The 57,509-nt window shown below is 72.6% G+C and carries 49 protein-coding genes and 1 pseudogene (2 of these 50 only partly in view); 27 read left to right on the top strand and 23 right to left on the bottom strand.

From position 1 onward, the window contains the following. The 4 genes in view from AB0B02_RS08725 to hemB are tightly spaced (at most 14 nt apart) and all read left to right on the top strand, a layout consistent with a single transcriptional unit that may run on beyond the window. Positions 1-979: the 3' portion of a glutamyl-tRNA reductase gene (locus tag AB0B02_RS08725; RefSeq protein WP_357298297.1), read on the top strand. Its footprint begins 395 nt before the window's first position; 979 of the gene's 1,374 nt are visible here — the last part of the coding sequence; its start codon lies off the left edge, out of view; it ends in the stop codon at positions 977-979. Then, positions 976-1,944: a hydroxymethylbilane synthase gene (gene hemC / locus AB0B02_RS08720; protein WP_357298294.1), complete on the top strand. Its 969-nt coding sequence runs from the start codon at positions 976-978 to the stop codon at positions 1,942-1,944. The genes AB0B02_RS08725 and hemC overlap by 4 nt, the downstream gene beginning before the upstream one ends. Next, a complete protein-coding gene (locus AB0B02_RS08715) occupies positions 1,941-3,521 on the top strand; it encodes a uroporphyrinogen-III synthase (RefSeq protein WP_107162547.1) in 1,581 nt (526 codons plus the stop codon). Before hemC ends, AB0B02_RS08715 begins: the two co-directional genes overlap by 4 nt. 14 nt (positions 3,522-3,535) lie before the next feature. Further along, a complete protein-coding gene (hemB, locus tag AB0B02_RS08710; RefSeq protein WP_281938287.1) occupies positions 3,536-4,519 on the top strand; it encodes a porphobilinogen synthase in 984 nt (327 codons plus the stop codon). On the opposite strand, the gene AB0B02_RS08705 is transcribed toward hemB, so the two are convergent. Next, positions 4,513-5,091 (bottom strand): NAD(P)H-dependent oxidoreductase, encoded by a 579-nt coding sequence (locus AB0B02_RS08705; protein WP_281938286.1) that lies wholly within the window; start codon positions 5,089-5,091, stop codon positions 4,513-4,515. The two genes, hemB and AB0B02_RS08705, sit on opposite strands and share 7 nt — an antisense overlap. A 63-nt stretch (positions 5,092-5,154) precedes the next feature. Here AB0B02_RS08705 and AB0B02_RS08700 point away from each other — a divergent pair, with 63 nt between their 5' ends. After that, positions 5,155-5,496, top strand: a complete 342-nt coding sequence (locus tag AB0B02_RS08700) for a MerR family transcriptional regulator (protein WP_281938617.1) — start codon at positions 5,155-5,157, stop codon at positions 5,494-5,496. A 532-nt stretch (positions 5,497-6,028) separates the two neighbouring features. Continuing rightward, complete coding sequence (locus AB0B02_RS08695; protein WP_281938284.1) at positions 6,029-6,670, top strand: helix-turn-helix transcriptional regulator; 642 nt, start codon at positions 6,029-6,031, stop codon at positions 6,668-6,670. A gap of 24 nt (positions 6,671-6,694) precedes the next feature. On the opposite strand, the gene AB0B02_RS08690 is transcribed toward AB0B02_RS08695, so the two are convergent. From AB0B02_RS08690 to AB0B02_RS08680, 3 genes are all read right to left on the bottom strand, one after another. After that, a complete protein-coding gene (locus tag AB0B02_RS08690; protein ID WP_357298288.1) occupies positions 6,695-9,967 on the bottom strand; it encodes a lamin tail domain-containing protein in 3,273 nt (1,090 codons plus the stop codon). A gap of 94 nt (positions 9,968-10,061) precedes the next feature. Next, positions 10,062-11,078, bottom strand: coding sequence for a GNAT family N-acetyltransferase (locus tag AB0B02_RS08685; protein WP_281938615.1), 1,017 nt, complete (start codon positions 11,076-11,078; stop codon positions 10,062-10,064). A 72-nt stretch (positions 11,079-11,150) separates the two neighbouring features. After that, positions 11,151-12,512 (bottom strand): lytic murein transglycosylase, encoded by a 1,362-nt coding sequence (locus AB0B02_RS08680; RefSeq protein WP_357298285.1) that lies wholly within the window; start codon positions 12,510-12,512, stop codon positions 11,151-11,153. A 56-nt stretch (positions 12,513-12,568) separates the two neighbouring features. Here AB0B02_RS08680 and AB0B02_RS08675 point away from each other — a divergent pair, with 56 nt between their 5' ends. After that, entirely contained in the window at positions 12,569-12,790 is a 222-nt protein-coding gene (locus AB0B02_RS08675) for a zinc ribbon domain-containing protein (protein ID WP_281938278.1), read from the top strand. 125 nt (positions 12,791-12,915) lie between these two features. Continuing rightward, positions 12,916-15,726: an adenylate/guanylate cyclase domain-containing protein gene (locus AB0B02_RS08670; RefSeq protein WP_281938276.1), complete on the top strand. Its 2,811-nt coding sequence runs from the start codon at positions 12,916-12,918 to the stop codon at positions 15,724-15,726. A gap of 101 nt (positions 15,727-15,827) precedes the next feature. Here AB0B02_RS08670 and AB0B02_RS08665 read toward each other — a convergent pair whose 3' ends face one another. After that, entirely contained in the window at positions 15,828-16,370 is a 543-nt protein-coding gene (locus AB0B02_RS08665; RefSeq protein WP_281938275.1) for a phospholipase, read from the bottom strand. Positions 16,371-16,545: 175 nt separating this feature from the next. Then, positions 16,546-18,201, bottom strand: a complete 1,656-nt coding sequence (locus tag AB0B02_RS08660; RefSeq protein ID WP_357298279.1) for a family 10 glycosylhydrolase — start codon at positions 18,199-18,201, stop codon at positions 16,546-16,548. Positions 18,202-18,495: 294 nt separating this feature from the next. Between AB0B02_RS08660 and AB0B02_RS08655 the strand changes: the two genes are divergently transcribed. After that, positions 18,496-19,992: an amino acid permease gene (locus AB0B02_RS08655; protein WP_281938271.1), complete on the top strand. Its 1,497-nt coding sequence runs from the start codon at positions 18,496-18,498 to the stop codon at positions 19,990-19,992. A gap of 91 nt (positions 19,993-20,083) precedes the next feature. On the opposite strand, the gene AB0B02_RS08650 is transcribed toward AB0B02_RS08655, so the two are convergent. The 5 genes from AB0B02_RS08650 to AB0B02_RS08630 are packed head-to-tail and all read right to left on the bottom strand — an operon-like array spanning position 20,084 to position 25,791. Next, entirely contained in the window at positions 20,084-21,106 is a 1,023-nt protein-coding gene (locus AB0B02_RS08650) for a glycoside hydrolase family 43 protein (protein WP_357298276.1), read from the bottom strand. Beyond that, complete coding sequence (locus AB0B02_RS08645; RefSeq protein WP_357298273.1) at positions 21,103-21,927, bottom strand: carbohydrate ABC transporter permease; 825 nt, start codon at positions 21,925-21,927, stop codon at positions 21,103-21,105. Before AB0B02_RS08645 ends, AB0B02_RS08650 begins: the two co-directional genes overlap by 4 nt. Positions 21,928-21,937: 10 nt before the next feature. Then, positions 21,938-22,900 carry a sugar ABC transporter permease gene (locus tag AB0B02_RS08640; RefSeq protein WP_281938264.1) on the bottom strand — a complete coding sequence of 321 codons (963 nt, stop codon included), beginning with the start codon at positions 22,898-22,900 and terminating at the stop codon, positions 21,938-21,940. 6 nt (positions 22,901-22,906) lie between these two features. Continuing rightward, a complete protein-coding gene (locus tag AB0B02_RS08635) occupies positions 22,907-24,241 on the bottom strand; it encodes an ABC transporter substrate-binding protein (protein WP_281938262.1) in 1,335 nt (444 codons plus the stop codon). Positions 24,242-24,279: 38 nt separating this feature from the next. Beyond that, positions 24,280-25,791, bottom strand: a complete 1,512-nt coding sequence (locus tag AB0B02_RS08630; RefSeq protein ID WP_357298269.1) for an alpha-N-arabinofuranosidase — start codon at positions 25,789-25,791, stop codon at positions 24,280-24,282. A gap of 153 nt (positions 25,792-25,944) precedes the next feature. Between AB0B02_RS08630 and AB0B02_RS08625 the strand changes: the two genes are divergently transcribed. Continuing rightward, positions 25,945-26,946, top strand: coding sequence for a LacI family DNA-binding transcriptional regulator (locus tag AB0B02_RS08625; protein ID WP_281938258.1), 1,002 nt, complete (start codon positions 25,945-25,947; stop codon positions 26,944-26,946). A gap of 132 nt (positions 26,947-27,078) precedes the next feature. On the opposite strand, the gene AB0B02_RS08620 is transcribed toward AB0B02_RS08625, so the two are convergent. The 3 genes from AB0B02_RS08620 to AB0B02_RS08610 all read right to left on the bottom strand — a co-directional run bounded on the left by AB0B02_RS08620 (position 27,079) and on the right by AB0B02_RS08610 (position 30,238). Then, positions 27,079-27,804, bottom strand: coding sequence for a methyltransferase domain-containing protein (locus AB0B02_RS08620; RefSeq protein WP_281938256.1), 726 nt, complete (start codon positions 27,802-27,804; stop codon positions 27,079-27,081). Between the two features lie 449 nt (positions 27,805-28,253). Next, entirely contained in the window at positions 28,254-28,562 is a 309-nt protein-coding gene (locus AB0B02_RS08615) for a hypothetical protein (protein ID WP_281938254.1), read from the bottom strand. Between the two features lie 38 nt (positions 28,563-28,600). After that, on the bottom strand, positions 28,601-30,238 hold the full coding sequence (locus AB0B02_RS08610) for an ABC-F family ATP-binding cassette domain-containing protein (protein WP_357298262.1): 1,638 nt from the start codon (positions 30,236-30,238) through the stop codon (positions 28,601-28,603). 85 nt (positions 30,239-30,323) lie between these two features. On the opposite strand from AB0B02_RS08610, the gene AB0B02_RS08605 reads away from it, so the two are divergent. The 3 genes from AB0B02_RS08605 to AB0B02_RS08595 all read left to right on the top strand — a co-directional run bounded on the left by AB0B02_RS08605 (position 30,324) and on the right by AB0B02_RS08595 (position 31,855). Continuing rightward, on the top strand, positions 30,324-31,094 hold the full coding sequence (locus tag AB0B02_RS08605; protein ID WP_107161877.1) for an ROK family protein: 771 nt from the start codon (positions 30,324-30,326) through the stop codon (positions 31,092-31,094). Between the two features lie 87 nt (positions 31,095-31,181). After that, entirely contained in the window at positions 31,182-31,544 is a 363-nt protein-coding gene (locus AB0B02_RS08600) for a tetratricopeptide repeat protein (protein WP_281938250.1), read from the top strand. Positions 31,545-31,600: 56 nt separating this feature from the next. Beyond that, positions 31,601-31,855 (top strand): Smr/MutS family protein, encoded by a 255-nt coding sequence (locus AB0B02_RS08595; RefSeq protein ID WP_013288724.1) that lies wholly within the window; start codon positions 31,601-31,603, stop codon positions 31,853-31,855. Positions 31,856-31,972: 117 nt separating this feature from the next. Here the strand turns inward: AB0B02_RS08595 and AB0B02_RS08590 are convergent, their stop codons facing one another. The 4 genes and pseudogenes from AB0B02_RS08590 to AB0B02_RS08575 form a co-directional block, all read right to left on the bottom strand. Further along, positions 31,973-32,428, bottom strand: coding sequence for a hypothetical protein (locus AB0B02_RS08590; RefSeq protein ID WP_281938247.1), 456 nt, complete (start codon positions 32,426-32,428; stop codon positions 31,973-31,975). Positions 32,429-32,469: 41 nt separating this feature from the next. Beyond that, positions 32,470-32,919 carry a GNAT family N-acetyltransferase gene (locus AB0B02_RS08585; protein ID WP_357298381.1) on the bottom strand — a complete coding sequence of 150 codons (450 nt, stop codon included), beginning with the start codon at positions 32,917-32,919 and terminating at the stop codon, positions 32,470-32,472. A gap of 216 nt (positions 32,920-33,135) precedes the next feature. Further along, positions 33,136-33,477 (bottom strand): annotated as a pseudogene (locus tag AB0B02_RS08580) (SET domain-containing protein); the annotation flags it as partial. A 46-nt stretch (positions 33,478-33,523) separates the two neighbouring features. Continuing rightward, positions 33,524-33,730, bottom strand: a complete 207-nt coding sequence (locus AB0B02_RS08575; RefSeq protein ID WP_278109326.1) for a hypothetical protein — start codon at positions 33,728-33,730, stop codon at positions 33,524-33,526. A gap of 274 nt (positions 33,731-34,004) precedes the next feature. On the opposite strand from AB0B02_RS08575, the gene AB0B02_RS08570 reads away from it, so the two are divergent. Continuing rightward, positions 34,005-34,292, top strand: coding sequence for a hypothetical protein (locus AB0B02_RS08570; RefSeq protein WP_357298377.1), 288 nt, complete (start codon positions 34,005-34,007; stop codon positions 34,290-34,292). Here AB0B02_RS08570 and AB0B02_RS08565 read toward each other — a convergent pair. Both AB0B02_RS08565 and AB0B02_RS08560 read right to left on the bottom strand, forming a co-directional pair. Next, on the bottom strand, positions 34,255-34,857 hold the full coding sequence (locus AB0B02_RS08565; protein WP_357298254.1) for a dihydrofolate reductase family protein: 603 nt from the start codon (positions 34,855-34,857) through the stop codon (positions 34,255-34,257). The genes AB0B02_RS08570 and AB0B02_RS08565 overlap by 38 nt on opposite strands. Positions 34,858-34,937: 80 nt before the next feature. Further along, positions 34,938-35,531, bottom strand: a complete 594-nt coding sequence (locus AB0B02_RS08560) for a TetR/AcrR family transcriptional regulator (RefSeq protein WP_357298251.1) — start codon at positions 35,529-35,531, stop codon at positions 34,938-34,940. Between the two features lie 61 nt (positions 35,532-35,592). Here AB0B02_RS08560 and AB0B02_RS08555 point away from each other — a divergent pair, with 61 nt between their 5' ends. Then, entirely contained in the window at positions 35,593-36,429 is an 837-nt protein-coding gene (locus AB0B02_RS08555; RefSeq protein ID WP_357298248.1) for an SDR family oxidoreductase, read from the top strand. Here the strand turns inward: AB0B02_RS08555 and AB0B02_RS08550 are convergent. Continuing rightward, a complete protein-coding gene (locus tag AB0B02_RS08550) occupies positions 36,426-38,804 on the bottom strand; it encodes a M28 family peptidase (RefSeq protein ID WP_357298245.1) in 2,379 nt (792 codons plus the stop codon). The two genes, AB0B02_RS08555 and AB0B02_RS08550, sit on opposite strands and share 4 nt — an antisense overlap. A gap of 270 nt (positions 38,805-39,074) precedes the next feature. On the opposite strand from AB0B02_RS08550, the gene AB0B02_RS08545 reads away from it, so the two are divergent. The 7 genes from AB0B02_RS08545 to AB0B02_RS08515 all read left to right on the top strand — a co-directional run bounded on the left by AB0B02_RS08545 (position 39,075) and on the right by AB0B02_RS08515 (position 47,801). Next, positions 39,075-40,313: a fused response regulator/phosphatase gene (locus AB0B02_RS08545; RefSeq protein WP_357298374.1), complete on the top strand. Its 1,239-nt coding sequence runs from the start codon at positions 39,075-39,077 to the stop codon at positions 40,311-40,313. Continuing rightward, the gene (locus AB0B02_RS08540; RefSeq protein ID WP_357298241.1) at positions 40,314-42,038 is read left to right on the top strand and encodes an ATP-binding protein; all 1,725 of its coding nucleotides are present in this window, start codon (positions 40,314-40,316) and stop codon (positions 42,036-42,038) included. Further along, complete coding sequence (locus tag AB0B02_RS08535) at positions 42,035-42,487, top strand: response regulator (protein ID WP_107161837.1); 453 nt, start codon at positions 42,035-42,037, stop codon at positions 42,485-42,487. Before AB0B02_RS08540 ends, AB0B02_RS08535 begins: the two co-directional genes overlap by 4 nt. Continuing rightward, complete coding sequence (locus tag AB0B02_RS08530) at positions 42,480-43,289, top strand: inositol monophosphatase family protein (protein ID WP_281938234.1); 810 nt, start codon at positions 42,480-42,482, stop codon at positions 43,287-43,289. Before AB0B02_RS08535 ends, AB0B02_RS08530 begins: the two co-directional genes overlap by 8 nt. A gap of 253 nt (positions 43,290-43,542) precedes the next feature. Beyond that, positions 43,543-44,511 carry a hypothetical protein gene (locus tag AB0B02_RS08525; RefSeq protein ID WP_281938611.1) on the top strand — a complete coding sequence of 323 codons (969 nt, stop codon included), beginning with the start codon at positions 43,543-43,545 and terminating at the stop codon, positions 44,509-44,511. Positions 44,512-44,547: 36 nt separating this feature from the next. Then, entirely contained in the window at positions 44,548-46,101 is a 1,554-nt protein-coding gene (locus tag AB0B02_RS08520; RefSeq protein ID WP_357298236.1) for a fused MFS/spermidine synthase, read from the top strand. 71 nt (positions 46,102-46,172) lie between these two features. Next, positions 46,173-47,801: a serine/threonine-protein kinase gene (locus AB0B02_RS08515; RefSeq protein WP_281938232.1), complete on the top strand. Its 1,629-nt coding sequence runs from the start codon at positions 46,173-46,175 to the stop codon at positions 47,799-47,801. An 80-nt stretch (positions 47,802-47,881) separates the two neighbouring features. Here the strand turns inward: AB0B02_RS08515 and AB0B02_RS08510 are convergent, their stop codons facing one another. Both AB0B02_RS08510 and AB0B02_RS08505 read right to left on the bottom strand, forming a co-directional pair. Next, the gene (locus AB0B02_RS08510) at positions 47,882-48,550 is read right to left on the bottom strand and encodes a TrkA family potassium uptake protein (protein ID WP_281938230.1); all 669 of its coding nucleotides are present in this window, start codon (positions 48,548-48,550) and stop codon (positions 47,882-47,884) included. Continuing rightward, positions 48,540-49,874, bottom strand: coding sequence for a potassium transporter TrkG (locus AB0B02_RS08505; RefSeq protein WP_357298231.1), 1,335 nt, complete (start codon positions 49,872-49,874; stop codon positions 48,540-48,542). The genes AB0B02_RS08510 and AB0B02_RS08505 overlap by 11 nt, the downstream gene beginning before the upstream one ends. A 106-nt stretch (positions 49,875-49,980) precedes the next feature. Between AB0B02_RS08505 and AB0B02_RS08500 the strand changes: the two genes are divergently transcribed. The 5 genes from AB0B02_RS08500 to AB0B02_RS08480 all read left to right on the top strand — a co-directional run. Then, entirely contained in the window at positions 49,981-51,099 is a 1,119-nt protein-coding gene (locus AB0B02_RS08500; RefSeq protein WP_357298228.1) for a glycerophosphodiester phosphodiesterase, read from the top strand. 603 nt (positions 51,100-51,702) lie between these two features. Beyond that, complete coding sequence (locus AB0B02_RS08495; RefSeq protein ID WP_357298225.1) at positions 51,703-54,627, top strand: VWA domain-containing protein; 2,925 nt, start codon at positions 51,703-51,705, stop codon at positions 54,625-54,627. Between the two features lie 290 nt (positions 54,628-54,917). Beyond that, positions 54,918-56,120, top strand: a complete 1,203-nt coding sequence (locus AB0B02_RS08490; protein ID WP_281938225.1) for a substrate-binding domain-containing protein — start codon at positions 54,918-54,920, stop codon at positions 56,118-56,120. Between the two features lie 3 nt (positions 56,121-56,123). Continuing rightward, positions 56,124-56,867 (top strand): ABC transporter ATP-binding protein, encoded by a 744-nt coding sequence (locus tag AB0B02_RS08485; RefSeq protein WP_357298222.1) that lies wholly within the window; start codon positions 56,124-56,126, stop codon positions 56,865-56,867. Continuing rightward, positions 56,867-57,509, top strand: partial view of an ABC transporter ATP-binding protein gene (locus AB0B02_RS08480; protein ID WP_357298219.1) — the 5' portion only. Its footprint extends 86 nt past the window's final position; the window shows 643 of its 729 coding nt (coding positions 1-643); the start codon lies at positions 56,867-56,869; its stop codon lies beyond the right edge, outside the window. Before AB0B02_RS08485 ends, AB0B02_RS08480 begins: the two co-directional genes overlap by 1 nt.

Raw genomic sequence — 57,509 nt, 5'->3', positions numbered from 1 at the left:
CTCCGCCGGCCGGCTGCTGCACGAGCTGATGCAGCAGGCGCTGCGGGTCGGCAAGCGGGCCCACGCCGAGACCAACATCGACCGGGCCGGGCAGAGCGTGGTCACCGCCGCGCTCGACCTCGCCGCCGGCCTGCTCGACAGCGACCTGACCGGCCGACCCGCCATGGTGGTCGGCGCCGGGGCGATGGGTTCGCTGAGCGTGGCCACGTTGTCCCGGCTGGGCGCCGGCCCGCTCACCGTCACCAACCGGGGGGCCGCCCGCGCGGTCCGGCTCGCCGAGTCGTACGGCGCCACCGCCGTGCCGATGGCCGAACTGGTCGACGCGCTCTCCACGGTGGACATCGTGGTCGCCGCCACCGCCGCCGCCGAGCCGGTGCTCACCCGCGACGTGGTGACCCGGGCGCTGGCCCGCCGCGACGCCGACCGGGGCCCGCTGGTCCTGCTCGACCTGGCCGTCCCGCGCGACGTCGAGGCCGGCGTCGCCGAGCTGTCCGGCGTCGAGGTGATCGACATCGACCGGATGGCCGCCGTCCTCGCCGACGGGCCGGCCGCCGCCGACGCCGCCGAGGTGGCCCGCATCGTCGCCGGTGAGGTCGAGGCGTTCCTGACCTGGCTGCGCGGTGCCGACGTGGCACCCACCGTGGCCGCGCTGCGCGGGCGCGCCGACGACGTGGTCACCGCCGAGCTGCGCCGGCTCGGCCAGCGCCGCCCCGACCTCAGCGACGACCAGCGTGCCGAGGTGGCCCGCACCGTGCACCGGGTCGTGCAGCGGCTGTTGCACCAGCCGACCGTACGGGTCCGCCAGCTCGCCGCCGAGCCCGGCGGCGACCAGTACGCGGCCCTGCTGCGCGAGCTGTTCGACCTGGAGGTGCCACAGACGTCCCCGGTCGACACCGTCCCCGACGTGGTCGCCACCGACACCGACGGCCGGCCGTCCTTCGACGCGGCCGACGTCCCGCCCACCGGAGGTGCGCGATGACCGCCCCCCTGCGCCTCGGCACCCGGGGCAGCGTCCTGGCGCTGGCCCAGTCCGGCCACGTCGCCGAGGCCCTCACCGCGGCCACCGGCCGCCCGGTCGAGCTGGTCGAGGTGGTGACCGCCGGGGACCGCTCCACCGCCCCGGTGCAGCGGCTCGGCGTCGGCGTCTTCGTCTCCGCGCTGCGGGACGCGCTGACCGCCGGCGAGATCGACTTCGCCGTCCACTCGTACAAGGACCTGCCCACCGCGGCGGCGCCCGGCCTGCACATCGCGGCCGTGCCGCCCCGGGAGGACCCGCGGGACGCGTTGGTCGCCACCGGCGGCCGGACGCTCGCCGAGCTGCCGCCCGGCGCGCTGATCGGCACCGGCGCGCTGCGCCGGATCGCCCAGTTGCACGCGCTGGGCATGCAGTTCGAGGTCACCCCGATCCGGGGCAACATCGACACCCGGCTCGGCCGGGTGCTCGGCCCGGACGCCGACCTCGACGCCGTCGTGCTGGCCCGGGCCGGGCTCACCCGGATCGGCCGCGCCGACGTCATCACCGAGACGCTCGACCCGATGCTCATGCTGCCCGCGCCCGCCCAGGGCGCGCTGGCCGTCGAGTGCCGGGCCGACGACCACGACCTGGTCGAGCTGCTCGCGCGGCTCGACCACGCACCGTCCCGCGCCGCGGTCACCGCGGAACGGGCACTGCTGGCCACCCTGGAGGCCGGGTGCAGCGCACCGGTGGCCGCCTACGGCGAACTCGCCGAGGGTGAGACCGGTGAGGAGATCTACCTGCGCGGTGCGGTGATCAGCCCGGACGGTTCCCGTGACCTCCGACTGTCCCGCACCGGAACGCCCGCCGACGCGGCGGAGATCGGCAAGGCACTCGCCGCCGAACTCCTCGAACTCGGCGCCGACTCGATCCTCGGCCAAGAAGGACACGCCGGCCCGGGGACCCAGCAACTTGGGAGCACAGAATGACCCGCACCCGTAAGCCCGTAGGCCGGATCGCTTTCGTCGGGGCCGGCCCCGGCGACCCGGGCCTGCTGACCCGCCGGGCGCTCGACGCCCTGGTCGAGGCCGACCACGTGGTGTACGACCGGGGAGTCCCCGAGTCGCTGCTGACCCACGTCCGCGCCCAGGCCCGGCCCGACGCCGAGTTCAGCCCCGCCGAGGGCGTGCCGGGGGACGTGGCGAAGGTGCTGATCTCCGCGGCCCGTTCCGGCCAGAACGCCGTGCACCTGGTGGCCGGCGACCCGTTCGGCCACGACTCGGTGGTCAAGGAGGTGCAGGCGGTGGCGCGCACCGCCGCGCACTTCGAGGTGGTGCCCGGCGTCGGCCAGGCCGAGGGCGTCGCCACGTACGCGGGTGTGCCGCTGCCCGGCGTGCGCACCGCCGCCGACGTCGAGGACGTCAACACGCTGGACTTCGACGCGCTCGCCACGGCGGTGGGCCGGGGTTCGCTGGCGCTGGCCGTGGACGCCGGTGACCTGGCCGCCGTCCGGGACGGGCTGCTGGCCGCCGGCGTCGACGGCGCCACCGGGGTCGGGGTGACCGGCGACGGCACCGGCGAGACGCAGTACACCACCACGTCGACCGTGGACTCGTTCGTCGCGGCGGCGCTCGGCTTCACCGGCCGCGTCGTGCTCACCGTCGGCGCGGGCGTCGCCGACCGCGACAAGCTGAGCTGGTGGGAGAACCGCCCGCTGTACGGCTGGAAGGTGCTGGTGCCCCGCACCAAGGAGCAGGCCGGCGCGATGAGCGCGCGGCTGCGCGCGTACGGGGCGATCCCGTGTGAGGTGCCGACCATCGCGGTCGAGCCGCCGCGTACCCCGGCCCAGATGGAGCGGGCGGTCAAGGGCCTGGTCGATGGCCGGTACGCCTGGGTGATCTTCACCTCGGTGAACGCGGTCCGGGCGGTCTGGGAGAAGTTCGGCGAGCACGGGCTGGACGCCCGGCACTTCGGCGGTGTCAAGATCGCCTGCATCGGCGAGGCGACCGCCGACGCGGTGCGCGCGTTCGGCATCCAGCCGGAGCTGGTCCCCGCCGGCGAGCAGTCCTCCGAGGGTCTGCTGGCCGAGTTCTCGCCGCACGACGAGATCCTCGACCCGGTCGGCCGGGTGCTGCTGCCGCGCGCCGACATCGCCACCGAGACGCTCGCGGCCGGGCTCACCGAGCGCGGCTGGGAGGTCGACGACGTGACCGCGTACCGCACCGTGCGCGCCGCGCCGCCGCCGGCCGAGATCCGCGACGCGATCAAGTCGGGCGGGTTCGACGCGGTGCTCTTCACCTCGTCCTCGACCGTCCGGAACCTGGTCGGCATCGCCGGGAAGCCGCACGCCCGTACCGTTGTTGCTGTCATCGGGCCCAAGACGGCGGAGACCGCGACGGAGTTCGGCCTGCGGGTCGACGTGCAGCCGCCGCACGCCTCGGTGCCCGACCTGGTGGAGGCGCTCGCCGCCTACGCCGTCGAGCTGCGCGAGAAGCTCGCCGCCATGCCGGCGAAGCAGCGCCGCGGCTCGAAGGTGCAGGGCCCGACCGCCCTGAGGTTCCGCTGACAGGAGGCACCCCCATGCCGTACCCCGAGATCCGGCCCCGCCGGCTGCGCCGCAACGCGGCCGTGCGGCGGCTGGTCGCCGAGACCCGCGTCGCCCCGGCCGAGCTGGTCGTGCCGATGTTCGTCAAGGAGGGGCTGACCGAGCCACGGGCCGTCGCGTCGCTGCCGGGGGTGCTCCAGCACTCCCGGGACTCGCTGCGCAAGGCGGCGGTCGAGGCGGTCCAGGCCGGGGTCGGCGGGATCATGCTGTTCGGGGTGCCGGCGACGCGGGACGAGACCGGCTCCGGCGGCCTCGACCCGGACGGCATCCTCAACGTGGCCATCCGGGACGTGATCGCCGAGGTCGGTGACTCGACGGTGGTGATGGGCGACCTCTGCCTGGACGAGTTCACCTCGCACGGGCACTGCGGCCTGCTCACCCCGGACGGCGGCGTGGACAACGACGCCACGCTGGCCGCGTACGCCGAGATGGCGGTCGCCCAGGCCGACGCCGGGGTCCACGTGGTCGGGCCGTCCGGGATGATGGACGGGCAGGTCGGCGCGGTCCGCCGGGCCCTGGACGCCGCCGGGCACCAGGACGTCTCGGTGCTCGCGTACGCCGCGAAGTACGCCTCCGCCTTCTTCGGCCCGTTCCGGGACGCGGTGGAGTCGGCGCTGGACGGCGACCGGTGCACCTACCAGCAGGACCCGGCGAACCTGCGGGAGTCGCTGCGCGAGGTCGAACTGGACGTCGCCGAGGGCGCCGACATGGTGATGGTCAAGCCGGCGTTGCCCTACCTCGACGTGGTGTCGGCGGTCCGCGCCGCGGTGGACGTCCCGGTCGCCGCCTACCAGGTCTCCGGGGAGTACGCCATGGTCGAGGCCGCCGCCGCCAACGGCTGGATCGACCGGGAGCGGACGATGCTGGAGACGCTCACCTCGATCCGCCGGGCCGGCGCGCAGATCATCCTCACCTACTGGGCGGTCGAGGCGGCCCAGCTGCTCCGCGAGCGCTACTGACCGTACGGTCGCTTCCTGCGGGCGGCGCGCAGCGCCTCGCCCCACCAGCCCACCTCGTCGAGCGTCGCGGCGGCGGCCCGTGCCAGCGGGCCGTCGTCGACGAGTCGGCCCTGCTGGTCGAGGCGGTCCCACGGTGCGGTGAGCACCACGCCGGTGCGGGTGGTGGTGGCGTGCAGTTCGGCGAAGACCAGCCGGAGCTGCTCGACCGCGCGGATCCCGCCCGAGCCGGCGCCGTAGGAGACGAACCCGACCGGCTTGGCCACCCACTCCCGGTGATGCCAGTCGATGGCGTTCTTCAGGGCCGCCGGGAAGCTGTGGTTGTACTCCGGCGTGACCACGACGAAGGCGTCGGCGGCATCGAGGCGACCGGCGATCGGGCTGGCCGGGTTGCCGCCGGGCGGCGTGTCAGCCAGCGGGAGCGGCACCTCGGCGAGATCGATCAGGTCGGTCCGGAAGCCGCCGCGACGGTCGGCGTGGTCGACGAACCAGTCGGCGATCAACCGACCCATCCGGGGCCGGCGGACGCTGGCGACGAGCACGGCAAGGGTGAGTGGCAGTTCTTGCGTCGTCATGCGGGGGACGCTAAGACTTGAACAAATGTTGAAGTCAAGCCGTTCCGGGGGAGTGCCGTGGGCATGCTGACGGTGGGCGAGGTGGCGCGGGAGTCCGGGGCCAGTGGTTCCGCGATCCGTTTCTACGAGCGGCAGGGCCTGATCGCGGCCAGCCGGACCAGCGGCAACCAGCGCCGGTTCGGTCCCGATGCCGCGTGCCGGGTGCGGGTGGCCCGGGTGGCGCAGCGGATCGGCCTCAGCGTCGGTGAGATCCGGGACCTGCTCGCGGCGCTGCCGCCCGAGCCGGACCTCGCCGACTGGCAGCGGCTGCACGACGGGCTCACCGCCGAGGCCGAGCGGCGCATCGCCGAGCTGCACGCCGCGCTCGACGACATCCGCTCCGGCCGCCGGCTCTGCGACCTGTGAGCTGCTGCATTCCCTCCCGCCCCCGCCCCTGCCCCGCTCCCGCCCTGCGCGGCCCTACCCCGCGCCTCGCACCCGATCCAGCTCGGGTGCCAGGCCGCCTGCGTGCTGGCCATGCCGGATGCGGTGTCCACTCCGCTCGCTGTTCCCAGGGGATGATCGAGAGCTCCTCGATCACGCAGCGTAGATATACCGCCGTCGTATGCCATTCCTTCGCGTCGCCTTTGCTCTGCAGCCAATGAGGCACCGGACACTTTCTGTGACTGCTGCCTCTATGGTTGCAGAGCAAAGGCGATGGCAGCTCTATCCTCGACCGGCGGCAGTGGTGGAATTTCGTCCGCTTTGGGTGCTTAACTGCTCCGGGAGTTTGATGGCTCAAGCATTCGCCGTAACTCACCGTTATTTTTACTCCCCGTGTTTGTCCGGTGCGTAACTCATCGAGGCTGCGAAGCGGCTGTCAACGCCGGTTGGCGGGTTTTCCACAGCGGGAAGGGCGGGGGTTGCCGGGATCCCGAGGAGGCGCGAACGTGGCGGGGTGACAGAAACCGGCGACGGCCCACCCGAGATGGCCACCACGCCCGGCGCGGAGGAAGCAGCCATGGTGCCCGCCGAAGGCCACGCGCCGGAGCCCGGCCACGCGTCCGAGGAAGGCCCGCCGGCGCTACTCACCGAGCCGTTCGACGTCCCGTTCCCGGCGGCGGGAATCGTTCGCGCGGTTCGCCGTCGCGCCGACGCCAGCCAGCGTGAGCTGGCCCGGTTCGCCCGGGTACACCCGACCACCGTCGGGCGGATCGAGGCCGGCACGCTCGTGCCCAGCGTCGCCATGTTGTCGCGCGTCCTCGGCGTCGCCGGCTTCCGGCTGGTCGTCGTCGACGAGGCCGGCACGGTGCTCAAGCCGATGCGGGACCGGGCCGACCTGCGCGACGGTGCGGAGCGGCGTTACCCGTCCCACCTCGACGTGGTCACCGACCCGGAGCCGGGGGAGTGGTGGGCCGACCGGTACGGGCTGGCCCGGCCCCCGGAGACGTTCTACCGGGACCGCGCCGTCCGGGACGCGTTGCGACGCCGCAGTCAGTGGGAGGTGCGGGTGGCCAAGTACCGGAACGTGCCGCCCCCGCCCGACCCGCAGCGGCGCGGACACCGCGGCGGCCCGCCGCCCGGCTGGAGAGCCGGATGACGGGCCGCCGCGCGGAAACTCCGCTCAGTCGTCGTTCAGGATGGTCCCGACGCCGGACGGGTCGGTGAGCCGGAGCCCCGGCACGCCGGCCACGTACAGCGTGAGCTGCTCATTCGCCTCGCGCTTGCGGTCGCCGCGCACGGTGACCGGGAAGGCGAGCGAGGTGCGGCCGGCGGCCAGCACCCGGCAGCCGACGTACGGGTCGTAGTCCGCACCGGCCTGGGCCGTGGTGCCGTAGGTGGCCGCGCAGAGCAGCGCCGGCTCGGCGAGCGGACGGGACACGGTGACGGTGAACGTCATCGTGGTGGTGCCCTTGTCGCCCTCGGTCACCGACGTGTCGGCCACCCGCAGCGCGGCGCGGGAGCGGAACCGGGCCACCGTCGGGTCGTGGTCGCTGGCGCCCCGGTCGCCCAGGTCCGCGGCCTCGGTGGGGTAGTCGGCGTTGATGTGCGCCGTCCGCACCTGCACCAGGTCGTCGTGCATCGGGTCGTTGACGAACATGTTGTCGAGCGTCTGCGCCTGCCCGCTGAACGTGTACGAGTACGCCGCCGCCGGGGCGTCCGCGACCAGATCGTCCCAGAGGTTGTGCAGGCCGGCCTGGTAGAGCGGGGCGAGCTGGTCCGACGGGGTCGGGTTCTGCCCGGTCGCGATCGGGTCGTCCGGGCGCGGGAAGACGTTCAGGTCGCCGCCGTAGACCACCCGGGCGTCCGGGTCGGTCGCCTCGACGGCCCGCACCAGCGCGGCCCCGTACGCGGCCTGCTCGCGGCGCTGCCCGACCCGGCTGTCCGGCCCGGACGAGAAGTGGTTGGCGACCGCCCAGAGCGTGAAGCGCTCGCCCGAGCCGGGCGCGGCCCGCACGGTGAACCGGGCGAGCTGCGCCGCGCGAGTGTAGACATTGCTGCCGTCCACCCCGGTCGACCGGTCCACGTCGTCCGGCAGCACCGCGTTGAACGCCTTCGGGTTCTGCACGTCCGCGTTGGACGGCAGCGCCGCCGAGCGGTACTGCACGGTCGGCGCGGAACCCAGCAGCGGGTCGGTGGCGGTCGCCTGGGCCAGCGTCAGCCGATCCGTGCGGTAGAGGAATGCCGAGGCGATGCCCCGGGCGTCCGCACCGGTCCGGTCGTACGCGGCGGCGTAGGCCGGGCCGCCCGCTGCCGCCACGGCCAGCGCCAACTCCTGCACCGTGTCCGGCGCGCCGTCGGCGTTGTTGGTGTCGCCGCAGGCCAGGCTGCCGTCGACCACCGAGCAGATGTCCTGGTCCTCGGCCTCCTGCACCAGGATCAGGTCCGGGCTGTGCAGCGAGTCGACGATCTGCCGGGCCTGCGTGGCGAGCTTGGCGGCGTACGCCTCGGGGCTGGCCGGCACGTAGTCGAACGGCGGGCTGACCCCGGGGCATCCGCTGTTGCCGGCGAAGTCGCAGCCGTCGAACGGGTCGTCCCGGTAGTCGTACAGGTTCTCCACGTTGTAGGTGGCGACCGCGACCTCGCCGTTGCGGTCCGCCGGCCGCGGCGGGTTGTTCTCCGCCGGGTCCGCGCCACCGGTCAGCGTGAGCTGCTCGGGCTGCACGCTGTACTTGCTGAACGCGTACGAGACGGAGCCGAAGGCGTCCTCGGTCAGCGTGTCGAACGTGCGCGCCTCGGGCAGCAGCGCGCCGGAGTCACCGGCGGTCGCCTTCACGCCGCCGGCGCCCAGCAGGACGCGCTGGTTGTTGCCGTTGTCGAAGAGCGTGCCCGGGATGTCGTCAAGCGGGTGCGCGTCCCGGAACACCCGACGGGCGTACGGGTCGGACCGCTTCATGATCGGGTCCTCGCGGTCCAGCACGTAGATCTCGGAGTCCGCGGTGGAGGAGTAGATGTGCCGGGGCGCGGAGACGCCGCTGCCGGCGCGGACCCGCACCCGCTCGCCCTCGTGCCGCTCCCAGAACAGGTCGGCGGCGTCCGCCTCGGCCGGCGGGACCGCGTCGACCACCCGGACCGCGGTGTCCACGTCGAGCCCGGAGTCGAGCTTGCGGACCAGCGAGGCGCCGGAGAGCTGGGTCTGGTTGAAGTATTCGGAGACCCGGCCGCGCAGCACCACCTCGTCACCGACCGTCGGGGCGTAGCCGCCGATCAGCGTGGTGAACGAGCCCATGAAGACGAAGATGCCGTCCGAGGTGAGCGGGTCGCCGTCCTCGCTGCCGAGCCGGCTCTGGAGGTAGAACCCCCACTGGTCGGCCCCGGCCGAGGTGCGGGTCAGCGACTTGCCGGTGATCACGCCGCGCACGTCGTACAGCGTGGTGCTGGTGCCGTTGCCGGTGGCCGGCGCGAACGGCGACCGGTCGGTGCGACCGCTCTCGTCGTCGGCGGTGCGGCCCTGCACCTCACCCACCGACAGCACGCTCGTCGCCTGCACGGCGAGCGTGCAGGTGGCGGTGCCGCCCTCGGCGTCCGTCGAGGTCACGGTGACCGTGTAGGCGCCGGCCGGCAGGCCGGTCGCGGTCAGCGTGGCGGTGGCGGTGCCGCCGGTCGCGGTCGCCGGCGTGAACGCGGTACGGCTGATCGAGCCGCTCGCCGGCGACGGCACGACCGAGGTGACCGCCAGGTCGGTGATCGTGTCGTCCACGTCGGTCGCGGTCACCTCGCGGGTGGCGGTGGCGCCCGCCTCCAGGGTCAGCGCGCCGCCGCAGGTCAGCGTCGCCGGCCGGTCGACCGGGCCGCCGCCGTCGACGGTGTGGCTGCCCAGCCCGTCGAACGTGTCGGTGGCATAGCCGGCCCACTGGGCGGCCGGGTCGAACGGGTCGGCGGGGTCGGTGTCGCCGGCGCTCACCGAGGGCAGCCGGCGCAGCGTGTTGTCGGCGGTGCTGGTGAGCCCACTGCCCCACTCGGTGCCCGGGTCCACGCCCACCTGGCCGATGGAGTCGACCACCGTCTCGCCCTTACGCAGCACGATCGCGTCGTCGCCGTTGAACAGCGCGCCGCCGTACGTCTGGTCGGCCTGGGCGAGGATCGCCGGCGCGGCCGCCGCGGCGGCGAGGACGAACACGTCCCCGGCGGCGACGGTGCCGGTCAGCGCCACGTTGGTCGAGGTGCTGGCGCCGTTGAAGAAGAGCTGGAGCTGGTAGCCGCCGGCGGCCAGGTCGACCGGCGCGCCGGTGCCGTTGAACAGCTCGACGGCCTTGTTGTTGGACGACCCCTCGACGTATTCGGAGATGAACAGGTCGGTGGGCGCGGCGCTGGCCGCGGGGGGTGCGATCCCGATGGCCGTGACGGACACGGCCGCGGTGGTCGCGAGCGCGGCTAAGGTGCGGCGCGGGCGCATGGAGCCTCCACGATGGGTGGGCGGGAACTAACGCACGTTAAGGGTCGCGGCGGGCCGGCGTCCATCCCCCGGGCAGCCGTTTGGTGAACAGGCGTCAGCGGTGGGGGTCCAGCCGGTGCACCAGCTCGGCGACGTCCACGCCGTACTCGCACCAGTCGCGGTCGGGCTGGTAGCCCAGCTCCGCGTTGACCTTCAGCATCGACTCGTTGGCCTGCGCGTTCCAGGTCTGCACCTCGGTCAGCTCGGGCTCGGCCGAACGCAGCTCCAGCAGCATCCGCGCCTTGATGGCCCGGTCGATGCCGTAGCCGCGGTGATCCCGGACCACGATGGTGTCGTACTGGTCGGCCCGGGTCGGGTGCTGCGCCGGCACCACCACCTCGGTCAGCCCGGCCACCTCGCCGGTCTGCTCGTGCAGCGCCAGCACGATGTACGGCTTCATGCCCCGCCGGTGCAGCGTGGCGAGGCTGTCGCGGAGCCGCTCCGGATCGTAGGAGCTGGGGCGCAGCTCGCCGTCGTCGGCGTCGCGCACCTCGGCCTTGGCCCGCGCGTACGGCTCGATCAGCTCGTCCGGCGGCCCGCCGGGGCAGAACTCGACGTGGTAGCCCGCGCCCACCTCGGCGGCCATCTCGGTCAGCGCTGGCCAGTCCACCGCGCCCAGGTCGAGCACGCTGCGGGTCTCGACGTACTCCCGGGTGAAACCGAGCGCCTCGTAGAACGCGACGGCCGGGGTGCCGCCGACCACCTCCACGCCGATCGACTGGAAGCCCTCGTCCCAGACCCGGCGGGCGGCCACCCGCACCAGCTCACGGCCGATCCCGGTGCGGCGCAGCGTCGGATGCACCAGCACCTCCAGCACGCCGATGCCGCCGAGCAGCAGCACGTGCACGTGCCCGACGATCGCACCGGGCGTGCCGTCCGGCGCCGGGTCGTCCTGGGCGACCCAGGAGATCCGCCGCTCGCCGGGCATCACCTCGGAGAGGTACTCCCGCAGGGAGTTCGCCTGCCAGGGCGGATCCTGGGGCAGATCCGCCGCCAGGACCGCGTTCAGCGTGTCCAGCAGCGACGCGATCTCGGCGGACGACGCGGTCCGAGGGTCCCACTCGCGCACCATCACCCGTACAGCTTGCCGTCAACCGCAGCTAGACGGAAGGGTTCAGTCCGCGAATGTACGCGCGCCGTCACGTCACGTACCGCTGCGCCGCCCGTACTCGTCGGCCTTGGTGAAGACGTCCTGGGCGTACCGGCGGACGTCGTTGTAGGAGAGGATGGCGCCCCACCAGTCGCCGGGAATCGTCATGTTCCGGCCGCCCTTGCACAGGTATTCGCCGGCGGCGAGCGCCGCGTCGTCGATGTCGTGCGGGTTCCTCACCCCGTCGTTGTCGGCGTCCGCGCCGATCTCCTGCCAGGTGCTGGGAATGAACTGCATCGGGCCGAGCGCCCGGTCGAACTCCTTGTCGCCGTCGAGCAGGCCCTGGTCGGTGTCGAGGATCCGGGAACGGCCGCCCTGCCCGTCGAGCCGCGCGCCGAGGATCTCCGGCACGGCCACCCCGTTCGCGCCCAGCTTGGCCTGGTTGGCCGAGCCGTGCCCGGACTCCACGAAGCCGATCGCGGCGAGCGTGGTCCAGCTCAGTTGGCAACTGCGGTGGGTCTGCGCCAGCACCAGCTCGGCGTAGCCGTACGCCTGGAGCGCCACGGTCGGGATGTCGGTGGCGCGGCCGACCCGCTGCGCCCAACCGGCCAGCGCGTCGGCCGGGCGACCGCCGGGCAGGACCGGGTTGACGGTAGGCCCGCCCGGCAGCGGCGTGCCGGTCGGCCCGACGGTGCCGGGCAGGCCGGTCGGGGGGCCGGAGGGCGGCGGCGCCCCGGTCAGCCCCGGCACGGCGCCGGTCTGCGGCACGCCGTAGACCGGGGGAGCGCTGGTGGCCTCGACCGCGACCGGCTCCGGCTTGCGGACGGCCGCCGGCACGAGCACCGCGCCGGCCGCGACCGCGGCCCCGACCAGGGCGAGCAGGAACAGCGCGGGCAACGTGGTGCGCCCGCTGGGCCGGCGTGACCAGTCCCGGGTGGCGCGGACCGCGCCCGCGGCGAGCTGCCCCGGCCGGACCGGGCCGGCGTGCGCGAACGGCATCCGCCGTCGCCGGCCGCCGGCCGCCGGCACTCCGGGCTCCGCTGTGGACGCGGGCCCGGTTGCCGGCGTGACAACCGGATCCGACGTCGCCTCGGTCGTGGAGGTCGTCCCAGACGAGGGTGTCACCTCGGGCGAGGGCGTCGCCCCGGACGAGGGTGTCACCTCGGGCGAGGGCGTCGCCCCGGACGCGGACGTCGCCTCCGGCGTGGGCGTCACTTCGGGCGCGGGCGTCGCATCGGGCGCGGGCGTCGCCTCCGCCGCCCTGGCGGGCTTCGCGGCGGAATCCGCGGGCGGAGCCGGCTTCGCAGGTGGGCCGGGCTCGCCGCGCCGTGGGCCGGGAACCGGCCCGGCGCCGCCGTCGGGCGGCGCGGCGGGTCGCAGGGGCCGGGCCGTCGCTCGCCGTTCGCCGTCCACCACCCGTTGAGTATCACCCATCCGTGCGACGACGTCAGGCCCGGCCGTACGCTGTACGCATGCCCCGGTACGAATTCCGTTGCCGCGCCTGCGGCGACACCTTCGAGGTCAACCGCCCGATGGCCGAGGCCGCCCGGCCCGCCACCTGCCCGCAGGGCCACGCCGACACGGTGAAGCTGCTCTCCACCGTGGCGTTCACCGGCCGGGGTGGCTCCGGCCCGGCCGGCGGGGCACCCGCGCCGGCCGGCGGGGGCTGCTGCGGCGGCGCCTGCGGCTGCTGATCCCCGTCGGGCGTTCTTCGCCGGTGGGAACTTTTGGTCGGAATCCGCCTACCCGTTCTCACGATGCGTGACGGCGCGGTCATAGGGCAGCATGAACCCGACGTCAGCGGGGGGAGGTTCGACGCATGTCGCCACCGATCCACCTCCCCAGCGGGTGGGTGACCTTCGTGTTCACCGACATCGAAGGCTCGACCCGGATGGCACGGATGCTCGGCCCGGTCTACCGTCCGGTGCTGCGGGAGCATCGCCGGCTGCTGCGCGACACGCTGGCCGGCACGGACGGGTCGGAGCTGCTGACCGAGGGCGACTCGTTCTTCCTCGCCTTCCCGGACGCGGCCGCCGCCGTGCGCGCCTGCCTGACCGCGCAACGTGCGCTCGCCAGCCACGACTGGCCCAACGCCGACGCCGTCCCCCGGGTCCGGATGGGCCTGCACACCGGCTACGCCGAACCCCGCGACGGTGAGTACGCCAGTCCGGAGGTGCACCGGGCGGCGCGGGTGGCCGCCGCCGCGCACGGCGGTCAGGTGCTCTGCTCGGCGGCCACCGCCCGACACGCGGATCCGCTGCCGGACGGCGCGTCGCTGCTGGATCTCGGCCTGCACCGGCTGCGCGGGTTCGATGACCGGGAACGGCTGTTCCAGCTCGTCGCGCCCGGTCTGGAGCGGCGGTTCCCGCGTCCGCGTACGGCCGACGCGGCGGCGCACAACCTGCCCACCCAGGTCACCTCGTTCGTCGGCCGGCACTTCGAGCGGGCCGAGCTGGGGCGGCTGGTCGAGGCGTACCGGCTGGTGACCGTGCTCGGCGCGGGCGGCGCGGGCAAGACCCGGCTGGCCGTGGAGCTGGCCTCCGGGATCGTCGAGGACTACCCGGACGGCGTCTGGTTCGTCGACATCGCCGCGGTGACCGACCCGGGGCTGGTCGCGTTCGAGATCGCCGCCGTGCTCGGCCTCCGCCCGGAGCCGGGCCGGCCGATGGTCGACACCCTGGTCGAGTACGCCGCCCCCCGCCGGATGCTTGTGGTGCTGGACACCTGCGACGCCCAGCCGGCCGCGTCGGCCGAGGTGATCTCCCGGCTGCTGGCCGGTGGCCGGGGGGTGCGGGTGCTGGCGACCAGCCGGGAGTCGTTCGGCGTACCCGGTGAGGTGGTGTGGCGGATCCCGCCGCTGTCGGTCGACGAGGTGCCCGACGGCGGCGCGAGCGACGCGGTCGCCCTGCTGCTGGACCGGACCGCGGCGGCCCGGGGCGGCCGGCCGGCGGCGGAGACCGAGCAGGCCGACCTGCGCCGGGTGGTACGCCGGCTGGACGGGTTGCCGCTCGCCATCGAGCTGGCCGCGGCGCGGCTGCGGGTGCTCTCGGCCGGGCAGTTGGCCGAGCGGCTCGACGACATGCTGGGCACGTTGGACGCCGGCCGCGAGTCGGCGGAGCCGCCCCCGGTCGAGGCCGGTTGGAGCGGCAACCAGCAGGACACCGTGGACCTGGTGGCCGCCGCGACCGGGGCGGCCCCGCCGACGCCGGCGACCCGGGCGGTGCAGCGGTCGGCCAGCGAGCGGCACCTGACCATCCAGGCCACGGTGACCTGGTCGTACCGGACGCTGGGCGCGCGCTCGTCCCGGCTGCTGCGCTGGATGGCGGTCTTCGCCGGCCCGGTGGACCTGCCGACGGTGCAGTGGCTGCTGGACGAGGATCCGCTGGACCCGCTGTCGGTGCTTGTCGACAAGTCGATGGTGCTGGCCGAGCCGCACGCCTCGGGCAGCACCTACCGGATGCTGGACCCGATCCGGGCGTACGCGGCCCGCCGGCTGATCGAGACCGGTGAGGAGCAGAGCGCCCGGGACCGGCACGTCGCCTGGTGCCGGCACGCGCTGGACCGGGCGCACCTGGGGCCGGACGGCCGGCCGGTGACGCTCTCCCTGTACGCGCTGGACCCGCTGGCCGGGGAGCTGCGGGCCGCGTTGCGCTGGTGCGCCACCGGTGGCAGCGCCCGGTCGGGGCTGCACCTGGCCGGCGGGCTGGACCAGTGGTGGCGGGAGCGTGGCCTGGCCCGGGAGGGGCGACTGTGGCTGTTCCGGCTCTACGGCCGGATCGCCGAGACGGGCGAGGACATCCCGGAGGCCGAGCTGGCCGCCGCGTACCACATGCACTCGCTGCACGCCGGCGCGGACGGGGAGTTCGCCGAGGAGCTGCGCTACTCGCAGCGGGCCGAGGCGGCCGCCCGGCAGGCCGGTGACCTGGGCCTGCTGGCGCGGGTGCTGGCCGGCCGCGCCGCGCCGCTCGTGGACATGGGCCAGTTCGCCGAGGCGGAGCGGATCTGCCGCGAGGTGATCGACTGGGCGTACGCGCAGGACGTGGTCGGCGACGCGCTGCTCGCCGTCTACAACCTCGCCGAGCTGCTCTGGCGCCGGGGCGCGTTGGACGACGCGGCCGAGGTGCTCGGCGCGGCGCGCCCGGTGGAGGCGACCCGCCCGGTGGAGCGGGGCCGCCGTTCGGTGGACATGCTGCTCGGCATGGTGGCGCTGGCCCGGGGTGATCTGGTCGCGGCGCACGAGCACCTGCTGGTGGCGTTGCGGTCCCGGATGAGTCACGGTTACCTGGGTCGGGCCTGCGACACGGTGAACGCGATCGCGGTGCGCTGCGCGCTGGCCGGGGACGCGGTGGCCGCGGCCCGGCTCTTCGGCGCGGCCCAGGCCACCCGGGCGAGCCTGCGCGCCACCCCGGGCATCTACGAGCCGTACTGGTTGGCCCGGCAGGCGGAGCTGCGCCGGACTCTGGGCGACGAGGCGTTCGACGCGGCGTACGGCGCGGGGGCGGGCCTGCGGTTGGACGAGGCGGCGGCGCTGGCGCTGCACATCGAGCATCCGGACCTGTCGGCCGACTCGCTCTGGTTCGGCCCGCCCACCCCCCGCCCGGCGGCCGAACCCCGCAGCACCACAGGCTGACCCCCACCCCCTCCTGCGCGCTGATTCCCGGAAAGAGTGGCTGTTCGGGCCCGAACAGCCACTCTTTCCAGGAAAGCGGGGGACGGGGCGGCTGGGGTGGGTCAGTTGCGGGTGGCGGCTCGGCGTTCCGCGTCGGCCTTCATCCTCGCGGCCCGGTCGAGGTCGGCCTGCTGCACGGCGGCGACCGAGCCGAACACGCTGACCGCCTGGTAGTAGGTCCAGGCCAGGCTGTAGCAGGCGGGCCGGACCACCGAGTTGTAGGTGGCGCAGACCCGCTTCAGGTCCTCGTAGAACGCGCTGTCCAGGCGGGACTTGTTGGCGGAGAAGATGCCCATGGCCTTGTGGTTGCGGTAGCCGAAGTCGTGCCGGTAGCAGGAGAGGTTGAACGTGAAGCCGAGCGGGTTGTCCGGGCTGGACGAGCAGTAGTCGGTGGACCAGTCGAAGCCGTACTCGGTCCAGGGTGCCCGGTTGAGCCGGGCGCTGTTCCAGGCGTTGTAGCTGGAGGCGCTGGTCTGGGTCCAGGTGGACAGCACCGACAGCTTCTGCTGGGTGCTGACCGCGGCGACGGCCGGTGAGGCCAGGCCGAGCGTGGTGAGCAGGGCGATCACGCCGGTGGCGAGCGTGGTGGCGAGGCGACGGGACACGGGGGACCTCCGCGGGATGGGCGTCGGGACGGGCGCTCCGGGATCAGCCGGAATTCGAGAAGTGTCGATCAATGCGGTGACGGCGGGGGATGGCTCGGAAGGCTGCTTGCTGACATCCGCTTAAACAGACGAATGCCCCCGGGTCGCCGTGGCGTCCGGGGGCATTCGCGGCGGGTCAGCGGACGAAGCGCGGCGGGCTGGCCGGGCCCTCGTTCGCCAGGCGGTCCAGCGCGGTCACGTGGTAGGTGTAGCGCTTGCCGGCGACCGCCGTGGCGTCCACCCAGGACTGGACGTCACCGTCGGTGGCCCGGACGGTGCCGACCAGGTGGGACGCGTCGGCGAAGTCGCAGCGCCCGGCCAGGCCGAGGCCGTCGAACCGGTAGATCGCGTACGAGGTGGCGGTGCCGAGCGGGCCCTTGCCGTCGGCGGGCTGCCGCCAGCTCAGCCGTACCCCGTCCGCCTCCCGCTGGGCCCGGGTGACCACCGGGAACAGCAGCGGCTTGTGCGGCAGGTGCGTCATGGTGGGCACCAGCGCGGGGCGCGAGTAGTGCTCGGCCGCGTAGATGTCGGTGGCGCCGAGCCGGTTGGCCCGGACCTGCACCGCGGAGAAGTGCACGTTGCCGAGCACCTCCGGGTACGACCGGTTGAGCGTGAGGTGGTCGGACAGTTCGCGCGGGTTCATCCAGAACGACCCGTACGCCGGCTCGCCGCTCTTGTAGTCGGCCTGGCCGATGTAGAGCTGGACCTTGGTGCCGCGCACCTGCTCGGCCCACCACGGCACCAGCCGGGCGTAGTCGGCGGCCGGGTACTGGCCGATGTACCAGTAGAGCTGCGGCACGACGTAGTCGATCCACTCCTCCTTGATCCACTTACGGGTGTCGGCGGAGATGATGTCGTACGACTGCGAGCCGGTGGTGTCCGAGCCGTTCGGGTCGGCCGAGGCGTTGCGCCAGATCCCGAACGGGCTGGCCCCGAACTTCACCCACGGCTTGGCCGCCTTGATCTTGGCGTTCATCTCCTGCATCAGCAGGTTGATGTTGTCCCGTCGCCAGTCGGCCTTGTCCGTGAAGCCCCTGTTGTACTGCGCGAACGTGGCGTCGTCGGGCACCTGGTAGGTGCCGCTCGGGTACGGGTAGAAGTAGTCGTCGAAGTGCACGCCGTCGACGTCGTACCGGTTGACCGCGTCCATCATCGCGGTCTGGACGAACTCGCGGACCGCCGGGATGCCGGGGTTGTAGTAGAGCCGGCTGCCGGCGACGCCGGCCGGCGGGTAGGCGAACACCCAGTCCGGGTGCGCCCGGGCCGGGCTGTCCGGGGCGAGCTGCGACAGGTCGGCTCCGGCGCCACCGGGGGCCGGCATGGAGACGCGGTACGGGTTGAACCAGGCGTGGAACTCCAGGTTCCGCTTGTGCGACTCGGCGACCAGGAAGGCCAGCGGGTCCCAGCCCGGGTTCTTGCCGCGTACCCCGGTCAGGTATTCCGACCACGGCTCGTACGGCGACGGCCAGAACGCGTCGGCGGTCGGACGGACCTGGACCACGACGGCGTTGTGGTTGAGCTTCTGGGCCAGGTCGAGCCAACCCAGGTATTCGGCCTTCTGCTTGGCGACCTGGTCCGGCGCGGTCCAGGAGTCCTTGCTGGGCCAGTCGATGTTCGTCACCGAGGCGATCCACATGGCCCGGAACTGCCGCTTGGGGGTGGCCGGGTTCGTGACGCAGTCGGTGGAGTCAGTGGTCGTCTCGGCCGGCGCGGCCTGCGCCGGGGTGCCGGCGACCAGCGCGCCGAGCAGCGCCACGGCCAGCGCGGCGGCTCTGAGCGAAGTTGCCTTCATGCGGTGCGGTCCCTTCGTCGGGTCCGGGGGGACGGGTGGCGCCGCCGCGGTCGGCAAGATTCGCCGTGCGACGTGCGTCACGAGTAGGAAACTTTCATCAATCCCGATCCGGCGCAAGACCCTGGACCGGATCGATGCCGGCCCCGCCGGAACGCACCCGGACGCGCCGGCCCACGCTGCCGCATCGTGACCATTCCGACACCTCACGTACGGGATTGGGGACCGGAACCGCTGGGTAGCTTGGCCGGTCACGGACCGCCGACCACGGTGGTCGCACCGTTGGGGAGGTGATCCATGTCAGTCCTGCGGACCAAGCCGATCCAGGACGTCATCGCCCAGGGCGACGCCGACGGCGAAGACGGCAAACCGGGGCTGCGCCGCCGGCTCGGGCCCGTCGACCTGATGGGCTTCGGCATCGGGATCGTGATCGGCACCGGGATCTTCACGCTGACCGGCGTGGAGGCGAAGAACAGCGCGGGCCCGGGCGTGGTGATCTCCTTCGGCATCGCCGGCCTGGTCGCGCTGCTCGCCGCGCTCTGCTACGCCGAGCTGGCCTCCAGCGTGCCGACCGCCGGCAGCGCCTACACCTACGCGTACGCGACCATGGGCGAGATCGTCGCCTGGATCATCGGCTGGGACCTGCTGCTGGAGTTCTCACTCGGCGCGGCGGTGGTGGCCCGGGGCTGGTCCGGCTATCTCACCGACCTGTTCGGCCTGCCCAGCGCCTGGTTCGCCGAGGAGGGCAGCATCGTCAACCTCGGCGCGATCGGCATCGTGCTGGTGCTCGGCGTGGTGGCCATCGTCGGCATCCGCGAGTCCGCCCGGGTCACCAACCTGCTGGTGCTGGTGAAGGTGGCGATCTGTGCCTTCGTCATCATCGCCGGCCTGTTCTTCGTGAAGGCGGCCAACCTCACCCCGTTCATCCCGTCCGCCGAGCCGGCCGGCGCCGGTGACGACGGCATCAAGCAGCCGGTGACGCAGCTCCTGTTCGGGCTGGAGCCGTCCGTGTTCGGCTTCGTCGGGGTGCTCACCGCCGCCGCGGTGGTGTTCTTCGCGTACACCGGATTCGAGGCCGTGGCGAACCTGGGTGAGGAGACCCGCAAGCCCAAGCGCGACCTGCCGCTCGGTCTGCTCGGCACGCTTGTCATCTCCACCGCGCTGTACATCGGTGTCTCGCTGGTCGTGGTCGGCATGGTGAAGTACACCGAGATCGACGAGGGCGCGCCGATCGCGTCCGCGTTCCGGGCGGTCGGCGCCGGCTGGGCCGCGGTGCTCGTCTCCATCGCCGCCGTCGCGGGCCTGACCAGCGTCATCCTGGTCGACCTGGTGGCCATGGGCCGGATCGGCTTCGCCATCGCCCGCGACGGGCTCATCCCGCCGTCGATCGCGAAGGTGCACCCGCGCTGGGGCACCCCGTACCGGATCGCCGCGATCATGACGGTGGCGGTGGCGCTGCTCGCCGGCTTCCTGCCGCTCTCCGCGCTGGCCGACCTGGTCAGCATCGGCGCGCTCTGCGCGTTCATGCTGGTCGCGCTCGCGGTGCCGATCCTGCGCAAGCGGCGCCCCGACCTGGAGCGGCCGTTCAAGGTGCCGTTCTCGCCGGTGCTGCCGATCGTCACGGCGGTGGCCTGCCTCTACCTCAGCCTCAACCTGTCGGTGGAGACCTGGGTGCGGTTCCTGATCTGGATGGCGCTCGGCGCGATCATCTACTTCGGCTACGGGCACCGCAAGAACCGGTTGGCCCGCCGCGAGCACGCGGAGGACACTCCCGAGCCCGCCCCCACCCCCTGACGCGTCGCAGTTGAAGGAAGGGCCCCCTCTTAACACTCGGTGTTGAGAGGGGGCCCCTTCTCTACCGGAGGCGTTAAGAGGGGGCCCCTCCTTACCGGGTCACCTCGCGGAGGGGGCCGTGGACGGACGGGTTGCCGTTGGTCCAGAGCAGCTCGTTGAGCCAGATCTGGCGGCCCGGGTCGGTGGTGCCCTCCTGGCCCGGCGGCCACGCGTGGTAGAGCAGCCAGGTGCGGCCGTCCTGCTCGACGATCGAGGCGTGCCCCGGCCCGGTGGCCACGTCGTTACTCTTCAGGATCGGGTTCTCCGGCGCCTTCACGCACGGGCCGGTCGGGCTCTCGCAGACCGCGTACCCCTCGGCGTAGACGTCCCTGTCGTAGGCGTTCGCGGCGAAGAACAGGAACAGCTTCCCGTCGTGCCGGTGGAAGAACGGCCCCTCGACCAGGGTGCCCTCCCACGGCTCGGTCTGCTTCAGCAGCTTCGTGGCCGGGCCGGTCAGCCGCAGCCCGTCCGGCGTCAGGCGCTGCGACCAGAGCCAGGTGTCCACGCCGATCGCGTTGCCGTCGTTCTTCCACAGCAGCCAGAGACTGCCGTCGGTGTCCCGGAACGGGCTGGCGTCGATCGAGCCGCCCAGCTCCGGCTGGCAGACCAGCGGCTTGTCGGAGTCGTCCAGGTACGGCCCGAGCGGCGTACCGGCCACCGCCCGACCCAGGCACTGCCGGCCGGAGGCGCGGTCGGCGACGGTGTAGTAGAGGACGAACCGGTCCGGGGCGAGCTGGATCGCCTCCGGCGCCCACGTCTTGCCGGCGTCCGCCCAGTCCGGCAGCTCCGGCAGCGCGTCACCGGCCGCGGTCCACTCGACCAGGTCGGGCGAGGTGAGCACCGGGACGTTCCGCCCACCAGCGTTGGTGTGGAAGAGGTACCAGGTGTCGCCGACCCGGATCGCCTGCGGGTCGGGAGCGTCGGTCCGGACGACCGGGTTGGTGAACACGCGTGCGCCCTCCGGCGTACTCGATGGGGTGGAGCCGCCGTCACAACCGGCGACGAGCAGCGCGGCGAGCAGCGGCGCGGTGGCCAGGGCCGCCGCGCCGCGCCGCCTGGTGAGTCGGCCGGTCATCCCTTCAGGCCGCTGCGGGAGACGCCCTGGATGACGTGACGCTGGGCGAACACGAACAGGATCAGCACCGGTACGCTCGCCAGCATCGCACCCGCCATGATCACCGGATAGTCGGTCACGTACGCGCCCTGGAGCAGGCCCAGGCCCGCCGGCAGGGTCAGCCGCTCGGGGCTGAACAACACGTACACCGGCCAGAGGAAGTCGTTCCAGTTGGTCAGGAACGACAACACCGCCAGCGTGGCCAGGGCCGGTTTCGACAGCGGCAGCAGCACCTGCCGGAAGATCTGCCACTGGTTCGCCCCGTCCAGCACCGCCGCCTCCTCCAGCTCGGCCGGGATGGAGAGGAAGAACTGACGCAGGAAGAACACCCCGAACGCGCTCGCCGCGCCGGGCACGACCACCACGGTCAGCGTGTCGATCCAGCTCAGCTTCTCGGCGATGATGAAGTTCGGGATGATCAGCGAGGTGGGCGGCAGGAACAGCGTGCCCACGATCAGCGCGAACAGCACCTTACGGCCCCGGAACCGCATCCGGGCCAGGGCGAACGCGGCCATCGACGCGGTGACCAGCACCAGCAGCGTGTGCAGGGTGGCCGCCAGCATGCTGTTGAGGAACCAGCGCAGCACCGGGTTGGCGGTGTTGTTCAGGATCTGGTCGTAGCCGTAGGTGGAGAACGGGTTCGGCAGCCAACTCGGCGGGACCTGCTGGGCGGCGTCGTACGTCTTCACCGACGTCAACAGCATCCACACCAGAGGGGTCACGAAGATCGCGGTGATCAGGAGCAGTACGGCGTAGCGCACCACCTGACGCACATTCGACATGGTCGTCCCCTCAGTCTTCCCGGTAGCGGAACAGCCGGAAGTTGACGACGCTCACCACGGCCAGCATCAGCGCGAAGAACACGCTCATCGCGGCGGCCCGACCGGCGTCGTAGTCGCGCAGGCCCTCGTCCACGATCCGCCAGACCACCGTCCGGGTCTGCTCGCCCGGCGCGCCCTGGGTGATCAGGAACGCCTGCCCGAAGACGTTCGCCGAGGCGAGGATCGTGGTGGTGAGGACGAAGAGCATGACCGGGCGCAGGCCGGGGATCGTCACGTGGCGGAACCGGTCCCACCCGCCGGCGCCGTCGACCTTCGCCGCCTCGTACAGCTCCGGCGCGATGTCCTGGAGCCCGGCCAGGTAGATCACCGCGTTGAAGCCGCAGGTCCACCACACCGTCACGCCGACCAGGGAGACCCAGGCCCACGGCACGTCGGTGACCCACGGCGTGTCCGAGGGGAGCCCGACCGCGCCGAGCACCCGGTTGACCAGCCCCAGGTTGGCGTCCAGCAGGAAGCGCCAGAGCAGGCCGATCACCGCCACGCCCAGCACGTACGGGGCGAAGAACGCGGCCCGGAAGAACGTGCGGCCGGGGAACGAGCGGTTGAGCAGCAGCGCCAGCCCCAGCGGGATCACCACCAGCAGCGGCACCGAGAACAGCGTGAAGATGCCGGTCGCCCGGACGCTGGACCACCAGTCCCCGTAGATGGCCGAGTCACTGGAGAACAGGTCCTGGTAGTTGTCGAGCCCGATGAACGGCCGGTTGGGCAACTGGAGGTCCCACTGGTGCAGACTGATCCAGACGCCGAACAGGATCGGCGCCAGCCCGAAGACACCGAACAGGACCAGGTACGGCGCGAGGAAGAGGTACGGCGTCGTCCGGTTGCCGCGTTCCGTCGCGCGCCGGCGCCGGGTACGCCCCGCCGGGGGCGACGCGCCGTTCCGCGCCGCCCCGACCTCGATCACGTCCGCCACGACGGATCAGTTCCCGTACTTCTTGCGGTTGTCCTCGAGCTGCTTGTTGGCCTTGGCCACGCCGTCGTCGAGCGCCTGCTTCGGCGACTTCTTGTTCAGCGCGGCCTCGTTGAAGGCGTTGTAGAACGTCAGGATGACCTCGCCGAGGCCCGGGGCGGCCGGCGGGAACGCCGCGTACTCCAGCTCCGGGGCGAGCGCGTTGACCTCGGTGAGCGCCTTGAACTCGGCGCTCTCCCGGACCCCCTTACGGGCCGGCACCTGGCCGCCCTTGGCCCAGTCCAGCGAGTGCTGGCTGAGCCAGTTGATGAAGACCTTGGCGCCGGAGACCTTGTTCTCGTTCGCCGAGCGCTGCTTGACGATGGTGAAGTTGTGCGAGTTCGCCCAGGCGGCCTGCTGGCTGCCGATCTGGGGCAGCGGCGCCACGCCCCACTGCACGTTCGGGCTCTTCTTCAGGTCGTTGATCTGCCAGATGCCGTTCCAGTTGAACGCGTTCTTGCCGCTCTTGAACGCCAGGTAGTCGGCGTCCTGGCCGACGTTGGCCGGCGAGTGGCCCTGCTTGATCAGGTCGACCAGCCAGGTGCACGCCTCGACCGCCGGGTCGGAGTTGAAGGTCGCCTTGGCCACCTCGTCGTCGAAGAGCTTCCCGCCCCACTGGTGCAGCAGGCTGTAGAACGTCATGCCGCCGGTGAACTGGAACGGGCTGACCCAGAAGCCCTGCACGCCCGACTTCTTCAGCTCGGTCAGCGCGGCGGTGTACTCGTCCCGGGTGGTCGGCGGCTTCTCCGGGTCCAGGCCGGCCTTCTGCATGACCGCCTTGTTGTAGTAGAAGCCGAGCGGATGCATGTCCAGCGGGATGCCGTACCGCTTCTCGTTGTAGAGCCCGCCCTTCCACACCGTGGGGGCGAAGTCGCCCTCGCTGAGTTCCAGCGTCTTGGCCACGTCGTCCAACTCGCTGATCGTGCCGCGAGCCGCGAACGTGGCGAGCTGGTCCATGTGCATGACCGCGATGTCCGGCCCGCTGCCGCTGGAGACCGCGCCGGGCAGCTTGCTGTAGTAGTCCGCCCACTCGTAGGTGACCACGCTGACCGCGATGTTCTGGTGCTCGGTGTTGAACTGCTGGACCAGCGTCTTGAAGATCTCGCCGTCGCCGCCGGTGAAGCCGTTCCACAGTTTCAGGTCGACCTTGGGGCCGGTGTAGTCCTTGCCGCCGTTGCCGGCCGAGCCGGCCCGGTCGGGACTGCTGCTGCCGCCACCGCATCCGGCCAGTGTCAGCGAGGCCGCCGCGCCGAGGCCGACGCCGAGGCCGAGCAGGCGCCGCCGGCTCAACTCGTTCTGGATCATGGGAACTCCTTGGGGGACGGATGTGGAGTACGGCCCGGTCACTGCTGAGGCGTGAAGCGCAGCAGGTTCCAGGAGGTGGCGGGGAGCGCCACGGTGCAGCGGCCGCCGTCGAGGGTGGGGGTGGTGAGCTCCCGGGGCGTGACCCGCTCGGGGTCCGCCTCGGTGTTCGTGGCGGCCGGGTCGTCCCCGGCCGCGAGCGTGGTGTGCGCCTCCCCGCGCAGCCCCGGCAGGCCGCGCAGGTCCAGGTCGAGCGGGAGGTCGTGCGGGCCCCGGTTGACCGCGAAGACGGCCAGCTCGCCGGTCTCCTCGTCGTGCACGGCGACGGTGTCCAGCACCGGCACGTCGCCGTACCGCTTGGTCTCGTACGTCGGGCCGACCGGCTCGGTGCGCAGCACGGTGCCGCGCGCGTACCGGGCGGTCAGCGCGAACGGGTGGAAGATGCTCTGCCGCCAGGCCGGGCCGCCGGTCCGGGTGCGGATCGGGGCGATCACGTTGGCGAGCTGGGCCTGGCAGGCCACCCCGACCCGGTCGGCGTGCCGGAGCAGCGTGATCAGCAGGTCGCCGACCACCACCGCGTCGTCCGCGGTGTAGTCGTCCTCGATCAGCGCGGGCGCCTCCACCCAGCCGCGCCGGTCCAGGTCGGCCTGGAGGCGCGACTGGTACCAGACGTTCCACTCGTCGAAGGAGATCTTCAGCTTGCGCTTCTGCCGCAGCTTGGCGCCGACGTGGTCGGCGGTGGCGGTCACCTCGGTGATGAACGCGTCCATGTCGACGGCGGAGGCGAGGATGCTGGCCCGGTCCCCGTCGGAGGGGTCGTAGTAGGTGTGGGCGGAGATGTAGTCGACGTGCTCGTAGGTGTGCTCCAGCACGGTCGCCTCCCACCCGGCGAACGTGGGCATGCTCCGGTTGGAGCTGCCGCAGGCGACCAGGCTGATCGAGGGGTCGATCATCTTCATCGCGCGGGCGGTCTCGGCGGCCAGCCGGCCGTACTCGTCGGCGGTCTTGTGGCCGACCTGCCACGGGCCGTCCATCTCGTTGCCGAGGCACCACAGCCGCACCCCGTACGGCTGCTCGGCGCCGTGCTCGCGGCGCAGGTCGGAGAGCTGGGTGCCGCCCGGGTGGTTGGCGTACTCCAACAGGTCGCACGCCTCGGGCATGCCGCGCGTGCCGAGGTTGACCGCCATCATCGGCTCGACGTCGGCCTCGGCGGCCCAGGTCATGAACTCGTTCAGCCCGAACGCGTTGGTCTCGATCGTCTTCCAGGCCAGGTCGAGCCGGCGCGGCCGGTCACCGGCCGGGCCGACGCCGTCCTCCCAGCGGTAGCCGGAGACGAAGTTGCCGCCGGGATAGCGGACCACCGAGACGCCCATCTCCCGGGTCAGGTCCAGCACGTCGCGACGGAAGCCGCGCGGGTCGGCGTCCGGGTGGCCCGGTTCGTAGACCCCGCCGTAGACGCACCGCCCCATGTGTTCGACGAAGGAGCCGAAGATTCGGCGGTCGGCCGGACCGACCCGGATCGCCGGGTCGACAGTGAGCTGCGCGTTCGGCACGGATGCCACCTTTCCGTCGGAGCTGTTCCCCCGGTGACCGTGGTCACCGTGCCCCTGGTTTCTACAACGTTGTAACCTGCAATGTAAAGAGGTCGTTACGACGTCGTGACGAGGTAGAGTGCGGCCGGAGTGCTCAGCGGGGAGGGACGTTCAGTGCGGCACAGGCTCAAGGACGTGGCGGAGCGGGCCGGCGTGTCGGTGAAGACCGTCTCGAACGTCGTCAACGGCTACCAGCATGTGCGCGCCGACACCCGGGCCCGGGTCGAGGAGGCCATCGCCGAGCTGCACTACCGGCCCAACCTGTCGGCCCGCAACCTGCGCAAGGGGCGCACCGGCGTGATCGCGTTGGCCGTCCCGGAGCTCGACATCCCGTACTTCGCCGAGCTGGCCCGGCACGTGGTCGCCGCCGCCGCCGAGCACGGCTGGACGGTGCTGATCGACCAGACCGGCGGCGGCCCGGAGCAGGAGCGCAAGGCCGCCAGCGGGATCGGCGACCACATGATCGACGGGCTGATCCTCAGCCCGCTCGCGCTCACCGCCGACGACCTCGCCAGCCTTGACGGCCTGCCCATGGTGCTGCTCGGCGAGCGTGTCGACCACGGCCCCGCCGACCACGTCATGATCGACAATGTGGCCGCCGCCCGGGAGATCACCGCCCACCTGGTCGGGCTCGGCCGCCGCCGGATCGCCGCCATCGGCTCCCAGCGCACTCCCGAGGGCGCCAGCGCCCGGCTACGCCTGGCCGGCTACGCCACCGCGCTGGCCGAGGCCGGCATCGAGTACGACGACAGCCTGGTGGCGCCCGCGCCGGCCTGGCACCGCGCGGACGGCGCCGCCGCCATGCGTCACCTGCTCACCGCCGAGGTACGCCCCGACGCCGTCTTCTGCTTCAACGACACGCTCGCGCTCGGCGCGCTGCGCGCGTTGCACGAGGCCGGCCTGCGCGTGCCGGAGGACGTCGCGGTCGCCGGCTTCGACGACATCGAGGACGGCCGGTTCTCGATCCCCACGCTGAGCACGGTCGCCCCGGACAAGGAGCGCATCGCCCGCCTGGCGGTCGAACTGCTCGCCGGCCGTCTCACCACCGACCGCGACGCCCCGCCCCGCGAACTGGTCGCCCCGCACCGCCTGGCCCTCCGCGAATCCGCCCCCTGACCGTCCCTCCCCCCTCCCCTCCCTCCCCGGCGATCTTGCAGTTCGTGCCCCGGCATTCGGGACATCTGCCCCACTTCAAGGGCCCCAAGTGCAAGATCAGCGAGGTGGGGTGGGTGGGGTGGGTGGGGGCGGTCAGTCGAAGAAGCGGGCCAGGTGGGAGGGGGGTGGGGCGGGGGCGTTCGGGGGGAGCGGGGTGAGGTCGGCGAAGACGGAGGCGCCGTCGCAGCCGACGTGCAGCGGGTACCAGCGCGGCGCGCCGGGCGGGCGCTGACCGCAGATGCCCTTGAACGTCTGCACGTCGAGCAGGCGGACGTGCGTCGGGTCGGCCACCGCGTTGACGTGCCGCCACCAGGGGCTCATCACGTGCAGCACGCCGCCGGGCCGGAGCACCCGGTGGCACTCGTCGAACAGCGGCAGGAAGTCGATCAGGTGCTCGACGATGTGCACCGCGAAGAACACGTCCACCGAGTCGTCGCGTAGCGGCAGCGAGCCGGACAGATTGGCGACCGCGTCCACCCCCGGCGCCGGATAGATGTCCAGCCCCAGGTTGCCCGGCCACTGCTTGGTCGCCCCGCAGCCCAGGTCGACGACCACCGGCGGGCGGCCGGCGACAGTGACCCGGCACCACACCCCGAGCACCCCGGACAACCGGCCGATCAGTTCGCGGACCAGTCGTAGCTGCGCCGGATCGTCGACCTCGCCGGTCAGATGCGCCACGCCCCGGTCGAACCGCACCTCGACCGTCGTCCCGCGCAACCGCTCGTCGTGCTCGGCCAGTTCGGCCCACGCCTCGGCGAGGAAGCCGTCGGCCTGCCGGAGCCGCTCACCCGAGAGCGCGGCCTGCCCCATCGCCACCATGCGCCACCTCCGGCGGCGCCTTACCCCCATTCCACCCAGATATACGCCCACCTGCGGCTGGACGCCCCGGCACCGCCCCCACCCCGTCCCGCCTCCCCCATCACCCCCCGCTCCCGTGATCAAGGAGTTTGCGTCTCCCGCGCCCGTCGCTCCAGACGCAATCTCCTTGGTCAACAGGCCCCGTCCCCACTCCTGCCCCAGCCTGGGACCCAGGTTTGTGTCCCTGCGGGGCTCCTCCTGGGACGCGAACTCCTTGGTCGACACCGGCGACCCGTTGCCTCCCCGGTCCTGCCGGGTGGACAGCAGCCAGCTGTCACTCGGGGTTCGGCACGGGCCGCTGGCCGGTGAAGTCGCCGGAGCAAGGTTCCTTGACCATGGAGTTGGCGGCGACAAGTCGGGCACACGCTGCCGTCAACTTCATGATTGAAGCCAGGGAGGGAGTGCGAGGGTCAGGTGGAGAGGGTGCGGCGGGTCGGGCGCATGCGTTGGCGGGGCTGGGGGGAGGCCGGCTTCGGGCGTTTGAGGTGGTAGCGGTGCAACTCGGCGTTGCCGGGCAGGGACGGGTCCTCGCTCATCGAGACCAGCTCCCAGCCCTGGTCACCGGCCCGGTTCAGGTGGGCCAGCGCGGTGTCGCCGTACGGCGTGACGTCGATCATGGAGCCGTCCGGGCCGTACCAGATGAACACGATCTCCCACCCGGCGTCGGTGGCGGCCGCCTGGCGGCGGCGGACCAGCAGCGCGTACTCCCACTTGAGCATGAGGTCATTGTGGCCCCGGGTCGGCCGCTCGGCGCGGATCAGTCCTCGGCGATCCGTCCGTCGTGCACCCGCAGCCGCCGGTTCACGCTCACCGCGTCCAGCATCCGCCGGTCGTGGGTCACCAGCAGCAGCGTGCCGGGATAGGTGGCGAGCGCCGATTCGAGCTGCTCGATCGCGGCCAGGTCGAGGTGGTTGGTCGGCTCGTCGAGCACCAGCAGGTTGACGCCGCGGCCCTGGAGCAGCGCCAGCGCGGCCCGGGTCCGCTCGCCGGGGGAGAGCGTCGCCGCCGGCCGCAGCACGTGGTCGGCGCGCAGGCCGAACTTGGCCAGCAGCGTGCGGACGTCCGCCGGGTTGAGATCGGGTACGGCGGCGGCGAACGCGTCGAGCAGCGGCTGGTCGCCGAGGAACAGCCCGCGCGCCTGGTCCACCTCGCCCACCACCACGCCCGGCCCCAGCGCGGCGTGCCCCTCGTCCAGCGGCAGCCGCCCCAGCAGCGCGGCCAGCAGCGTGCTCTTGCCGGAGCCGTTCGCCCCGGTGATCGCCACCCGGTCCGCCCAGTCGATCTGGAGGTCCACCGGGCCGAGTGTGAAGCCGCCCCGGCGTACCACGGCTCCTCGGAGCGCGGCCACGACGGCGCCGGCGCGGGGCGCGGCGGCGATCTCCATCCGCAGCTCCCACTCCTTGCGCGGCTCCTCGACCACCTCCAGCCGCTCGATCAGGCGGGCGGTCTGCTTCGCCTTCGCGGCCTGCTTCTCGGTCGACTCGGTGCGGAACTTGCGGCCGATCTTGTCGTTGTCGGTGGCCTTGCGCCGGGCGTTCTTCACGCCCTTCTCCATCCAGGCGCGCTGGGTGCGGGCGCGCGCCTCCAGGTCGGCCTTCGTGTCGGCGTACTCCTCGAACTCCTCGCGGGCGTGCCGGCGCGCCACGGCGCGCTCCTCCAGGAAGGCCGCGTAGCCGCCGCCGTAGTGGTTGACCTGCCGCTGGTGCAGGTCCAGCTCGACGATCCGGTTGACCGTGCGGGTGAGGAACTCGCGGTCGTGGCTGACCAGCACGGTGCCGGCGCGTAGCCCGGTGACGAAGCGTTCCAGCCGGTCCAGCCCGGCCAGGTCGAGGTCGTTGGTCGGCTCGTCGAGCAGGAAGATGTCGTAGCGGCTGAGCAGCAGCGACGCCAGCCCGGCGCGGGCCGCCTGCCCGCCGGAGAGCCCGGTCGTCGGATGGTCCAGGCCGACGTCCAGGCCCAGCTCGGCCGCGACCTGCTCGGCCCGTTCGTCCAGATCCGCGCCGCCGAGGTCGAGCCAGCGTTCCAGGGCATTCGCGTACGCGTCGTCGGCGCCGGCCGCGCCGGCGGTCAGCGCCTCGGTGGCGGCGTCCAGCGCGGCCTGCGCGGCGGTCACGCCGGTACGCCGGGCCAGGAAGTCCCGGACCGTCTCACCCGGCCGGCGTTCCGGCTCCTGCGGCAGGTAGCCGACCGTGGCGCCCGGCGGGCTCAACGCCACCGAACCCTGCTCACGGGCCTGGAGCCCGGCGAGCGTGCGCAGCAGCGTGGACTTGCCGGCGCCGTTCACCCCGACCAGGCCGATCACGTCGCCGGGCGCGACGACCAGGCTCAGGTCTTCGAAGAGGAGACGGTCACCGTGGCCGGCGGTGAGATCCTTGGCGATCAACGTGGCGCTCATCAGGTCACCGAGCCTACCGGCGGGCGCATCCGGATTACCGTGACCCGCGCTCGGGCAGGTACGCCGCTGAGGGAGACTCACAGCCGTGGCGACCACACTGGCGATCGACTGCGGGGGCGGCGGGATCAAGGCCTCCGTGCTGGACGCCGCCGGCACCATGCGGGCCCGCCCGCTGCGCGTGCCCACGCCGTACCCGCTGCCCCCGACCCTGTTCGTGCGGACGCTGTTGGATCTCGGCGCCCGGCTGCCCGCGGCGGACCGGCTCACCGTCGGCATGCCCGGCATGATCCGGCACGGCGTCGTGGTGGCCACCCCGCACTACGTGACCCGCGCCGGGCCGCGCAGCCGTGTCGACCCGGACCTGGTCGCGGAATGGTCCGGGTACGACGCGCGCGGCGCGCTGGCCGAGGCGTTCGGGATGCCCGCGCTGGTGCTCAACGACGCCGAGGTGCACGGCGCCGGCGTGGTCGCCGGGACCGGCTGCGAGTTGGTGCTGACGCTCGGCACCGGACTGGGCAGCGCGCTCTTCGACGGCGGGACGATCGCGCCGCACCTGGAGCTGTCGCACGCGCCGGTGCGGTGGAACACCACCTACGACACGTACGTCGGGGAGCCGGAACGGCGGCGCCTCGGTGACGCGTTCTGGTCCCGGCGGATCCGGCAGGTGGTGGACGGCCTGCGGCCGGTGTTCCACTGGGACCGGCTCTACCTGGGCGGCGGCAACTCGCGGCTGATCCGGCCGGAGCAGGTGGCCCGGATGGGGGACGATGTCGTGGTCGTCCCGAACACGGCCGGAATCGTGGGTGGTGTCCGGGCCTGGGACCTGGTGGGCGACAGGTACGACCCCACGCCCTGATCCTTACCCCCGTGGAACACTCGCGCTTCCGCCGGTGTTGTGCCAGCGTCGGACAAAGGGCTGACGCGACACGAGGAGGTGGGTCGAGTGGACCTTCTGGCGGAGTACCGGCGGGCGACCATGTTCTTCGACTCGGGGGACCCGACCGGAGCGGCCCGGCTGCTGGAGCCGATCATCGAGGCGGAGCCCGACAACTCCTCGGTACGGCAGTTGCTGGCCCGGGCGTACTTCCAGTCGGCGCAGCTCAACCGCGCCGAGGAGCACCTGCGTGAGCTGGTCGACCGGGACCCGAGCGACCACTACGCGCACCACGTGCTGGGCCGGACGCTGGAGCGGATGAACCGGCCGGCCGACGCGCTGCGGCACCTGCGCATCGCGGCGGCGATGTACTCGACGAACACCGACTACACCACGGCTCTTCGCCGGGTCGAGGGTCGGGTCGGTCGCTGAGTTCCGTCGAAGGGCAGCCCGGGTGGGCTGCCCTTCGACGTACCTAGGATGGACTCGTGAAGCTGAAGCTCGATCTCCACGACATCTACAACAAGGGCCACGACATCGACCGCGCGCTGCGCGGGATCATGGACGAGGCGGTGGCGAAGAAGGCCACGCTCGTGGAGATCATCCCGGGCAAGGGCTCCGGCGCGCTGAAGAAGAAGGTGCTGCGCTTCCTCGACCAGAAGGACGTGAAGCAGCTCTACCACCGCGTCGAGAAGGACTCGAAGAACTTCGGCCGCCTCTTCGTCCACTTCCGTTGGAAGTAGCCGCTCCCGGCGCTTGATCCACTCCACTTCACTGAGGTGGTGACTTCCTTCGAGATCTTGGAACGAAACGGCCCCCATAGGGGCCATTCCATACCAAGATCTTCAGCGATGGTGGAGCTACACGCAGACCCAGCAGTACAGCCGCTCGCCGCGGGTCGCCGCTCGACGGGCCAGCCCCGCCAGCTCGATCAGGGCCTCGGCGAGGATCGACGGCTCCGCCTGCCCCCAGAACTCCTCGGTCTCGGACCAGGGCGCAGCCACCTCGCGGAGCCGGCTCTCCGAGGCGGCAGCCAGCGCGGCGCGCAGCTCGTCGGTCAGCGAGATGACCAGCACCTCGCCGTCATTGTGGATCGCGACAGCCTTGCCCTGCCTCGGGTTCCGCGTCACGACGTCGTAGTCGACGCTGGTCAGGAGCGCCTCCAGCGTGCCGAGCTGCACGGTCGGTTCGAGCCCTTTCAGTTCGACGACGTCGAACCCGGGCTCGGACGCGGCGCGCGGACCACCAAGGACGTCGGCGACTGCGGCGGCTGTCTCGTCGGTGGAAGCCGAGAAGTAGTCACAAAGAATGCCCACGGGCGTGGATCATGCCAGCGAGAGCCGACACCGGGAGGTGCCTAGAGGTCCCGGACGGCGACCGTCTGACCGCCGCTCTGCTCACCTGTCGGCCGGAAGCCCAGCTTCAGATAGAACGGTTCCGGCCCGCCGTCGCGTGGCTCCCAGGTGACGTAGGCCCGGTCGCCGCCCCGGGCCCGGATCTCCTCGCAAACCGCGTCGACCGCGAACCGGCCGTCGCCGTGGCCCTGCGCGTCGGCCGCGATGTTGAGCCGCCACAGGCCGGCCCGCAGGTCGCCAGGGTCGTCGCCCCACGGGATGTCGAAGAACGCCATCAGGAAGCCGACCAGCCGGTCACCGTCGTAGACCAGTCGCGGCCAGGCGTGCTCGGGGAAGACGTACGCCTCGGCCAGCGACTTGACCACCGGCGCCACCAGATCCTCCTGGTCGGGGCGTACCGACAGTGCGAGAGCCGCCTCGTAGTTGTCGGGGGTGATCTTCGCCAGCCGCATGCGGGGCAGCGTAGCCAGCGGACCCGGGCCGGGCGACCGGGTATCGGCGGCCCTGATCCGGGCCAGGAGTGCGGGAACCCAGTGGTTCCCGTACCGGTGTTGGAGGTCCGTCAGCCGCCAGTCGTCGCCGGTCACGAGCCGGCGGCAGCGCGCCGAGCCACATCCGCACTCCAAGACGAAGTCGGCGGTGCCGGTGCTGGTGGCGTAGTCGTTCGTCAGTTCCTCACCGGCTGCGACGTCTCGACGGGTGGCGAGGGTCCAGGGCGCGTCCCACCACAGGTTCGGGTCGCAGCCGTGGTTGCCCTTGCCGTTGGGGCGCCCGAGCGGCAGGACCAGATGTCGGTCCTCCCACACCGTGATGGTGTCGACGTAGGGGCGGTCCGGTCGGGCGAACAGGTCGCGCAGCTCCTGGTCGGTGACGAGTTGGCCGCCGAGCCGGGACACCGGCGTCCCGGCCGGGAGGGGAGCACGGGCGAACAGGCCCTCACCCGAGATCCCGGACGGACGGACCTCGACGTCCGGGTGAAGCCAGCAGTCGGCTTCGGGCGTGTGACACACCCGTCAACTCTCGCTTCGCCGACCAGTCAATTCAAGGTGGCGAGCGTCAGTCCTCGTCGGTGGGCCGGGGCTGGCGGTGCTCCTTGATCCACGCCTCGACGTCCTCGGCCAGCCACACCTTCATCCCACGAAGCTCCTGGTACGGCTTCGGGAAGGTGGGGTACCGGGCGAGCTGCTGGAACCGCTGTCGCGAGACGCCGAGGCGCTGCGCGATCTCGTACGGCCCCATCAGACGGCCTGGCCCACGGTCCACGCTTCCGAACGTAGGTAGATCGGACCTATCCTTTTGGATATAGCTACTTGACTAGACTATCGGGTGGGCGGGATCGTGGACCCATGGCGCAATCCGTCTCATACGGGGAGTATCTGGCAGCCGTTGCGCTCACGCTTGCTCGCCGACATCGGCCGGTGTGGTCTTGGCCCAGATGGCGCTATGTCTGTCGATGTGGAGCGGACCTGCCGTGCCGAGCCCGCCACCGCGTCCCGATCAGTCGAGCTCACTGGCCGGGGGAGACGGAATGAGCACCATGGGCGAGGTGAAGGCCGGTGACATGCTGTTCATCGGACGTGCGGCCAGCGTGCAGTTCATGGCCCCGATCCGGTTCCGGCTTATCCGCCAGCTCGACTGGACCACTTACGACGGATGGGTGTGGCTCGACGGCTATCAGCTCGACGAGCGCGGTGACGCCGTGGCCCGACGCTCGATCTTCGTCAAACGGGCGGGCCTCCGGACTGCCCCGGCCCCCGTGCTGGTCGGGAAGCCGGGGCGACAGCAGATCAGGCCGGTCGGCGTACGCGGTAGGCCAGGTGGGTGACGCCGACGCCCTCGACCACCCGGAACGGCCCGTCGAACTGCACCGGCGCGATGCCCAGTCCGGAGAAGAACGGAATCCCGTCCCCGAGCAGCACCGGCACCAGGTCCACGTGCACCTCGTCGAGCAGCCCCGCCTCCAGCACCTGTCGCGCGATCGTCCCGCCGTTCACCCCGACCTCCTTCCCGTCCGCGAGGGAATGGGCTCGCTCGACCGCCCGCTCGACGCCGTCGGTGACGAACACGAACGACTCGCCCTCGGGCTCCCAGCCGTCCGGCACCCGGTGGGTCACCACGACCACTGGCATGTCCAGCGGGTGCCGGCCGCCCCAGCCGTTGGTGATGTCGAACAGCGTGCGGCCGACGACCAGCGCGCCGGTGCGCTCGGTCAGCGCCCGGATGTGCGCGGCGCTTGCTGCCGACGTCCGGAACGTCATGTCGGGGTTGGCGGTCGGCACCGCCACGTCACCGTTGTTGTACCACCGGAAGAGGTGGTCGAAGCCGCCGTGCGAGGCGTCGGCGACGTAGCCGTCCAGGGACATGGTCGCGCCGGTGGTCACCTTGCTCATATCGTCTGCTCCTCGGGTCGATGCCTTCACCCGGGGGTAGAAGCCGGCCGGCCCGTCCTCGACATCCCGGCCGAAAGAGTTCAGCGGGGTCGCAGCCCGTCCAGCGCGGTGGCGACGAGGCGGTCGGTGTACGCGGTCGTGAGCGGTCCGGCGCGGTGGAGCCAGCGCTGGAACAGCGGGCCCCAGATCAGGTCCACCGCGACGTCGAGGTCGACGTCCTCGGCGAGTTGTCCGGCCTGTTGGGCGCTGCGCAGGCGCTGCCGTTTGGCCTCCCGCAGCGGTTCGTCCAGCCGTTCGGCGTAGGTGGCGGCCAGCTCGGGGTCGTGCGCGATCTCGGTGGCCAGCGCGCGCATCGGTGGCTCGTACCGACTGTCGGTCAGTTCCGCCACCGTGGCGCGGAGCACCGCGGTCAGGTCGGCCGCCAGGTCGCCGGTGTCCGGCAGGCGCACCGGCTCACCCTCGGCGCCTTCGCTGAGCATGAGGAACGCGTCGAAGACGACGGCACCTTTGGACGGCCACCAGCGGTAGATGGTCTGTTTGCCGACGCCGGCGCGAGCGGCGATGCGTTCGATGGTGACCTTCGCGTACTCGACCTCCCGCAACAGCTCGAAGGCCGCGGTGAGGATGGCGCGGCGGGAGGTCTCGCTCCGGCGGGCCGTGTTCGGCGGCGTCATGTGGGGTACCGTACCAGCGAGACGGACCGTCTCGTCTCATAAGTCGAAGGGGCTTGCCGACATGCGGACCTGGTTCATCACCGGCGCCAGCCGCGGCCTGGGCCGCGCGTTCGCCGAGGCGGCGCTCGACCGGGGTGACCGGGTGGTCGCCGCCGCCCGGACCGTCACCCCGGACGACTTCGACGCGCGACACGGCGACCGGCTGCTGGCCCTGACCCTCGACGTGACCGACCGGGCGGCGGTCTTCGCCGCCGTGGCCACCGCGATCGAGCACTTCGGGCGGCTCGACATCGTCGTCAACAACGCCGGCACCCTGTCCATGGGCATGGTCGAGGAGTTCACCGAGGCGGAGGCGCGCGCCCAGTTCGAGGTGAACCTCTTCGGCGCGCTCTGGGTCAGCCAGGCGGCGCTGCCGCACCTGCGCGCCCAACGGTCCGGCCACATCGTGCAGGTGTCCAGCATCTCCGCGCTCGGTGGCTTCCCGAGCACCGGCATGTACAGCGCGAGCAAGTTCGCCCTGGAAGGCATGAGCGAGGCCCTGGCGATGGAGGCGGCGGCCTTCGACGTCAGACTCAGCATCGTGCAGCCGGGCGGCTACTGGACCGACCTGTACGACAGCATGACGACCACCGCCCCGATCGACGCGTACGCGCCGATGCGCGCCGAGTTGGCGCGACAGTGGGCGGAGGACTCGGTCGACAGCGAGCCCCGGCTGGCCGCCGAGGCTCTGCTGCGACTCGTCGACAGCGACGACCCGCCGCTGCGGCTGCTGCTCGGGAGCATGGTGTACGACCTGGCGTTCGACATCGCCCGCCGGCGGATGGACACCTGGGCCGGCTGGGAGCGGGTCAGCCGCGCAGCCGAGCACGCGGTGCCCGCCCCCGGAGCGGCCTGCTAGAGCGCGTACGTCTGGGCCACCGCCAGCATCTCCGAGGTGTGCGAGCCGACCACGCCCACGTTCCCCGGCCGCTGCCGGAAGCCGGGCAGCGCGGACAGGCCGTCGCTGGCGTCCATGGCGCGCAGGTTGACCGTGTCCGCCGAGGTCGTCAGCGTGAGCGTCACCTCGACGCCCTCCGGCGGCGGGGCGTGGAACACGATCCCGAAGCCCCACCGGCCCTCGCGCGCCTTCACCGGCACGTCCCGCCCGGCCACCGAGGCGGACCGGACGGTGGCGGTGCGGGTGTCCACGTGCAGCGTGAGCAGCCGTACCGTCCGCTGCGGCGTGACCCGCACCCGCAGCACGCGCTGGTCACCGTTGCGGGTGTCGGAGAGCGTCTCCAGCTTCGGCGCGGGCAGCGAGGCGGCGGGGGCCGGGCCGGCGCGCAGCTCGCCGTCGCCCAGGCCGGGGAAGTCGTCGGCCACCGAGATGGTCCGGTCGACGTAGCGGTCGGTCCAGGGCTGCGGGATGTCCTCGTGGCTGAGCCAGGCCGCCTTCTTCGAGCCGGCGTCCAGCGCGTACATCAGGTGGGTGGGCACCGGGTGCGCGTCGTCGAAGCGGTCGACGGCCAGGCCGACGCCGGCGAGCACTACCGCCGCCACGAACGCCGCGCCGGCCGGCAGCGCGCCGAGGCGGCGGGCCCGCAGCGCCAGCAGGCCGCGCTGGCCGCCGGCGCGCGGGTGCAGCAGGTCCACCACCGGCAGCAGCGCCAGGCCGAGCAGCACCGCGACCAGCGCGGCCACCGCGCCCATGCCCATGCCGAGCGCCGGGAACAGCAGCACCACCGGGGGCAGCAGCACCACCACGGCCACCGCGCCGGCCAGCGTCACCGCGACCACCGGCCACGGGCCGTCCAGGCGGGTGGCCAGCGCCGCGAGGCCGGCGACCGCGCCGGCCAGCGCCGGCAGGGTCGTCAGGTACGCCCCACCGGGTACGAGCGCGGCGAGCAGCACGCCGAACAGGGCCAGCCAGAGCAGCCCGCCGAACGCCAGCGCGGCCGGGCCGACGCGGCGGCGCAGCAGCGCGTACCAGCAGAGGAGCACCGTGGCGGCGAGCGCCACCACCGCGAGGCGGTACCAGACTGGACGGTACGGGTCGAGCAGCTCGGCGTACCCCGGTCGGATCGTGGTGATCGCGGCCCAGAGCAGCCAGGCGCCCAGCGGGGCCACGACGACCGGCACCAGGGCCAGCCCGGCCCCGGCGGCGAGCGTGCCGACGGTGGCCCGGCCCCGGCGGCGCAGCAGCCAGCCGAGCGCGCCGACGGCGAGCAGCGCGGCCACCGCCAGCGGCAGGGTCAGCCCGCCGGGGTAGCGGACCAGACCGCCCGGCACCGGGAAGTAGGTGTCGTCGTGGCCGGCACGCAGGTCGCCGAGGTCGGTGCGGCCGAACTCGCGGGCCAGGCCGAGCGCGTTGTCGCCGTGCATCTGGAGGCTGCCCCGGTCCATCCGGGCCGGCACGTCCAGCGGGGTGTGGTAGATCGCGCCGCCGTCGATGTAGGCGGAGTTCAAGCCCACGAAGCGACGGTCGGAGAACGCGGTGAAGTCGGTGTCGTTGGGCAGCGCCCGGTAGATCTCCACCGCGAACGACGTGCCCACCGGGTGCGGCGCGGCCCGGCCGAACACGTCCACCAGCTTCGCGTTGTTCCGGGACGTCTCGAACATGATCACCGGACCGGTGGAGCCGCGTGCCTCCAGGTTGAGCACCACCCCGCCGTCGGCGGCGAGCGGATGGTCGGCGGCGAAGCCGGCCGCGCCGCAGAGGCACGCCTCCTCCGCGTCGGTGAGCACGAAGACCACGTCGTTACGGGGGCGCGGGCCGGTGGTCAGCGCGCGGGCCACCTCCAGGATGGTGGCGGTGCCGGCCGCGTCGTCGTTGCCGCCCGGCCCGGTCTGCACCGAGTCGTAGTGGGCGACCAGGAACACCTTGCCGGTCGGGTCGGTGCCGGGGAGGCGGGCCACCACGTTGCGGACCCGGGCCAGCGTCGCGCCGCCGGCCGCGCCGGACAGTTGCCCGGCCTCGGGCGCCACCGCGTCCTGCACCTCGGTCTCCAGGCCCAGCCCGCGCAGCGTGCCGACCAGGTGCTCGCGGACCCGGTCGTTGGCCGCGCTGCCGGCCACGTGCGGCCGGGCGGCGATCACCTCGACGTTCCGGTACGCCCGCGCGGCGCTGAACTCACCGGCCGGCGCGTCGGCCGGGCGCGGCGCCGGGGTGGACAGGGTGACCAGGACGCCCGCACCGACGGCGAGCAGCGCGGCCAGCGCGGCGACTGCGGCGGGCAGCCGGCGGCGGGGCTTGGCGAACGCCCGGTCGGCGGGGCGGGTGGGGGGTGCGCCCACGGGGACTCCTCGGGGGTGGATCTACGGGGGTGGGGATCATCCTGCACCCCCGCCCGTCGTGGCGGCACTCCCCGGTCGGTGCGCTGCCGGACTGGTCACGCTCCCGCGTAACATCGGGGGTCGGCCGCGTCGCTGTCCGGGTGGACGGGCCCACCCGACCGCTGGTGCCGACTGCGGTCGGGTGGGGTGCGGCCGTTTGTCTTAGCCTGGATCGCCCACGGCGCTCGGAAGGAGTACGACATCACCAGCGACCTCCCGCGACTCGCGGCGGTGGCCCGGCCGCACCGGGGGACCGGCGTTCCGGGTGCCGCCGTCGTGCCCCGGGCCGGCGCGGGGCTGCCCGGCGGCCTGCCGCCCGGCGAGCGGCTGCGGGTGCTGCTGGTCGAGGACGACGAGGGCGACGCCTTCCTGGTCGGCGAGCTGCTCGCCGAGACCAACTCGATGATCGACCTGCTGGTCGCGACCAGCCTCAGCGAGGCCCGCCAGCGGGTGATGGGCGTCGACTGCGTCCTGCTCGACCTGGGTCTGCCCGACGCGCAGGGCCTGGACGGGCTGCGCCGGGTGCTGGAGATGGCCAGCGGCGCCGCGGTCTGCGTGCTGACCGGCCGCTCCGACGAGCACCTGGGCATCGTGGCGGTCGCCGAGGGCGCGCAGGACTACCTGGTCAAGGGGCAGGTCGACGGTGTGCTGCTGACCCGGGCGCTGCGGTACGCGGTGGAGCGCAAGCGCGCCGACGAGAACGCCCGCCGGTTGCGCGAGGTGGAGCTGCGCCAGGCCGAGTCGGCCCGCCTGGAGCGGGGTCTGCTGCCGCAGCCGCTGATGACCACCGACGAGGTGTCGGTGCACACGTTCTACCGGCCCGGCCGGCACGCCGCGCTGATCGGCGGCGACTTCTACGACGTGGTGCAGACCCGCCCGGACCGGATCGACCTGATCGTCGGCGACGTCTGCGGCCACGGCGTGGACGAGGCGGCGCTCGGCGTCGAGCTGCGTGTCGCCTGGCGGGCGCTGGTGCTGGCCGGCGTGCCGGACGACGAGGTGCTGCCCGCGCTGGAGCAGGTGCTGATGAGCGAGCGCCGGCTCCAGGAGATCTTCGCGACGGTGGCCACCGTCCGCCTCGACCTGGCGTCCGCGCGGGCCACCGTGCGACTCGCCGGTCATCCGCCGCCGCTGCTGCTCAGCGGCGGTAAGGTCGCCCCGGTGCCGGCCAAGGGTGGGCTGCTGCTCGGCGTCCGGCCCCGTCGTCCCGTTGCCTTCGACCTGGAGTTCGACACCGATGACTGGTCCCTGCTGATGTACACCGACGGCCTCATCGAGGGTCGCGTCGACGGCGGCGACGAACGGCTCGACGTGCCCGGGCTGACCGGCCTGCTCGCCGAGCCGGCGAACCGGGCGGTGCCGCTCTCCGAGCTGCCCGCGTGGCTGGTCGGCCGCGCCGAGCAGATCAACGGCGGCCCGCTCGCCGACGACGTGGCGATGCTGTTGGTGACCCGGGGCGGGGGACGATAGGTGAAGACGTACCAGCAGGGGTGGACGCTGCGGCGGCGGGTCGCCGCGCTGCTCGGCGTGGTCCTCGCGCTGCTGCTCGGGCTGGCCGCCGCGGAGGCGGCGGTCGCCGCGAAGAACCGGCAGAACATCGACGCGGTGCTGCTCCGGACCGGCCCGCTGCGGGTCCAGGCGCAGGAGCTGATGAGCGTCCTGCTGGACCAGGAGACCGCGGTCCGCGGGTACGCGGTGAACGGCGACCGCAGCGACCTGGCCCCCTACCAGGAGGGCGTGCGGCGCGAGCAGGAGTTGATCACCTCGATCCGTGGCCTGTCCGCCGGCTACCCGGACGTACGCCGCGAGGTGGGCGTGGTCGAGCAGCAGACCGCGCAGTGGCGGGCCCAGGTGGCCGAGCCGGTGATCGCGACCACGGCGCGCGGCGGACCGGCCGCCGGCCAGGCGTTGATCACCGACCGGACGCGGCAGCAGTTCGACGGGATAAGGGCGTCGATCACCACGCTCCAGGACGAGATCCTCACCGTCCGGAAGCAGACCGCCGACCGGGTCAACTCGACGAGCAACACGCTGGTCATGCTGCTGATCATCGCGGCGCTGGTGGTGGCGGTGGCCGGCGCGGTCATGCTGGTCTCGCTCGACCGGATCCTGATCCGTCCGCTGGCCGCGCTGGTCGGCCAGGTGCGCGAGGTGGCCGAGGGTGACTACCAGCACCGGATCTCCGGCTCCGGCCCGCCGGAGTTCCTGCGGCTCGCCGACGACATCGACCAGATGCGCCAGAAGATCGCCCAGGACCTGGACGAGGTGCGTCAGGCCCGGGAGCGGATCGAGTGGGTGAACGACCAGCTCCAGAAGCAGGCCGAGGAGTTGACCCGCTCCAACCGTGACCTGGAGCAGTTCGCGTACGTGGCCTCGCACGACCTCCAGGAGCCGCTGCGCAAGGTGGCCAGCTTCTGCCAGCTCCTCCAGCGGCGCTACGCCGGGCAGCTCGACGAGCGGGCGGACCAGTACATCGCGTTCGCGGTGGACGGCGCCCAGCGGATGCAGCGGCTCATCAACGACCTGCTCGCGTTCTCCCGGATCGGCCGGCTCACCACCGGCTTCACCGAGGTCGACCTGAACCGGGTGATGGGTGACGTGGCCGGGCAGACCGAGGCGGCCCGGCAGTACGCCGACGCGGAGCTGACCTGGGACGAGATGCCGACCATCCGCGGCGAGGAGCCGTTGTTGACCAATCTGCTGGTCAACCTGGTGAGCAACTCGGTGAAGTTCCGCCGTCCGGACGTGCCGCCGAGGGTGCACGTGTCGGCCCGGCTGGTCGACCGCGAGTGGGAGATCAGCTGCCGGGACAACGGCATCGGCATCGAGCCGGAGTTCGCCGACAAGATCTTCGTGATCTTCCAGCGGCTGCACTCGAAGGACGCGTACCCGGGCACCGGCATCGGGCTGGCGATCGTCAAGAAGATCGTGGAATACCACGGCGGCCGGGTCTGGGTGGACACCGACGCCGAGGAAGGCACCACCATCCGGTTCACGCTGCCCGCGCTGGAGGCCGACGTCGAGGCCGCGCAGGCGGCCGAGAACGCGGCGACGGAGGAGACCGGGGCCGCCGGGTCGGCCGAGGACGCCCCGGTGGACGTCGCCCGGCAGCCGGACGGCGCGGCAAGCGAGGAGCCGGCCGTGGCGGCGGACCGGCACGAAACCAACGGTGGCATGAAGGAGACGGTGGGATGACGGCGCCCGCGGACGGCAAGAGCCCGATCGAGGTCCTGCTCGTCGAGGACGATCCGGGCGACGTGCTGATGACCCAGGAGGCGTTCGAGGAGCACAAGCTCCGCAACCGCCTGACGGTCGTCTCCGACGGCGCCGAGGCGCTGGCGTACCTGCGCCGGGAGGGCCAGTACACCGACGCGGTGGTGCCCGACCTGATCCTGCTCGACCTGAACCTGCCCCGCCGGGACGGCCGGGAGGTGCTGGAGGAGATCAAGAAGGACGAGCACCTCCGCCGGATCCCGGTCGTGGTGCTCACCACGTCGCAGGCCGACGAGGACATCCTGCGCAGCTACCAGTTGCACGCCAACGCCTACGTGACCAAGCCGGTGGACTTCGAGCGCTTCATCTCGGTGGTCCGCCAGATCGACGAGTTCTTCGTCAGCGTGGTCAAGCTGCCGCCGCGTGGCTGACCCGCTGCTGGATGACGTCGCCGGGCTGCTGCGGGAGGCCGCGGCCGAGGTCGTGGTGCCGATGTTCCGTCGGCTCGACCCGTCCGACATCTCCGAGAAGGCGCCCGGTGAGGTGGTCACCGTCGCCGACCGCGAGGCCGAGAAGCTCATCTCCGACGGGCTGCGGCGGCTGCGTCCCGGCTCGGTGGTGGTCGGCGAGGAGGGCGTCGCCGAGGATCCGGGCCTGCTCCGGCACCTGCGCGGCGGCGGTGACGTCTGGCTGGTCGACCCGGTCGACGGCACCGCCAACTTCGCCGCCGGGAAGCGGCCGTTCGCGCTGATGGTGGCGCTGCTCACCGACGGCGTGCCGGCGGCGTCCTGGGTCTACGACCCGCTCGACGACACGATGGCGGCCGGCCGGCTCGGCGCGGGCACCCGGCTGGACGGCACGCCCGTCCGGCCCGACCGGCCGGTGCCCGGGGTGGGCGCGTTGCGCGGCACCGCGATGACGAAGTTCCTGCCCGCCGACTTCCGCCGCGACGTCGAGGCCGGGGGCCGCCGGATCGGCGAGCTGCTGCCCGGCCAGCACTGCGCCGGCCGGGAATACCTGGACGTGCTCACCGGCGCGCAGCAGTTCGTGCTGTTCTGGCGCACGCTGCCGTGGGACCACACCCCCGGCACGCTGCTGGTGCGGGAGGCCGGCGGGGTGGCCCGCCGCTTCGACGGCACCGACTACCACCCGGCCGACGAGGGCCGGGGCCTGCTGGTCGCGGCCAGCGGGGAGATCTGGGACGAGGTGTATGCGGCGCTGCTGGCACGCTGAGCGTCGACGGCGGCACGCTGCGTCGACGTTGCGTGTCCCGAGTGGTCGCCGGCCTGGCGCGGCGTGTCCGGTCCGGTATCGTGACCGGCGGTCTCCGCCAGCAGGCCGCCGCCCGGCGCCGGTGGAGCCGCCGCCGCGCACGGTCGAATCGGGGGCCGGCGGTCGACGGAAGGACCATCACGTGCCCAGGACCAGGCTCACCGGCCGGCGCGTCCGCCGGTCGCTGCTCGCGCTGCTCGCCGCGACGGCCGTGCTGCTCGGCGCCGGCCTCGCCACCGCCGGCCCGGCCGCCGCCGCGCCCAGCCCGAACGCCCCCGACGAGGGCGGCAGCAAGAAGCTCCGGGACGCGCTGGAGGCCGCGGCGAAGGGCCACATCGAGGCCAAGAACCGGCTGGACAACTCCAAGCGCCGGCAGACCGCGCTGGCCGCCCAGCTCAAGGACATCGAGGCACGCCTGGTCGGGCTGACCGCCCAGGCCGGTGAGGTGGCCGTGCAGTCCTACCGGCAGGGCCGGCTGACCCCGGCGTCGATGCTGCTGGCCGCCTCCGGGCCGGACGACTTCCTGCACCGGGCCGCCGAGCTGGACATGATGGCCCACCGGGACAGCAAGCGGCTCGGTGACCTGGCCGACGCGAAGGCCGAGGCGACCGAGTCGAAGCTGGCCCTCGACGCCGAGGTGCGCGAGCAGCAGAAGCAGCTCGCCGTGCTGGCCAAGAAGAAGAAGGACGCCGAGGTCGCGCTCGCCAAGGTCAGCTCCGGCGCCGGCTCCGGGTTCAGCGGCAGCTCCTCGTCGGCCAAGCCGGCGCCGCGCAACTCGGACGGGTCGTGGCCGTCGGAGTCCTGCTCGGTCAGCGACCCGACGCCGGCCGACGGCTGCATCACGCCGCGTACGCTGCACATGCTCCAGCAGGCCCAGGCCGCCGGCTACAAGCGGTACGCGTCCTGCCACCGCAGCGGCGGCGGCGGCGAACACCCCAAGGGACGGGCCTGCGACTTCTCCGCCGCCAGCGGCGGCTTCGAGGACAAGACCGCGACCGGCGGCGACAAGTCGTACGGCGACAGCCTCGCCAACTGGGCGAAGAACAACGCGGGCCGGCTCGGCATCATGTACGTCATCTGGTACCGGCAGATCTGGATGCCGAACACCGGTTGGCGGGCGTACAGCGGGGGCGGCAGTCCGGCCGCCGACCACACAAACCATGTTCACATCTCGATGTACTGACCCGGGCGGTCAGGAACGCCGCGTACCCTCGCCACGGTGAGCAGCACATCGTCCGATTTCGTCACCGCGCCGGCGACCGACGCGCCGGCCCCGCCGCGGGCCCTGCCGAACGGGCTGGCCGCCTTCCTGGTCTTCCTCTCCAGCGGGGCGGTGCTGGTGCTGGAGACCGTCTCGCTGCGCCTGGTCGGCCCGTACGTCGGGGTGACGCTCCAGGTGACCAGCTCGGTCATCGGCATGGCGCTGGCCGCCATCGCGTACGGGGCGTGGATGGGCGGGTGGCTCGCCGACCGGCGGGACCCGCGCGCCCTGCTCGCCCCGGCGCTGGTGCTGGCCGGCATCGCCACCGCGGTCACCCTGCCCATCGTCAGGTACGCCGGTGAGGCGCTGCGCGGCGGCGCGGCAAGCGCGGTGCTGCTGCTGACCGCGCTGACCGTCCTGCTGCCGGCCGCGCTGCTGGCCGGGATCACCCCGCTGGTGGTGAAGCTCCAGCTCGCCGACCTGCGCCGCACCGGTCAGGTGGTCGGCAAGCTGTCCAGCATCGGCACGCTCGGCGGCATCACCGCCACGCTGGGCACCGGCTTCATCCTGGTGGCGGCGCTGCCCAGTTCGGTGATCGTGCTGGCGTTGGCCGCGGTGCTCGGCGTGACCGGGTTGGTGCTCGGGTTCTGGTTGCGGCGACGCTCCGGCGCGGCGTTGTCCACGCCGGGCCGGGCGAAGGCGGCGCTGGCGCTGATCGGGCTCGCCGCCGCGGGGCTCAGCGCGGCGGCGCCGAACCCGTGCGACGTGGAGACCGCCTACCACTGCGCCCGGGTCGAGGCGGCCCCGGACCGGACGGACGGGCGCACGCTCTACCTCAACTCGGCCCAGCACTCCTACGTCGACCTGACCGACCCGAGACACCTGGAGTACGCGTACACCCAGTGGATCGGCCTGGTCGCGGACGTGGCGCGACCGGCGGAGCAGCGGATGGACGCGCTGCACCTGGGCGGCGGCGGCTTCACCGTGCCGCGTTACCTGGCCGCCACCCGGCCGGGCACCGACAACCTGGTCTTCGAGGTCGACGGCGGCCTGGTCGAGCTGGACCGGCGGGAGCTGGGCCTGCGGACCGGTCCGGAGCTGACCGCCCGGGTGGGTGACGCCCGGGTGCTGCTGCGCGCCGAGCCGACCGACAGCCGGGACTTCATCGTCGGCGACGCGTTCGGCCACCTGGTGGTGCCGTGGCACCTGGCCACCCGGGAGATGGCCGCCGACATCCGCCGGGTGCTCCGCCCGGACGGGATCTACGTGCAGAACGTCATCGACTACCCGCCGGGCCGGTTCATCCGGGCCGAGCTGGCCACCGTCTCCGCCGTGTTCGACCACGTCGCGCTGATCGCCCCGCCGGCCGCGGTCGCCGGCCGGCAGGGCGCGAACTTCGTGATCGTCGCCTCGGACGCGCCGCTGCCGCTGGCCGCGATCCCGCCCGGCCTGAAGCCGCTTCCGGAGCCGGCCGAGCTGCTCGACGAGGCGGCGACCGCCGAGTGGATCGGGGACGCGCGGGTGCTGACCGACGACTACGCCCCGGTGGACCAACTCCTCGCGACCGCCTGATCGGGTGATGTTTCTGACCGATTCCGACAGCTCAGGTGTAGCGGGGGCCACTTCGGGCAACTGCACCGACCATGGGTGGACCGGTCAGGAACGGCGTGCAACTGCTCGGTGAGCGGTACCGCCTGGTCGAGCAGTTGGGCGCCGGCGGCATGTCGGTGGTCTGGCGCGGCTACGACGAGGTGCTCGGCCGGCAGGTGGCGGTGAAGGTGCTCGCCTCCCGGCTCGCCAGCGACAAGGCGTTCCGGCACCGGATCCGCGTCGAGGCGCAGGCCGCCGCGCGGCTCTGCCACCCCAACATCACCAACGTGTACGACTACGGCGAGTCCGTCCAGGTCGGGCTGACCGTGCCGTACGTGGTCATGGAGCTGGTCGACGGCGGCCCGCTCAGCAGCCGGCTCGGCCGGGACGGGCAACTGCCCTGGCGGGAGGCGCTGACCATCGGCGCGGAGGTCGCCTCCGCGCTGGCCACCGCGCACGCCCGGGGCGTGGTGCACCGGGACGTCACACCCGGCAACGTCATGCTCACCGCGACCGGCGTGAAGGTCGTCGACTTCGGGATCTCGGCGCTGGTGGGGGAGAGCGACAAGGGGCCGGACGGCGCGCTGCTCGGCACGCCCGCCTACCTGGCCCCGGAACGGCTGGACAACGGCCACGTCTCGCCCGCCACCGACATCTACGCGGTCGGCCTGCTGCTCTACCGGATGCTCACCGGCCGGCTGCCGTGGCAGGCCAGCACCACCACCGAGATGCTGCGTGCGCACATGTACCACGACCCGGACCCGATGCCGCCGGTGCCTGGCCTTCCCGGCCAGGTGACCGAGCTGGTCCAGCGGTGCCTGGCGAAGCGCCCCGAGGACCGCCCGCCCACCGCCGAGGTGGCCCGTACGCTCGCCGAGGCGGTGGGGATCGCGTCGATCGTGCCGGTGTCACCGGCGTTCGGCGGCATCGACCCGGCGCTGATGGCGAACGCAGGCACCACGATCCTGCCCTGGTCGGCGGCGACCGACGCGGTGCCGTACTCGGCGATCCGCACCCGGACCCGGGGGGCGGCGGCCCGGCGGCGCAGGGTGGAGGCCGGGGTGGCCGCCGCCGGCCTGCTCGCGGTGACCGCGACGATGTGGGGGCTGACGTCGCGGAGCCCGGCCAGCGGCGGGGTGGAGCCGACCGAGGCGCGGATGGGCCTGCCCGAGCCGGTGCCCTGCGCGGTCGACTACTCGCTGCGCCGCGACACCGGTAGGGACTTCTCCGCCGAGTTGACGCTGACCAACACCGGCCCCCGGGAACTGCGCGGCTGGACGATGAGCTTCAGCTTCCCCGGCAAGCAGGCGGTCACCACGGCGCAGCCACCGGTCCGGCAGGTGGGGCGCACCGTGTCGGTGGCGGCCCCGAAGCCGGACGCGACGCTGGCGCCGGGCGCGTCGACGAAGCTCACCTTGAGCGGGCGCTACACCGGGAGCAACACGCTGCCGGTGGAGTTCAAGCTCGACAACAGCACGTGCGGCGTGCAGGTGTCGGGCATCGCCGGCTCGGTGCCGATCACCACCGCGCCGAAGACGACGAAGGCACCGGTCAAGCCGGCCGCCAAGCCGGCCGCGAAGAGCGGGCCGACCAGGGCGAAGCCGGCGCCGAAGCCCAAGGCCGAGCCGCCGAAGCCGAAGGGCAAGGGCGGCAAGGAGAGCGGCAAGGGAAAAGGGAAGTGAAGCAGCCGAAGGGGGGTGGGCACGGCAAGGGCAAGGGCAAGGGACCGAAGGACTGACGGTCGGGTCGGAGTCCGCGCCGGTCAGGTCAGCGCCGCGAAGCGCTGCACCTGGGTGATGCTGCCCTCCACGATGAGCACGCTCTCCGGGGCCAGCACCGTCTCCGGCCCGGCGTAGCGGAACGGCTGGCCGGGCAGCTTCGCGCCGACCACCATCACCCCGTACCGCTCCTGCGGGGACAGCTCGCGCAGCGCGCGTCCGACAAGCGGCGCGGGCACCCGCACCTTGGCGATGGCGAAGTCGTCGCCGAACTCGATGAAGTCGAGCATCCGGCTGACGATCAGGTGGGCGACCCGCTCACCGGTCTCCGCCTCCGGGAACACCACGTGGTGCGCGCCGACCGAGTGCAGGATCTTGGCGTGTTTCTCCGAGGTGGCCCGCGCCCAGATCTGCGGGACGCCCAACTCGGCCAGGGCCAGCACGGTGAGCACGCTCGCCTCGACCGAGGCGCCGATGGCCACCACCACCCGGCCGAAATCCGCCACGCCGAGCTGGCGCAACGCCGTCTCCTCGGTGGCGTCGGCCTGGACCACCCGGTCCAGCTCGGCCGCCCACCGCTGGACCCGGGCCGGGTTCCGGTCGATGGCGAGCACCTCGTGGTCGAGGCGCGTCAGCGCGCGGGCGAGGTGGTAGCCGAATCGGCCCAGGCCGATCACGACGACACCGGTGTCGTCCGAGTGTCTAGCCGACAATGGGTTGCTCCTCCGGGTAGCGGTACAGACGTCGTCGGGTGTTCAACGCGATGGCCGAGCCGAGCGTGAGCGGGCCGATCCGACCGACGTACATGAGCGCGGTCAACAGGTACTGGCCGGGCGCGGGCAGCCGCTGGGTGAGGCCGACGGTCAGCCCGGTGGTGCTGAACGCGGAGGTGACCTCGAAGAGCGCGGCGTAGAAGCGGTCGTGCGCGGTCATCGCGATCAGGCCGACCGTGCCGCCGGCCACCAGCGCCACGCTGAGCAGCGCGACCGTCAGCGCCTGCCGCTGGCTGGCCGGGGACACCCGGCGGTTCCCGACCGTGGTGTCCGGCTCGCCGCGCAGCTCCGCCCAGATGGCGAAGCCGAGCAGGAAGAACGTGGAGACCTTGATGCCGCCGGCGGTGCTGGCGCTGCCCCCGCCGATGAACATCAGCCCGATGAGCATCGGGTAGCTCTCCTCGGTGAGTTGCCCGACGTGGATCACGTCGTAGCCGCCGGTGCGGCTCAGCGCGATCTGGGTGAACGTCGCCAGCACCTTGCCCGGCACGTCGAACCGGCCGATCGTGTCCGGGTTGGTCCACTCGGCCAGCAGCAGGTAGCCGAAGCCGCCGACGGTGAGCACCAGGCTGCCCCAGACGGTGAGCTTGGTGGCGACCGCCCAGCCGCCCGGCCGGCGCCATTCCCGGAACGCCTCGAACAGCGCCGGGAAGCCGAGCCCGCCGATGATCGCGCCGGTGCCGAGCGGCAACGCCACCCACGGGTCCCGGGCGAAGGCGACCAGCCCGTCGGAGTAGAGCGCGAAGCCGCCGTTGTTGAACGCCTGGACCGAGTGGAACACCGCGTACCAGAGCGCCCGCCCCGGCGGGTAGTCGTAGGCCAGCCAGAAGCGCCCGCCGACCACGGCGGTCATCAGCGCCTCGGTGACGAAGACGGTGGCCGCGATGCGGAGCAGCAGCCGGCGTACGTCGCCGAGGCCGAACTCGGCGGTCTCGGCCTGCACCAGCAGCCGGTTACGCAGTCCGAGCTGACGGGAGACGGCCAGGATCAGCAGGGACGCGCCGGTCAGGATGCCGAGGCCGCCGAGCTGCGTGAGCACGGTGATCATCACGAGCCCGAAGTCGGTCCAGTAGTTCGGGGTGTCGGTCACCGCCAGGCCGGTCACCGAGACCGCCGAGGTGGACGTGAACAGCGCGGTCTCGAACGGCGTCCAGTGCTGCGTACGGGTGGCCCAGGGCAGCATGAGCAGCCCGGTGCCGACCAGGATCACCGCCAGGAATCCGAGCGGCACCAGCCGGACCGGCTTCCGGAGCAGGCGGCGCACCAGGTCATCTTCCGTCCGGAGATTCACCCGCAGGTCAGGAACCGACCAACTGGACGTCAACCACGCCGGGTCTGCTGTGCGTACCCATCGACGACAGGAGACGGCGTTGCGACGTACCCTTTCTGCCCTCGGCGTGGCCGGCGCGCTGCTCGCGGCCGCGGCCGTGGTGGTGCCGGCCGTGGCCGCCCAGGCCGGCCCGGACCCGCGCGCCGAGCGTCCCCGCGCGACCCAACGGCCGATCGTGATCGGTCATCGCGGCGCGAGCGGCTACCGCCCGGAGCACACCCTGGAGTCCTACCGGCTCGCGATCCGGCAGGGCACCGACTTCATCGAGCCGGACCTGGTGTCGACGAAGGACGGCGTCCTGGTCGCCCGGCACGAGAACGAGATCTCCGGTACGACGGATGTGGCGGCCCACCCCGAGTTCGCCGTCCGCCGGGCCACGAAGACCATCGACGGGGTGGCGGTGACCGGCTGGTTCACCGAGGACTTCACGCTCGCCGAGCTGAAGACGCTGCGCGCCAAGGAGCGGCTGCCCCAGGTGCGGGTGACCAACACCGCGTTCGACGGCCAGTTCGAGATCCCGACGTTCCAGGAGGTCATCGACCTGGCGCGGGCCGAGTCGAAGGCGCGCGGCCGGACCATCGGCATCTACCCGGAGACGAAGCACCCGACCTACTTCGCGTCGATCGGGCGCGCGCTGGAGGAGCCGCTGGTCGCGACGCTCCGGAAGAACAAGCTGACCCACCGCGACGACCCGGTCTTCGTGCAGAGCTTCGAGACCGCCAACCTGCGCAAGCTCGACACGATGACCGACGTGCGGCTGGTGCAGCTCATGGACGCGACCGGCGCACCCTACGACTTCACCGCGGCCGGGGACCGCCGGACCTACGCCGATCTGGCCACCGCCGCGGGCCTGGCCTGGGTGTCCCGGTACGCCGACGGCGTCGGCCTGAACAAGAACCTGATCGTGCCCCGCGACGCCGCCGGCCGGCTGTTGGCGCCGACCTCGGTGATCCGGGACGCGCACCGGCTGCACCTGGTGGTGCACGCCTGGACGTTCCGCGCCGAGAACCAGTTCCTGCCGGCCGACTTCCGGCTCGGCGCCGACCCGAACGCGCGCGGTGACATCACGTCCGAGTACGAACTCTTCTTCGACCTGGGCCTGGACGGCGCGTTCGCCGACCAGCCGGACACGGCGGTGGCCGCCCGCGCCGGCCGCTGACGCCCGCTTCTCGCCCCGTCGGGGCGCCCGCGCAATGCGGGCGCCCCGACGTGCGTTCGGCTCGCGCACCGGCACTTCCCCTCGCCCGCCCTTTGGAGCTGACAGCAGAAACGACTCAGGCTGCGCCGCCGGCCACCGCGGTCGTCGCTGCCGCGGATGCGGGGCTTCCCGAGGAAGCCTCGGCGGTGGTTCTGTCGTGCGCCCGGTTGTGGCGTCGGGACACGCGGATCGACGGGCGAGTCGTTGCTGCTGTCAGCTCTGGAGGGCGGGCGAGGGGAGTGCCGGTGCGCTGCCTGACAACCTGATGGCGGAAACGGGTCGCCCTGGGCGTTCCAGTCACGGCCCGCCCAGCCGACGGGTGGAACACGAACGGAGTAGGTTCGGCGTGAACCTGTGGGCCCGGCGTGACCTGTTGGCGGGCCTGGGCGTGAGTCGTCTACGCCCTCAAGGTGCTAGGGGCCGGCGGCTGTCGCGCCGGGCGGAGGTGACGGACGCTCACCATCAGCAAAGCGTTCCGAAAAACGGACATATTCCCCAATACTGACCTGGTTGTCCTGCGGCAAGGGCAGGCGTGTACGGGGGTTGTGAATGTCCATTCTCACGATGACACGTGGGCGGCGCCGCTGGTGCGCCACCGCCGTCCTGACTCTGGTGGGCGGCCTGGTGCCGCTGGTGGGACCGCACGCGGCGACGCCGGCGCGCGCCGGCGACGCCAACAACGCGACGCTCGTCGTCGACAAGGGCGGCGACCGCACCGGCGAACAGACCGTCGGGCCGCTGGCCGGCGCCACCTTCGACTTCTACGCGGGCGTCAGCGGGACCCGACCCGGCCCGGGTGCCACGCCGGCCGCGTCCTGCACCACCGACGCCAGCGGCAGGTGCTCGGTCGACGTGCCGGGACGGACCGGCACCAACCAGGGCTACTGGATCGTCGAGCGCAGTGCGCCGAACGGCTGGCGGATCGTCGACAGCCTGGTCACCGGCAACGGCGGCAGCGCGCCCTACCAGTCCACGCCGTACAACGGAGTGTTCACCGGGGCGGTGGCCAACAACCGGACGTACACCTTCCCGGCGGTGACCACCGGAAACACGAACCGGACCGCGCGTGGCGCGGTGTGGGCCGACGAGCGGGACAACCCGGCCCTGCCCGCCTCGTGCGGCCTGCGCGTCGCGCTGCTGATCGACGTGTCCGGGTCGATCCGGCCCGACCTGCCGGTGGTCAAGAACGCGGCGAACGGCTTCGTCGACGCGTTGACCGGCACCCCGTCCCAGGTCGCGCTCTACACGTTCGCGACCGACGCCGCCGCGGTGCTCAACCCGATCCCGGTCTCCGACCAGAGCGGCGCGAACACGGTCAAGGCGGCGATCAACGGCCTCACCGCCGGTGGCACCACCAACTGGGACCAGGGGCTGTGGCAGGTCGCCGCCGCGCCCTACGACTACGACGCCGTGATCATCCTGACCGACGGCAACCCCACCGTGTACGGCCCGCCGCCGGTCCAGGGAACCGGCAGCTTCACCCGGTTCGTCGAGGTGGAGAACGGCATCTTCGCCGCCAACGCGGTCAAGGCCAAGGGGACCCGGGTCGTGGCGGTCGGTGTGGGCGCCGGAGTCTCCGGCGCGCCCGACAACCTGGTCGCGATCTCCGGGCCGGTCGCCAACTCGGACTACTACCAGACCGACTACGACCAACTCGCCGCCGTCTTCCGGGAACTCGCCCTGGACAACTGCCGGGGCACGGTCAGCGTGGTCAAGTTGGTGATCCCACCGGGCGGCGGTGACCCGCAGCCGACCGGTGGTTGGACCATCTCGTCGAGCAGCACCGGAGTGACCCCGCCGAGCGCCGTCACCGACACCTCCACCGGCGCGGTCAACCTCGCATTCGACTTGAACGGGCAGCCCAGCCGGGCGGTGGCGATCGCGGAGACCCCGCAGGCCGGATATTCGCTGGTCCAGCAGGACGGCGTCAACGCCACCTGCACGGCCAGCGGCCAACCGGTGCTGGTGGCCAACAACGGCGAATTCGGGTTCAGCGTCAACGCGCTGGCCAACGACGCGGTGGCCTGCGTGATGATCAACCAGGCCGAGCCGCAGCCGGCGACCGTGGTGGTGAACAAGACCTGGGTGGTCAACGGGCAGAGCGTCCCCGACCCGCGGCAGGACGTCTCCATCCAGGCCGCGCTGGTGCTGCCCGGCGTGGACCAGCCGGCCTGGGGTGTCGCGTACAGCACCTTCCGGGCGGGGCAGTCGGTCGTCATCGACGAGACCGTCACCGCGCTGCCGCCCGGGTGCACCAACACGGCCAGCGGCGACCTCGGTGAGCAGACGCTCGCCGCCGGCACCAACACCTACCAGATCACCAACACGGTGACCTGCGAGACGAAGCTGATCCTGGCCAAGTCCGTGCAGAACCCGTACGGTCCGCCCGCGCCGCCGGCGACGGCCTGGGACCTGACCGCGTACGGGCCGAACGGGTTCACGGTGAAGAGCGGCGACCCGGCCCACCCGGTCGTCGAGGGCGCCGTCTACTCGCTCGGTGAGAGCACCGTTCCCGGTTTCACCCAGACCGTGGTGCCGGGCGCGGTGATCGAGCCGCCGGCCACCGGTAGCTGGAGTTGCGGGGTCCGCGACCGCAGCGGACCGGGCGTCAGCCCCGACTTCGGCGGCGAGAACGGCCAGGTGGCCGTGCAGATCGGCCAGACCGTGGTCTGCGTCGCGGTCAACCAGGCCCAGCCGGCACAGGTGACCCTGGTCAAGGAGGTGCGTAACGCCCATGGCGGCACCGCGAAGCCGACCGACTGGGTGCTCAGCGCCACCCCGCCGCAGGGCTCCGGCGCGACCCCGGTCAGCGGGCGCAGCGGCGAGCCGGCGGTGACCGCCGTCGAGGTGACGGCCGGCGTGCCGTACGGACTCAGTGAGAGCGGCGGTCCGGCCGGGTACGAGCTGACGGAGTTGCGTTGCGTCTTCAACGACACCGGCGAGCCGGCGCCCACACCGGGCAACGTGCTCACCCCGGCCGCGGACCGCGCGTACACCTGCACCTGGCGTAACGGCCAGCTCGACCCGAACGGGGCACACCTGACCCTGGTCAAGAAGGTCTGGGGCAGGGCCGCCCCGACCGAGTGGACGCTGACCGCGGCACCGACCAACGCGGCGACCCCGATCAGCGGCCCGTCCGGCAGCCCCGAGGTCACCTCGGTGCCGGTGCGGGTCGGCGTCGGCTACCGGCTGAGCGAGTCCGGTGGCCCGGCGGGCTACCAGCAGGCCGGGCCGCCGGAGTGCGTGCTGACCGGCACCGACAGCCGGGTGCCGGTGCTGGACGGCGTGGTCACCCCGGCCCGGGGGCAGGACATCACCTGCACCTTCACGAACCGGATGGCGGCGAAGCCGTTCCCGCCGTTCCACCCGGGCAAGCATCTGCCGGTCACCGGCATGAAGCTGACCGGACTGATCGGTGGCGGCGCGCTGACGACGACGGCCGGTGTGGTGCTGACCGTCCTGGGTTGGCGGCGACGCCGGACGATGTGAGGAGGAGGCGTCGGCCGGTGACCGGCTGACCGGGCGGCCCGGCGGGGAGTTCCCCGCCGGGCCGCCGCGCGTACGCGGGGCGCGATGGGCGGGGGCGACACCGTGGCCGCGTTCCGCGTGGTGGGGCGGGCCATCCCGGGTCGGCCGGGTTACGTGCTGGTGTCCGGGGTTGTAACGTGCGGCCATCCCGTCCCGGGCACTTGTGTGCGTCGACCACATAGCTCGTGGGTGACGTCACTTCTAGCGTGAGCCGACAACTGACAATCCTCCTGTCCTCACCTGGAGTCGCAATGACGATCCGGCACACGCGACGGGTGTTCCTTTCCGCCGCCACGATGATGGCGGCCGCGCTGGCCGCCACGGCGTGTGGCAGCCCGCAGGACACCGCCTCCGGCGGCGGCGACGCCGCGCCGGTCAAGGTCGGCCTGGTCTACTCCCAGTCCGGGCCGCTGGCCAGTTACGGCAAGCAGTACATCGAGGGGTTCAAGGCCGGCCTCGACTTCGCCACCAAGGGCACCGGCAAGGTCGGCGACCGGAAGATCGAGCTGAGCGAGGCCGACGACGCGGGCGACCCGGCCAAGGCCGTCTCCGCCGCCAAGGACCTGATCGGCAAGGGCACGAAGATCATCGCCGGGTCCACCTCCTCCGGGGTGGCGCTCCAGGTGGCCCCGATCGCGGCGCAGAACAAGGTGCTGTTCATCTCCGGCCCGGCCGCCACCGACGCGGTCACCGGCGCGAACAAGTACACGTTCCGCTCCGGCCGGCAGTCCTGGCAGGACGTGGTGACCGCCAAGTCGTTCATCGGCGACGCGGCCGGTAAGAAGGTCGTGGTGTTCGCCCAGGACGGCGCGTTCGGCGACGCCAACGAGGCCGCCGTGAAGGCCGTGATCGGCGGCGCCGGCGCGACCGTGAGCAGCGTCCGCGCGCCGGCCAGCGCCACCGAGTTCACGCCGTTCGCCAGCCAGATCAAGGCCGCCAAGCCGGACCTGCTCTTCGTCGCCTGGGCCGGCACCACCGCCGGCGCCATGTGGCAGACGCTCGACCAGCAGGGCGTGCTCGCCGCCACCACGGTCGTCACCGGGCTGGACATCCGCGCCTCCTGGCCGACGTTCGGCGCGGCCGGCAGCAAGATCTCGTTCCTGTCGCACTACTTCGACGGGGCCAGCGACACCGAGGCCGCCAAGGCCGCCAAGGCGAAGATCCCCGGCGGCACGCTCGACCTGTTCCACCCGGACGGGTTCGCCGCCGCGCAGATGGTCGTGCGCGCGGTGCAGGAGGGCGGCGACGACGTGGAGAAGATGGTCACCGCGCTGGAGGGCTGGGAGTTCGAGGGCGTCAAGGGCACCATGAAGATCCGCGCCGAGGACCACGCGCTGCTCCAGCCGATGTACCAGGCCAAGCTCACCGGCAGCGGCACCGCGTTCACGGCCACCGCGCAGAAGACGCTCACCGGTGACGAGAGCGCGCCGCCGGTCGCGCAGATGAAGGGCTGACCGATGCTTGCCACCCGCGGTCTGACCTGGCGGATCGGTGAGGTCGCCATCGTCGACTCCGTCTACCTCGATCTGGCGCCGGGGGAGTTCCTCGGCGTGATCGGGCCCAACGGCGCCGGCAAGACCTCGCTGTTCAACCTGATCACCGGCCTGCGCCGGCCCACCGAAGGGAAGATCCTGCTGGACGGCGCGGACGTCACCACGCTCCCGCCGCACCGGCGGGCCCGGCTCGGTCTGGGGCGCACCTTCCAGGCGTCCTCGGTCTTCGGTTCGCTGACGGTCCGGGAGAACGTCCGGCTCGCCGTACAGGCGCACCGGGGTGGCTCGATGAAGCTGTGGCGGCGGGCGGCGGCCGACCGGGACGTGGCCGCCGCCGCCGACGCGGCGCTCGACCGGGTCGGCCTGCACCACCGGGGTACGGCGCTGGCCGGCACGCTCGCCCACGGCGAGAAACGCAAGCTGGAGATCGCGCTGCTGCTCGCCGCGGAGCCCCGGGTGATGCTGCTGGACGAGCCGATGGCCGGGGTGAGCGCCGAGGACGTGCCGGAGCTGGTCCGCGTGATCAAGTCGCTGACCGGGGACAGCGGCCGGGCGGTGCTCATGGTGGAGCACCACATGGACGTGATCCTGGAACTGGCCGACCGGATCGCCGTGATGCACCACGGCGCGCTGCTGGCCTGCGACACCCCGGACACGGTGATGGCGAACGCCACCGTGCAGGAGGCGTACCTGGGGGAGGCCCTCTGATGGTCGAACCTGTCCTGTCCGTGACGGACCTGTCGGTGCGGATCGCCGGACTGCACATCCTCCAGGGCGTGTCGTTCGAGGTGGCGCCGACCGGCGTCACGGTGCTGCTCGGGCGCAACGGCGTCGGCAAGACCACCACGCTGCGCGCGATCGTCGGGCTCACCCCCCGGGGCGGCGAGGTGCGCGGCACGGTGCGGATGGGCGCGCGGAGCCTGCTCGCCCGCCCCACCCACCGGCTGGTCCGCGACGGGCTCGGCTACGTGCCGGAGGACCGGTGCGTCTTCGCCGGGCTCACCGTCGCGGAGAACCTACGGCTGGCCGAGCGGCGGGGCACCACCCCGGCGTACGACAAGGTCTTCGCGCTCTTCCCGGAGCTGGACCGGCGCGGACGGCAACGGGCCGGTTCGCTCTCCGGCGGGCAGCAGCAGATGCTCGCCATCGGCCGGGTGCTGCTCAACGACAACCGGCTGCTGCTGGTCGACGAGCCGACCAAGGGGTTGGCGCCGAAGGTGGTGACCGAGGTGGCCGAGGTGCTGGAACGGGTCGCGGAATCGGTGCCGGTGCTGCTGGTCGAGCAGAACCTGGCGGTGGTGCGACGGCTGGCGTCCGACGCGGTGGTGCTCTCCGCCGGCCGGGTCGCCT

The organism is Micromonospora sp. NPDC049240 (genome assembly GCF_040647835.1).
GTDB lineage: Bacteria > Actinomycetota > Actinomycetes > Mycobacteriales > Micromonosporaceae > Micromonospora.
The sequence above is the reverse complement of the archived record's forward strand: the minus strand, read 5'-3'. Positions and strand labels throughout refer to the sequence as shown.

Coding starts and splice junctions, on each gene's coding strand:
- hemC (WP_357298294.1), top strand. CDS start 976: ATGACCGCCCCCCTGCGCCTCGGCACCCGGGGCAGCGTCCTGGCGCTG.
- AB0B02_RS08715 (WP_107162547.1), top strand. CDS start 1,941: ATGACCCGCACCCGTAAGCCCGTAGGCCGGATCGCTTTCGTCGGGGCC.
- hemB (WP_281938287.1), top strand. CDS start 3,536: ATGCCGTACCCCGAGATCCGGCCCCGCCGGCTGCGCCGCAACGCGGCC.
- AB0B02_RS08705 (WP_281938286.1), bottom strand. CDS start 5,091: ATGACGACGCAAGAACTGCCACTCACCCTTGCCGTGCTCGTCGCCAGC.
- AB0B02_RS08700 (WP_281938617.1), top strand. CDS start 5,155: ATGCTGACGGTGGGCGAGGTGGCGCGGGAGTCCGGGGCCAGTGGTTCC.
- AB0B02_RS08690 (WP_357298288.1), bottom strand. CDS start 9,967: ATGCGCCCGCGCCGCACCTTAGCCGCGCTCGCGACCACCGCGGCCGTG.
- AB0B02_RS08685 (WP_281938615.1), bottom strand. CDS start 11,078: ATGGTGCGCGAGTGGGACCCTCGGACCGCGTCGTCCGCCGAGATCGCG.
- AB0B02_RS08675 (WP_281938278.1), top strand. CDS start 12,569: ATGCCCCGGTACGAATTCCGTTGCCGCGCCTGCGGCGACACCTTCGAG.
- AB0B02_RS08670 (WP_281938276.1), top strand. CDS start 12,916: ATGTCGCCACCGATCCACCTCCCCAGCGGGTGGGTGACCTTCGTGTTC.
- AB0B02_RS08660 (WP_357298279.1), bottom strand. CDS start 18,201: ATGAAGGCAACTTCGCTCAGAGCCGCCGCGCTGGCCGTGGCGCTGCTC.
- AB0B02_RS08655 (WP_281938271.1), top strand. CDS start 18,496: ATGTCAGTCCTGCGGACCAAGCCGATCCAGGACGTCATCGCCCAGGGC.
- AB0B02_RS08650 (WP_357298276.1), bottom strand. CDS start 21,106: ATGACCGGCCGACTCACCAGGCGGCGCGGCGCGGCGGCCCTGGCCACC.
- AB0B02_RS08645 (WP_357298273.1), bottom strand. CDS start 21,927: ATGTCGAATGTGCGTCAGGTGGTGCGCTACGCCGTACTGCTCCTGATC.
- AB0B02_RS08635 (WP_281938262.1), bottom strand. CDS start 24,241: ATGATCCAGAACGAGTTGAGCCGGCGGCGCCTGCTCGGCCTCGGCGTC.
- AB0B02_RS08620 (WP_281938256.1), bottom strand. CDS start 27,804: ATGGTGGCGATGGGGCAGGCCGCGCTCTCGGGTGAGCGGCTCCGGCAG.
- AB0B02_RS08615 (WP_281938254.1), bottom strand. CDS start 28,562: ATGCTCAAGTGGGAGTACGCGCTGCTGGTCCGCCGCCGCCAGGCGGCC.
- AB0B02_RS08610 (WP_357298262.1), bottom strand. CDS start 30,238: ATGAGCGCCACGTTGATCGCCAAGGATCTCACCGCCGGCCACGGTGAC.
- AB0B02_RS08585 (WP_357298381.1), bottom strand. CDS start 32,919: ATGCGGCTGGCGAAGATCACCCCCGACAACTACGAGGCGGCTCTCGCA.
- AB0B02_RS08570 (WP_357298377.1), top strand. CDS start 34,005: ATGGGCGAGGTGAAGGCCGGTGACATGCTGTTCATCGGACGTGCGGCC.
- AB0B02_RS08565 (WP_357298254.1), bottom strand. CDS start 34,857: ATGAGCAAGGTGACCACCGGCGCGACCATGTCCCTGGACGGCTACGTC.
- AB0B02_RS08560 (WP_357298251.1), bottom strand. CDS start 35,531: ATGACGCCGCCGAACACGGCCCGCCGGAGCGAGACCTCCCGCCGCGCC.
- AB0B02_RS08555 (WP_357298248.1), top strand. CDS start 35,593: ATGCGGACCTGGTTCATCACCGGCGCCAGCCGCGGCCTGGGCCGCGCG.
- AB0B02_RS08535 (WP_107161837.1), top strand. CDS start 42,035: ATGACGGCGCCCGCGGACGGCAAGAGCCCGATCGAGGTCCTGCTCGTC.
- AB0B02_RS08515 (WP_281938232.1), top strand. CDS start 46,173: ATGGGTGGACCGGTCAGGAACGGCGTGCAACTGCTCGGTGAGCGGTAC.
- AB0B02_RS08495 (WP_357298225.1), top strand. CDS start 51,703: ATGACACGTGGGCGGCGCCGCTGGTGCGCCACCGCCGTCCTGACTCTG.
- AB0B02_RS08490 (WP_281938225.1), top strand. CDS start 54,918: ATGACGATCCGGCACACGCGACGGGTGTTCCTTTCCGCCGCCACGATG.
- AB0B02_RS08485 (WP_357298222.1), top strand. CDS start 56,124: ATGCTTGCCACCCGCGGTCTGACCTGGCGGATCGGTGAGGTCGCCATC.